General features: G+C 65.6%; 54 protein-coding genes (1 of these 54 only partly in view). 36 read left to right on the top strand and 18 right to left on the bottom strand.

From position 1 onward, the window contains the following. The 5 genes from AUL36_RS05585 to AUL36_RS05565 all read left to right on the top strand — a co-directional run. Positions 1-345, top strand: the final stretch of a protein-coding gene (locus AUL36_RS05585; RefSeq protein WP_192843788.1) for an ABC transporter substrate-binding protein. It extends 837 nt beyond the left edge of the window; only the last 345 of its 1,182 coding nucleotides appear in the window; its start codon lies off the left edge, out of view; it ends in the stop codon at positions 343-345. A gap of 103 nt (positions 346-448) precedes the next feature. Continuing rightward, entirely contained in the window at positions 449-1,309 is an 861-nt protein-coding gene (locus AUL36_RS05580; protein ID WP_058636525.1) for a branched-chain amino acid ABC transporter permease, read from the top strand. 74 nt (positions 1,310-1,383) lie between these two features. After that, on the top strand, positions 1,384-2,358 hold the full coding sequence (locus AUL36_RS05575) for a branched-chain amino acid ABC transporter permease (RefSeq protein ID WP_062218837.1): 975 nt from the start codon (positions 1,384-1,386) through the stop codon (positions 2,356-2,358). Beyond that, complete coding sequence (locus AUL36_RS05570; protein WP_062218799.1) at positions 2,355-3,125, top strand: ABC transporter ATP-binding protein; 771 nt, start codon at positions 2,355-2,357, stop codon at positions 3,123-3,125. The genes AUL36_RS05575 and AUL36_RS05570 overlap by 4 nt, the downstream gene beginning before the upstream one ends. After that, positions 3,118-3,822 carry an ABC transporter ATP-binding protein gene (locus tag AUL36_RS05565; RefSeq protein ID WP_062218797.1) on the top strand — a complete coding sequence of 235 codons (705 nt, stop codon included), beginning with the start codon at positions 3,118-3,120 and terminating at the stop codon, positions 3,820-3,822. The genes AUL36_RS05570 and AUL36_RS05565 overlap by 8 nt, the downstream gene beginning before the upstream one ends. A 338-nt stretch (positions 3,823-4,160) precedes the next feature. On the opposite strand, the gene AUL36_RS05560 is transcribed toward AUL36_RS05565, so the two are convergent. Both AUL36_RS05560 and AUL36_RS05555 read right to left on the bottom strand, forming a co-directional pair. After that, positions 4,161-6,068: a potassium transporter Kup gene (locus AUL36_RS05560; protein ID WP_280137979.1), complete on the bottom strand. Its 1,908-nt coding sequence runs from the start codon at positions 6,066-6,068 to the stop codon at positions 4,161-4,163. Beyond that, on the bottom strand, positions 6,065-6,682 hold the full coding sequence (locus AUL36_RS05555) for a ParB-like protein (protein WP_062218794.1): 618 nt from the start codon (positions 6,680-6,682) through the stop codon (positions 6,065-6,067). Before AUL36_RS05555 ends, AUL36_RS05560 begins: the two co-directional genes overlap by 4 nt. A 523-nt stretch (positions 6,683-7,205) precedes the next feature. Between AUL36_RS05555 and AUL36_RS05550 the strand changes: the two genes are divergently transcribed. Together AUL36_RS05550 and AUL36_RS05545 are read left to right on the top strand one after the other, a co-directional pair. After that, on the top strand, positions 7,206-8,384 hold the full coding sequence (locus tag AUL36_RS05550) for an efflux RND transporter periplasmic adaptor subunit (protein ID WP_058599693.1): 1,179 nt from the start codon (positions 7,206-7,208) through the stop codon (positions 8,382-8,384). Then, positions 8,381-11,566, top strand: coding sequence for an efflux RND transporter permease subunit (locus tag AUL36_RS05545; RefSeq protein WP_306302824.1), 3,186 nt, complete (start codon positions 8,381-8,383; stop codon positions 11,564-11,566). The genes AUL36_RS05550 and AUL36_RS05545 overlap by 4 nt, the downstream gene beginning before the upstream one ends. 86 nt (positions 11,567-11,652) lie before the next feature. On the opposite strand, the gene AUL36_RS05540 is transcribed toward AUL36_RS05545, so the two are convergent. Beyond that, a complete protein-coding gene (locus tag AUL36_RS05540; RefSeq protein ID WP_062218792.1) occupies positions 11,653-12,123 on the bottom strand; it encodes an Lrp/AsnC family transcriptional regulator in 471 nt (156 codons plus the stop codon). A 120-nt stretch (positions 12,124-12,243) separates the two neighbouring features. Here AUL36_RS05540 and AUL36_RS05535 point away from each other — a divergent pair, with 120 nt between their 5' ends. The 8 genes from AUL36_RS05535 (at position 12,244) to AUL36_RS24440 (ending at position 21,135) form a co-directional block, all read left to right on the top strand. Further along, positions 12,244-13,170 carry a DMT family transporter gene (locus AUL36_RS05535; RefSeq protein WP_062218790.1) on the top strand — a complete coding sequence of 309 codons (927 nt, stop codon included), beginning with the start codon at positions 12,244-12,246 and terminating at the stop codon, positions 13,168-13,170. 432 nt (positions 13,171-13,602) lie between these two features. Continuing rightward, positions 13,603-14,451 (top strand): sensor domain-containing diguanylate cyclase, encoded by an 849-nt coding sequence (locus AUL36_RS05530; RefSeq protein ID WP_062218788.1) that lies wholly within the window; start codon positions 13,603-13,605, stop codon positions 14,449-14,451. Positions 14,452-14,797: 346 nt separating this feature from the next. Further along, entirely contained in the window at positions 14,798-15,763 is a 966-nt protein-coding gene (locus AUL36_RS05525) for a sulfonate ABC transporter substrate-binding protein (RefSeq protein ID WP_062218786.1), read from the top strand. Then, on the top strand, positions 15,760-16,590 hold the full coding sequence (locus tag AUL36_RS05520; protein WP_192843787.1) for an ABC transporter permease subunit: 831 nt from the start codon (positions 15,760-15,762) through the stop codon (positions 16,588-16,590). Before AUL36_RS05525 ends, AUL36_RS05520 begins: the two co-directional genes overlap by 4 nt. Then, entirely contained in the window at positions 16,587-17,330 is a 744-nt protein-coding gene (locus AUL36_RS05515) for an ABC transporter ATP-binding protein (RefSeq protein WP_062218784.1), read from the top strand. Before AUL36_RS05520 ends, AUL36_RS05515 begins: the two co-directional genes overlap by 4 nt. Before the next feature lie 95 nt (positions 17,331-17,425). Further along, positions 17,426-18,751: an LLM class flavin-dependent oxidoreductase gene (locus AUL36_RS05510; RefSeq protein ID WP_062218782.1), complete on the top strand. Its 1,326-nt coding sequence runs from the start codon at positions 17,426-17,428 to the stop codon at positions 18,749-18,751. A gap of 318 nt (positions 18,752-19,069) precedes the next feature. After that, complete coding sequence (locus AUL36_RS05505) at positions 19,070-20,071, top strand: SDR family oxidoreductase (protein WP_062218780.1); 1,002 nt, start codon at positions 19,070-19,072, stop codon at positions 20,069-20,071. 437 nt (positions 20,072-20,508) lie between these two features. Continuing rightward, positions 20,509-21,135 (top strand): hypothetical protein, encoded by a 627-nt coding sequence (locus AUL36_RS24440; RefSeq protein WP_156418271.1) that lies wholly within the window; start codon positions 20,509-20,511, stop codon positions 21,133-21,135. A gap of 100 nt (positions 21,136-21,235) precedes the next feature. Here the strand turns inward: AUL36_RS24440 and AUL36_RS24165 are convergent, their stop codons facing one another. Further along, positions 21,236-21,715: a hypothetical protein gene (locus AUL36_RS24165; RefSeq protein ID WP_062218776.1), complete on the bottom strand. Its 480-nt coding sequence runs from the start codon at positions 21,713-21,715 to the stop codon at positions 21,236-21,238. 136 nt (positions 21,716-21,851) lie between these two features. Next, positions 21,852-22,292, bottom strand: a complete 441-nt coding sequence (locus AUL36_RS24160) for a hypothetical protein (RefSeq protein WP_062218774.1) — start codon at positions 22,290-22,292, stop codon at positions 21,852-21,854. A 72-nt stretch (positions 22,293-22,364) separates the two neighbouring features. Between AUL36_RS24160 and AUL36_RS05485 the strand changes: the two genes are divergently transcribed. Together AUL36_RS05485 and AUL36_RS05480 are read left to right on the top strand one after the other, a co-directional pair. After that, a complete protein-coding gene (locus AUL36_RS05485; protein ID WP_062218772.1) occupies positions 22,365-22,961 on the top strand; it encodes an IMPACT family protein in 597 nt (198 codons plus the stop codon). A 362-nt stretch (positions 22,962-23,323) separates the two neighbouring features. Beyond that, on the top strand, positions 23,324-24,571 hold the full coding sequence (locus AUL36_RS05480; protein ID WP_062218769.1) for a porin: 1,248 nt from the start codon (positions 23,324-23,326) through the stop codon (positions 24,569-24,571). A gap of 297 nt (positions 24,572-24,868) precedes the next feature. On the opposite strand, the gene AUL36_RS05475 is transcribed toward AUL36_RS05480, so the two are convergent. From AUL36_RS05475 to AUL36_RS05455, 6 genes are all read right to left on the bottom strand, one after another. After that, positions 24,869-25,321, bottom strand: coding sequence for a GNAT family N-acetyltransferase (locus tag AUL36_RS05475; protein WP_244497042.1), 453 nt, complete (start codon positions 25,319-25,321; stop codon positions 24,869-24,871). A gap of 386 nt (positions 25,322-25,707) precedes the next feature. Next, positions 25,708-25,854 carry a DUF1127 domain-containing protein gene (locus tag AUL36_RS23150; RefSeq protein ID WP_082655613.1) on the bottom strand — a complete coding sequence of 49 codons (147 nt, stop codon included), beginning with the start codon at positions 25,852-25,854 and terminating at the stop codon, positions 25,708-25,710. Positions 25,855-26,087: 233 nt separating this feature from the next. After that, a complete protein-coding gene (locus AUL36_RS05470) occupies positions 26,088-26,345 on the bottom strand; it encodes a hypothetical protein (protein WP_062218765.1) in 258 nt (85 codons plus the stop codon). Next, the gene (locus tag AUL36_RS05465) at positions 26,342-27,289 is read right to left on the bottom strand and encodes a dihydrodipicolinate synthase family protein (RefSeq protein ID WP_062218763.1); all 948 of its coding nucleotides are present in this window, start codon (positions 27,287-27,289) and stop codon (positions 26,342-26,344) included. The genes AUL36_RS05470 and AUL36_RS05465 overlap by 4 nt, the downstream gene beginning before the upstream one ends. 230 nt (positions 27,290-27,519) lie before the next feature. Then, a complete protein-coding gene (locus AUL36_RS05460) occupies positions 27,520-28,833 on the bottom strand; it encodes an MFS transporter (RefSeq protein WP_062218761.1) in 1,314 nt (437 codons plus the stop codon). Positions 28,834-28,922: 89 nt separating this feature from the next. After that, on the bottom strand, positions 28,923-30,059 hold the full coding sequence (locus AUL36_RS05455; protein ID WP_062218759.1) for an iron-containing alcohol dehydrogenase: 1,137 nt from the start codon (positions 30,057-30,059) through the stop codon (positions 28,923-28,925). Positions 30,060-30,213: 154 nt separating this feature from the next. Here AUL36_RS05455 and AUL36_RS05450 point away from each other — a divergent pair, with 154 nt between their 5' ends. Next, the gene (locus AUL36_RS05450) at positions 30,214-31,134 is read left to right on the top strand and encodes a LysR family transcriptional regulator (protein ID WP_058599675.1); all 921 of its coding nucleotides are present in this window, start codon (positions 30,214-30,216) and stop codon (positions 31,132-31,134) included. 176 nt (positions 31,135-31,310) lie between these two features. Next, entirely contained in the window at positions 31,311-33,074 is a 1,764-nt protein-coding gene (dld, locus tag AUL36_RS05445; protein WP_082655610.1) for a D-lactate dehydrogenase, read from the top strand. A 78-nt stretch (positions 33,075-33,152) separates the two neighbouring features. On the opposite strand, the gene AUL36_RS05440 is transcribed toward dld, so the two are convergent. From AUL36_RS05440 to AUL36_RS05430, 3 genes are all read right to left on the bottom strand, one after another. Beyond that, on the bottom strand, positions 33,153-33,731 hold the full coding sequence (locus AUL36_RS05440) for a GNAT family N-acetyltransferase (protein WP_062218757.1): 579 nt from the start codon (positions 33,729-33,731) through the stop codon (positions 33,153-33,155). A gap of 102 nt (positions 33,732-33,833) precedes the next feature. Continuing rightward, positions 33,834-34,031 carry a hypothetical protein gene (locus AUL36_RS05435; RefSeq protein WP_058636505.1) on the bottom strand — a complete coding sequence of 66 codons (198 nt, stop codon included), beginning with the start codon at positions 34,029-34,031 and terminating at the stop codon, positions 33,834-33,836. A gap of 2 nt (positions 34,032-34,033) precedes the next feature. Further along, positions 34,034-36,319: a TonB-dependent receptor gene (locus AUL36_RS05430; protein ID WP_062218756.1), complete on the bottom strand. Its 2,286-nt coding sequence runs from the start codon at positions 36,317-36,319 to the stop codon at positions 34,034-34,036. 437 nt (positions 36,320-36,756) lie between these two features. Between AUL36_RS05430 and AUL36_RS05425 the strand changes: the two genes are divergently transcribed. From AUL36_RS05425 to AUL36_RS24820, 3 genes are read left to right on the top strand one after another with little or no spacing between them, the layout of a single operon-like run. Beyond that, positions 36,757-38,034 carry a RhtX/FptX family siderophore transporter gene (locus AUL36_RS05425; protein WP_062218755.1) on the top strand — a complete coding sequence of 426 codons (1,278 nt, stop codon included), beginning with the start codon at positions 36,757-36,759 and terminating at the stop codon, positions 38,032-38,034. After that, positions 37,949-38,572, top strand: a complete 624-nt coding sequence (locus AUL36_RS24825) for an aminotransferase class III-fold pyridoxal phosphate-dependent enzyme (protein WP_192843791.1) — start codon at positions 37,949-37,951, stop codon at positions 38,570-38,572. The genes AUL36_RS05425 and AUL36_RS24825 overlap by 86 nt, the downstream gene beginning before the upstream one ends. Before the next feature lie 18 nt (positions 38,573-38,590). After that, positions 38,591-38,905, top strand: a complete 315-nt coding sequence (locus tag AUL36_RS24820; protein ID WP_192843790.1) for an aminotransferase class III-fold pyridoxal phosphate-dependent enzyme — start codon at positions 38,591-38,593, stop codon at positions 38,903-38,905. Here the strand turns inward: AUL36_RS24820 and AUL36_RS23145 are convergent. From AUL36_RS23145 to AUL36_RS05410, 3 genes are all read right to left on the bottom strand, one after another. Beyond that, complete coding sequence (locus tag AUL36_RS23145) at positions 38,900-39,343, bottom strand: GNAT family N-acetyltransferase (RefSeq protein ID WP_082655608.1); 444 nt, start codon at positions 39,341-39,343, stop codon at positions 38,900-38,902. The genes AUL36_RS24820 and AUL36_RS23145 overlap by 6 nt on opposite strands. 260 nt (positions 39,344-39,603) lie before the next feature. Further along, a complete protein-coding gene (locus AUL36_RS05415; RefSeq protein ID WP_062218824.1) occupies positions 39,604-40,707 on the bottom strand; it encodes a branched-chain amino acid aminotransferase in 1,104 nt (367 codons plus the stop codon). 228 nt (positions 40,708-40,935) lie between these two features. Further along, positions 40,936-41,838, bottom strand: coding sequence for a sugar phosphate isomerase/epimerase family protein (locus tag AUL36_RS05410; RefSeq protein ID WP_058636498.1), 903 nt, complete (start codon positions 41,836-41,838; stop codon positions 40,936-40,938). A 191-nt stretch (positions 41,839-42,029) separates the two neighbouring features. On the opposite strand from AUL36_RS05410, the gene AUL36_RS05405 reads away from it, so the two are divergent. From AUL36_RS05405 to AUL36_RS05375, 7 genes are all read left to right on the top strand, one after another. Continuing rightward, positions 42,030-43,055 carry a LacI family DNA-binding transcriptional regulator gene (locus tag AUL36_RS05405; RefSeq protein WP_062218753.1) on the top strand — a complete coding sequence of 342 codons (1,026 nt, stop codon included), beginning with the start codon at positions 42,030-42,032 and terminating at the stop codon, positions 43,053-43,055. 17 nt (positions 43,056-43,072) lie between these two features. After that, positions 43,073-44,077 (top strand): substrate-binding domain-containing protein, encoded by a 1,005-nt coding sequence (locus AUL36_RS05400; protein ID WP_062218751.1) that lies wholly within the window; start codon positions 43,073-43,075, stop codon positions 44,075-44,077. 62 nt (positions 44,078-44,139) lie between these two features. Then, positions 44,140-45,633 (top strand): sugar ABC transporter ATP-binding protein, encoded by a 1,494-nt coding sequence (locus AUL36_RS05395; RefSeq protein WP_062218749.1) that lies wholly within the window; start codon positions 44,140-44,142, stop codon positions 45,631-45,633. Then, complete coding sequence (locus AUL36_RS05390; RefSeq protein WP_062218748.1) at positions 45,626-46,657, top strand: ABC transporter permease; 1,032 nt, start codon at positions 45,626-45,628, stop codon at positions 46,655-46,657. Before AUL36_RS05395 ends, AUL36_RS05390 begins: the two co-directional genes overlap by 8 nt. After that, positions 46,650-47,723, top strand: a complete 1,074-nt coding sequence (locus AUL36_RS05385; protein ID WP_082655606.1) for an ABC transporter permease — start codon at positions 46,650-46,652, stop codon at positions 47,721-47,723. Before AUL36_RS05390 ends, AUL36_RS05385 begins: the two co-directional genes overlap by 8 nt. Beyond that, positions 47,720-49,108 carry an FGGY family carbohydrate kinase gene (locus tag AUL36_RS05380; RefSeq protein ID WP_062218747.1) on the top strand — a complete coding sequence of 463 codons (1,389 nt, stop codon included), beginning with the start codon at positions 47,720-47,722 and terminating at the stop codon, positions 49,106-49,108. Before AUL36_RS05385 ends, AUL36_RS05380 begins: the two co-directional genes overlap by 4 nt. Next, positions 49,105-49,833, top strand: coding sequence for a class II aldolase/adducin family protein (locus tag AUL36_RS05375; protein ID WP_062218745.1), 729 nt, complete (start codon positions 49,105-49,107; stop codon positions 49,831-49,833). The genes AUL36_RS05380 and AUL36_RS05375 overlap by 4 nt, the downstream gene beginning before the upstream one ends. 165 nt (positions 49,834-49,998) lie before the next feature. Here the strand turns inward: AUL36_RS05375 and AUL36_RS05370 are convergent, their stop codons facing one another. Further along, positions 49,999-51,147, bottom strand: coding sequence for a GGDEF domain-containing protein (locus AUL36_RS05370; RefSeq protein ID WP_192843785.1), 1,149 nt, complete (start codon positions 51,145-51,147; stop codon positions 49,999-50,001). A gap of 250 nt (positions 51,148-51,397) precedes the next feature. On the opposite strand from AUL36_RS05370, the gene AUL36_RS05365 reads away from it, so the two are divergent. The 7 genes from AUL36_RS05365 (at position 51,398) to AUL36_RS05335 (ending at position 56,475) form a co-directional block, all read left to right on the top strand. Beyond that, the gene (locus AUL36_RS05365; protein ID WP_058602590.1) at positions 51,398-51,688 is read left to right on the top strand and encodes a putative quinol monooxygenase; all 291 of its coding nucleotides are present in this window, start codon (positions 51,398-51,400) and stop codon (positions 51,686-51,688) included. 22 nt (positions 51,689-51,710) lie between these two features. Further along, positions 51,711-52,397, top strand: coding sequence for an MBL fold metallo-hydrolase (locus AUL36_RS05360; RefSeq protein ID WP_062218741.1), 687 nt, complete (start codon positions 51,711-51,713; stop codon positions 52,395-52,397). Between the two features lie 468 nt (positions 52,398-52,865). Next, positions 52,866-53,435, top strand: a complete 570-nt coding sequence (locus AUL36_RS05355; protein ID WP_062218820.1) for a TerD family protein — start codon at positions 52,866-52,868, stop codon at positions 53,433-53,435. 97 nt (positions 53,436-53,532) lie between these two features. Beyond that, positions 53,533-54,690 carry a TerD family protein gene (locus tag AUL36_RS05350; protein ID WP_062218739.1) on the top strand — a complete coding sequence of 386 codons (1,158 nt, stop codon included), beginning with the start codon at positions 53,533-53,535 and terminating at the stop codon, positions 54,688-54,690. A 47-nt stretch (positions 54,691-54,737) separates the two neighbouring features. Further along, entirely contained in the window at positions 54,738-55,190 is a 453-nt protein-coding gene (locus AUL36_RS05345) for a tellurite resistance TerB family protein (protein ID WP_082640427.1), read from the top strand. Between the two features lie 48 nt (positions 55,191-55,238). Continuing rightward, complete coding sequence (locus AUL36_RS05340) at positions 55,239-55,817, top strand: TerD family protein (protein WP_058635750.1); 579 nt, start codon at positions 55,239-55,241, stop codon at positions 55,815-55,817. A gap of 79 nt (positions 55,818-55,896) precedes the next feature. After that, a complete protein-coding gene (locus AUL36_RS05335; protein WP_062218737.1) occupies positions 55,897-56,475 on the top strand; it encodes a TerD family protein in 579 nt (192 codons plus the stop codon). The last annotated feature ends 213 nt before the right edge of the window (positions 56,476-56,688 follow it).

Here is a 56,688-nt window from a genome sequence, read left to right as displayed (position 1 = left end):
GCCCACGACTCCCCGGAGAACAAGGCTTTCGTGAGGGCGTTCGAGGCCGCGAACGGGGGAATGAGGCCCAATTTCATGGCCGTCGGGGGCTATAACGGCATGGCCCTCGTCTACGAGGCGTTGAAGAAGACGGGCGGCGACGCCAAGGGCGAGGCGCTGGTGAACGCGATGAAGGGCCTCAGCTGGACCAGCGTGCGCGGCCCCGTCTCCATCGACCCCGACACGCGCGACATCGTTCAGACCGTCTATTTCCGCGAGGTGAAGGAACAGGACGGCCAGCTCTGGAACGTCGAGTTCGACGAGGTCGAGGCGGTGAAGGACCCGGTCAAGGCGGCCAAGAAGTAGGGCACCTTCGCGGGGCGGGCCGAAGCGCGCCGCCCCGATCCGCCCGAAGGGAGCGGCCCGCACGGGGCCGCCCCGTCGCCTGTCCCGGCCAACCGGAGCCGCCATGCTGACCATCCTGTTCGACGGCATCGCCTATGGGATGCTGCTCTTCATTCTCGCCTGCGGCCTGTCGGTGACGCTCGGCCTGATGAACTTCGTCAACCTCGCGCACGGCGCCTTCGCCATGGCGGGCGGCTACGTCACGGTGGTGCTGACGCAGCGCACCGGCGTGCCCTTCCTCCTGTGCCTGCCGCTCGCGTTCCTGGCGAGCGCGGCGATCGGCGCGGTTCTGGAGCGCACGCTCTATCGGCGGCTCTATGGTGCCAGCCATCTCGATCAGGTCCTGTTCTCGCTGGGCATCATCTTCATGTCGATCGCGGCGGTGGACTATCTCATGGGCTCCAGCCAGCAGATCATCCTCCTGCCGGACTTCCTGCGCGGGCGGTTCGAGCTGGGGGGCGTGCAGATCGGCGTCTATCGCCTCTTCATCATCCTCGTCTGCGCCGCGCTGACGATCGCGCTGCAATGGACGCTGTCGCGCACCCGCTTCGGCAGCCGGCTGCGCGCGGCGGTCGATGACGGGCGCGTGGCGCGCGGGCTCGGCATTCCCGTCAATCTCGTCTTCTCCGCCACCTTCGCGGTCGGCTCCGGGCTCGCGGGCCTCGGCGGCGCATTGGGTGGCGAAATCCTCGGTCTCGACCCCACCTTTCCCCTGAAGTTCATGATCTACTTCCTGGTCGTGGTGACGGTGGGCGGCACAAGCTCCATGACCGGCCCCTTTCTCGCCGCGCTGATCCTCGGCATCGCGGATGTCGCGGGCAAATATTACGTGCCCGAGTTCGGCGCCTTCACCGTCTATGCCGTGACCGTCGCGCTTCTCCTTTGGCGGCCCTACGGGCTCGTGTCGCGGGAGGGCGGGCGATGAGCGCGGTGGATCGCAGCGCGCCGCCCGTGCCCCTGCCGCTCGCGGGCGCGCAAGGCCACGCCTCGGCAGCCTCCATGCTCCTGCGCCGGCGCAGCCGCTGGGGCCTCGGCGAGATCGTCTTCTGGGCGGCAGCGGCCGCCAGCCTCGTCGCCGCGCCGGACTATCTCCTCCTCCTCAACGAGATCGCGATCCTCGCGCTCTTCGCCCTCTCGCTCGACCTCATCCTCGGCTATGCCGGCATCGTCTCGCTCGGCCATGCCGCCTTCTTCGGCTTCGGCGCCTATGCGGCGGGCCTCTTCGCGCGCGACGTCTATGGCGAGCCGGTGACGGGGCTCCTCGTCGCGGGGGCGGCGTCGGGGCTCCTCGGCTTCGCCACGAGCTTCCTCGTCCTGCGCGGCTCCGACCTCACGCGTCTGATGATCACCCTTGGCCTCGCACTCATGCTGTTCGAGGCAGCCAATCGCTTCGCCGGGGTCACGGGCGGGGCGGACGGGCTTCTCGGCATCACCATGCTGCCGGTGCTCGGCCTCTTCGAGTTCGATCTCTGGGGGCAGGTCGCCTATGCCTATAGCCTCGGTGTCCTCTTCGTGCTGTTTCTCGTGGCACGCCGCGTCGTGCATTCGCCCTTCGGCCTTTCACTGATCGCCATCCGCAACAACCCGTTGCGCGCGGCGGCCCTCGGCATGGCTCCTCGACGCCGGCTGGTCGCGGTCTATACGCTGGCGGCAGCTTACGCAGGCGTCGCCGGGGCGCTTCTGGCGCAGACGACGCAGTTCGTCTCGCTCGACGTTCTCGCCCTCCACCGCTCGGCCGACGCGCTGCTCGTGCTCGTTCTCGGCGGAGCCGGATATCTCTATGGCGGGGTGATCGGCGCGGCGATCTTCCGCGTGCTGCAGGAATGGCTGTCAGGCATCACGCCGCAATATTGGCAGTTCTGGATCGGCTTCATCCTCGTCGCCATCGTCCTTTTCGGCCGCGAGCGACTGACGCAGGCCCCGCGCCGCTTGGTGCAACGGCTCGGCGCGATGGTTCGCGGGAGGACGCCATGAGCGCCGCGACGCTTCCTCCCCCCGCGCTCGAAACGACCGGCCTGCAGAAACGCTTCGGCGGGCTCGTGGCGACGAGCGACGTCTCCCTCACGCTCAAGCGCGGCGCGCGCCAGGCGCTGATCGGGCCGAATGGCGCGGGCAAGACGACGCTGATCAACCTTCTCACCGGCGTTCTGTCGCCGAGCGCCGGGTCGATCCGGCTGGACGGCGAGGACATCACGCATCTGCGCCAGGACGGCCGCGTGCGGCGCGGGCTCGCGCGCACCTTTCAGATCAACCAGCTTTTCGCCGACCTGACGCCGCTCGAAACCTTGAGCCTCGCCATTTCCGAGCGCGATGGCGGGGGCGGGCGCTGGTGGCCGCGCCTCGGGGCCGACGCGGCGGCGACGCGCGAGGCGGCCGAACTCCTCGACCGCTTCCTCCTGTCGGACGTCGCCGGGCGGCGGACGGGCGATCTTGCCTATGGCCGCCAGCGGCTTCTCGAAATCGCCACCGCCGTCGCGCTGCGGCCGCACGTTCTCCTGCTCGACGAGCCGGCGGCGGGCGTGCCGGAAGAGGAGCGTCACGAGATCCTCGCCATCGTGAAGGCCTTGCCGGCGGACGTGACCATCCTTCTCATCGAGCACGACATGGACCTCGTCTTCTCCTTCGCCGACCGCATCTCGGTGCTGGTCGCGGGCGCGCTCCTGACCGAGGGCACGGTGGCGGAGATTGCCGCCGATCCGCGCGTTCGCACGGCCTATCTCGGGGAGGGCGAGGATGTCTGAATTGCTGCGCGTCGAAGGGCTGGAGGCCGGCTACGGCGAGGCGCGCGTTCTGGCCGGCCTGTCCTTCAAGATGGAGGCCGGCGAGGTTCTGGCTCTGCTCGGGCGCAACGGCACGGGCAAGACGACGCTGATCAACACGCTGGTCGGCGTCACCACGCGCCATGGCGGCCGCATCCATCTCGGCGGACAGGACGTGACGCGCCGTGCGCCTGAAGCGCGCGTCGCGCTCGGCCTCGGCTGGGTGCCGCAGGAGCGCAACATCTTCCGCTCGCTCACGGTCGAGGAAAATCTCACCGCCGTCGCGCGGCCGGGGCCATGGAACCTCGATCGGATCTACGCGATGTTTCCGCGCCTGCGCGAGCGGCGGAGCAATCTCGGCAACCAGCTCTCGGGCGGCGAGCAGCAGATGCTGGCGGTCGGGCGGGCGCTCGCGGTCAACCCGAAGCTCCTTCTCCTCGACGAGCCGCTGGAAGGCCTCGCCCCGGTCGTCGCCGAAGAGCTTCTCCATGCGGTGTCCCGCATCGTGCGTGAGGACGGGCTGTCGGCCATCATCGTGGAGCAGAAGGCCCGCCGTATCCTGAAGCTCGCCGACCAGGCCATCGTGCTCGATCGCGGCCTGATCGTGGAGAGAGGGACGAGCACCGCCTTTCTGGCCGACACATCCCGTTTCGAGCGGCATCTGGGCGTCGGGCGGTAGAGCTTTGCCCGATCAGTTGCGACGTCGATCCCTTGCAGGACGGGGAGCGAGGGCCGCTCGCCCAGTTCTGGATCGCCCCGGCCGAAACCTGATGGACGTACGGGTCACGGTCGAGATGGGTGTGAAGGATCGCTGTTGCGCGCCGGCCTGTGTCGATCCAGCCAGCTCGACGGGTCGCATGACGATGGGCGTCATCAACGCTCCCCCCGAGTTCGACCAAGACCTGCCAACCGAGCGCGCCCATGCCGCTCTTTCAGGATTCCGCCCAATCCAGAGCACCCGTTTCAGGACATCCCGACCTCCAACCTCGGAAGGGAAGGGGGTCCGGTCGTTCTACCTCAGATTCTGACCTCGGTCCCGATCTCCACCAACTGCGCCGAGGGGATGCAGAAGAAGCTCCCGTTGGGGGCCGTGTTGCGCTGCATGGAGACGAAGAGGCGCTTGCGCCACTGCGCCATGCCGTTCAGCTTTGGATCGGGGATCACGGTTTCCCGGCCGATATAATAGCTGATGCCGTCCAGTTCCTCCGGTGTCAGAAGACCGGTGCTGCGGAGGCCGGCCGGGATGTCGAAACGCTCCATGAAGCCGAACCGCAAGATGACGCGGTGCATGTCGGGTCCGATCTGCGTCACCTCCGCGCGCTCGTCGGCCCGCACGTGAGGCTTCTCCAGCGTGCCGACGGACACGAGAAGAACGCGCTTCTGCAGCGCTCGGTTGTGCCGGATGTGATGCGTTAACGACAGGGGAATGCCGGTTTTGGCCGCGCTCAAGAACGCGCCGATGCCCTCTGTGCGACAGGACACGGCATGGTCCAGCGTAGTAAGAAACGCCTGCTCCTCTTCGCGCAGGTGAATGCGTGCCTGCTCCACCAGAACCACGCCGCCGCGCCAGGTCAGCATGATGAAGGCGACGAGCCCGGCGATCAGGAGCGGAAGCCAACCCCCTTCCAGGATCTTCACGGCGTTGGAGGAGAAGAACACCATGTCGATCAGGAAGAAGCCGCCATTCACCAGCGCGACCAGAACGAGGCTGTAGCCCCAGCGCAGGGCGATCAGCGCGGCCAGAAACGTCGAGATCGCCATCAGGCCCGACACCGCGATGCCATAGGCTCCCGCCAGCGCGTCCGAGGATCGGAAGATCAGAACGGCGGCCAGCGTCCCGCCCGCCAGCAGCCAGTTGGCGAGCGGCAGATAGACCTGCCCCGCCTGATCGGCCGCCGTGTGCCGAATGAACAGGCGCGGCAGGAAGCCGAGCTGGATCGATTGCTGCGTGAGCGAGAACACGCCCGAGATGATGGCCTGACTGGCGATCACGGTGGCGGCGGTGGCAAAGGCCACCAGCGGATAATGGGCCCAACCGGGGGCCAGGCCGTAGAACGGGTTGGCGAGGGCTGAGGGATCGCTCGCGACCAGAGCCGCTTGCCCGAGATAGTTCAGCGCCAGGGCCGGCAACGCCACCGCGAACCAGGCGAGCCGGATCGGAAACCGGCCGAAATGCCCCATATCGGCATACATCGCCTCGCCGCCCGTGACCGCCAGAAACACCGATCCGAGAACCGCGAAACTGATGGCGGGCGGCGCGTGCAGGAGGAAGCCGACGGCCCGCAACGGGTCGAGCGCGTCCAGCACGGCGGGATTACGCAGGATGCCGGAAACGCCGAGAAGCGCGATCAGCAGGAACCAGACCAGCATGACCGGGCCGAAGATGCGCCCGATGAAGCCCGTTCCCTTTGCCTGAACCAGAAACAGACCCACCAGGATCGCGACCGTCAGCGGCAGGACGAGGGGCGCGAGAGAGGGCGCGTCGAGCTTCAGCCCTTCCACGGCGCTGAGCACCGAGATGGCCGGGGTGATCGCGCCGTCTCCATAGAGCAGCGCCGCCCCGATCAGCCCGAGCACCAGAAGCACCGACTGGCGGCTGCGCGGCTTCGCGCTCCGGGCGCCCAAGAGGGCCAGCATGGCCACCACCCCGCCTTCGCCGCGATTGTCGGCGCGCATGATGAGCAGGGCGTATTTGAGCGAAACCACCAGAAGGAGCGACCAGATGATCAGCGATGCGATGCCGATCGCAGCATGGGCGCCGCCGCCCGCAGCCCCCACCGCGACCTTGAAGGCATAGAGCGGGCTGGTGCCGATGTCGCCATAGACGATGCCGAGCGCGGCGAGTGCGAGGGCGAGGTGCGTTTTGAGGGCGGGCCCCGTCCGGGGTGTGGCGGGCGCGGTGCTCGTTGCCTCTGCGCGGCTCACAGCCCGTCGCCTCCTGCCGCGCACCATCCGGGCAGCGAGCGCGCTTCCCTCGCTCGCGCCAGAGACAGGGCCTTTTCCACGGCCGCGTCGAAATCCTGCTCGACCAGCGTTTCGTCGATCCGCCTGCGCAGATGATCGGCCCAGAGAAACTCGGAAAACGGCTTGTCGCTCTTGGCGCAGCCGCCCCGCCGGATGAGAGCGCCGACAAGGCTGCGATAGGGATCGTCCGCGAGGTCGGACAGATGTTTGGGAATGTCGGCGAGATCGCACCGCGTGCCCGACGCGTCGTAGGCGTGGCACCAGTGGCTGTTGTCGAGAAAGCACCAGAACTCGCCCTTGGGCAGATCGGACAGATCGGCCAGGACGTAAAGGCCGACGGGACCGGCATCTTCCTCCAGAAGGGCGCGGGCGAAATGGTGGTGATCGACGATATAGGCCCGCTGCTTGGGGCCGATCACGGCCGGGATCACGTGGCGGCGCAGGAGAAGGGTCCGCTCCGTGTCGTCGGCATCGCGCCAGTGGCGCCGCTTCGCTTCGACCTCCCGCAAGCCGACCGTCATCTGGGTCGGTCGCAAATCCTCGAGCTTGAACCCGATCGGCACGTGGGTCGGCATGGACGGCCTTTCACTGATAGATTGGAACTGCATGTCTGGGGTCGAACCGCCCCGGTGTTCGCCATCCCGCCGCGCGGCACATGCGAATGCGCCGGCGATGATCGTAGCGCCGCCGCGCCGACCGACCAGCCCTGGACGCCCCGACTTCGCGCGTGCGGCAGAGCGCGTCGATCCGCTGTGACGCAGGCGCTACACGCCGTGGCCGCGAAGCCGAGTGGGAAGGGGAGCTGAGATGCACGGCATCCGCCACCGGACTGCGAGGAGGCCATTCGGCATGCCGAACGGGCCTGATGGGTCCGACCTTCTCCCGAAGGGGTCAGGGTACGAGGCGAGTGCACGAATGTCGGACACGGCTCGCCAGGCGGTGTGCGGGAACGGAGGCTTGGACCGGGCCGACCTCTCACCTTGGAGCCGCAGATTTCAAAAACGGGCACGGGTTCCGACCGACGCATTTATTGAGTTGGCCATTGAACCATCGCGAGGGCATCACGTTCCCGTGAGCTTGCCGTGAGGGGTTCGTGCCATGCTGTCTGTCCCGCCTGAACGAACGAGAAGCCCGAGGGCGCTCGGGGCTCTTGTCGGTGCCCTCTCGGCAGCTTGCCTGTTCGCGGGCGGCGCTCGGGCCGCCTCCGGCGCGCAGCAGTCCGACGCCGAACGCCCCGTGCCGGTCACAGCCATCGCGGCGGTGAGCGACGAACTCGACCGGGTGATCGACGGGATCGGGACGGTGGCGCCGCTTCAATCCGTCACCGTTCGCCCGCGCATGGGGGGGCAGGTCATCGCCATTCCCTTCACCGAGGGCGAGACGGTGGAGAAGGACGCCGTTCTTCTGAAACTCGACGACACGCAGCTGCGCGCCGATCTGGCCTCCGCCGAGGCTCGCAAGGCCCAGGACGAAGCGCAGGTCGCCAATGCCAAGGCCGATGTCGAGCGCTATGCCAGCCTTGCGGAAAAGGGCGTCGCCTCGGCCTCGACCCTCGAACAGAAGCGGGCGACGAACCAGCAGCTAGCGGCCTCGATCCAATATGACGATGCCGTCATCAAGAACGCGCAGACCCAACTCGGCTTCGCCACGGTGCACGCGCCCTTCACCGGCCGCGCGGGCTTCAGGCAGGTCGATGTCGGCGCGATCATCGACGCCAATTCCACCAATGGCATCGTCACCATCACGCAGATGGACCCGATCGGCGTCTCCTTCGTGGCGCCGGGAGATCGGTTCGGCGACATTCGCGAGGCCATGAAGGCGGGCATTGCCAGCGTCGAAGTGTCCACCACCGACGGCAGCCGCAAGCTCGCGACCGGACGGCTGACGATCATGGACAATGCAGTGGACGCCGAGAACGGCTCCATCCACCTGCGCGCGCAATTCGACAACGGACAGGAGCGCCTCTGGCCGGGCCTGCCGGTGGCGACGCGACTGACGGTAGAGCATCGGCGCGGCGTGGTGGTTCCCGACAAGGCGCTGGCGCGCGGTCCGAACGGGCTCTACGCCTATATCGTGCAAGGGGACGGCAAGGTCGCTCGCCGCGCGGTGACGGTGGCCTACGTCACTGATGCTCGTGCGCTGGTGACCAAGGGGATCGAGGCGGGCGAGCAGGTCGTCATGGATGGCCAGTCGCGCATCGCGGACGGGACACCTGTCAGCGTGACGCCCTGGTCGGGTTCGCCCGTCGGCGAACTGGCGGAAACGAGCGCGCCATGAACGACACCGCGATGAAGGGGCCGCACGCCAAGCCGCAGGCGAACGAGCCAGGAGCGAACGAGACCGCACCGCCGCCCGCCAAGGCGAAGGGCAGCCTGTTCGATTTCTTCATTTTTCATCCGATCGCAACCTCCCTCATCATGGCGGGCATCCTGCTTCTGGGCGCGATCTCCTATCCCTTCCTGCCCGTGTCGGCCCTGCCGCAGATCGACTTTCCGACGATCCAGCTGGAAGCCAGCCTGCCCGGCGGCTCGCCCGAGACCATGGCCGCCAGCGTCGCGCAGCCGATCGAGGAGGCGCTGTCCAAGGTCAGCGGCATCACCGAACTGACCTCGAACAGTTCGCTCGGCACCTCATCCATCACGGTGCAGTTCGCGCTGGACGAGGACATCCAGACGGCGGCGAGCGACGTGCAGACGGCGCTCAGCGAAGCCTCCGGCCAATTGCCGAAGGACATGCCCTCGCTGCCGACGGTACATAAGGTGAACCCGGCGGACGCGCCGGTGATGCAGCTTTCGGCGAGTTCCGACACGCTGACCCTGCCGCAGCTCGACGAATATATCGAGCGCAATGTCGCGGCCAAGATCGGTCAGGTATCGGGCGTCGCCTATGTCAATATCGGCGGCCGCCAGCGCCCGGCCATCCGCATCGCGGTCGATCCCGGCCGCCTCGCGCAAGCCGGCGTGACGCTGGAGGACGTGCGCAGCGCGATCTCCGATCTCAGCCTCAGCGCGCCCAAGGGCAATATCGACGATCCCACACGCACCTTCCCGATCCTGACCAACGACCAGATCACCTCGGCCTCGACCTGGAACGACGCCGTGATCGCCTATCGAAACGGCGGCCCGGTGCGCATCCGCGACATCGGCCGCGCCGTGGACGGCGCCGAAAACACCAAGATGGCGCATTGGACCAACGGCCAGCGCGGCATCGCGCTCGATGTGTTCCGCCAGCCGGGAGCCAATGTCATCAAGGTGGTGGACGCGATCAAGACGCAGCTGCCCGCCCTCCAGGCCTCGCTGCCGAAATCGATCCATCTCGAACTCGTCACCGACCGGACCTCCACGATCCGCGCCTCGGTTTCGGACGTTCAGTTCACGCTCGGGCTGACGATCGGTCTCGTCGTGCTCGTGATCTTTCTGTTTCTGCGCAATCTGCGCGCCACGATCATTCCCGCCATCACGCTGCCGATCGCGCTTTTGGGCGCGCTCGCGCCCATGTGGGTGCTCGGCTTCAGCCTCGATAATCTGTCGCTCATGGCGCTGGTGGTCGCGGTCGGCTTCGTGGTGGACGATGCGATCGTCATGCTGGAAAACATCTCGCGCCATATCGAGGACGGGATGGAGCCGCTGGCGGCCGCGCGGCAGGGCGCGGGCGAGATCGGCTTCACCATCGTCTCGATCAGCCTGTCCCTGATCGCCGTGTTGATCCCGATCCTCATGATGGGCGGCATCGTCGGACGCCTGTTCCGCGAATTCGCGCTGACGCTGACGCTTACCATCGTCCTGTCGGCCTTCGTCTCGCTGACGCTGACGCCCATGCTCGCCTCGCGTTTCGTGCGCAATGTGCCCAATGAGAAGCGCGGCTGGTTCTACCGGGCGGGGGAGGCCTTCTTCGAGCGGCTGACGGCGCTCTATATCGCGAGCCTCCAGCCGGTTCTGCGCCACAAGGGTCTGACGCTTCTGGCCTTTCTGGGCACCGTCGGTCTCACCGGCTATCTCTTCTACCAAGCGCCCAAGGGCTTCTTCCCGGAGCAGGACACCGGCTTCATCGCCGGCCTGTCGCAGGCTTCGCCGGATATTTCCTTTTCCGAAATGGCCAAATTGCAGGAGCGCGTCAGCGAGATCATCCTGCGCGATCCCGCCGTCTACAGCGTTTTCATGGATATCGGCGGCGGCAATGGCGGCAACGCGCTCAACCAGGGCCATGTCAACATCACGCTGAAGCCGCTGGCCGAGCGCGATGCGAGCGCGCGCGAGGTGATCGAGCGCCTGGGCACGGCGCTCGACGCCCAGCAGGGCATCAAGCTCTTCATGCAGTCGGCGCAGGACATCAATATCGGCGCCCGCCCCGCCAAGACGCAGTATCAATACACGTTGCAGGACGGGAGCATCGACGAATTGTCGGACTGGTCCGACAAGGTGACACAGGCCCTGCGCGCCCTGCCGGATCTGCGCGACGTCGGCAGCGACCGGCAGGCCGAAGCGCCCACCCTGTCGATCCGGATCGACCGCGCGGCGGCGACGCTTTACGGCGTCATGCCGGCCGCGATCGACCAGACGCTCTACGACGCCTTCGGCCAGCGGCAGGTCGCCTCCTATTCCACCCAGACCGACACGTTCCATGTCGTGCTCGAAGTGCTGCCCGATCTCCAGAGCCAGATCAGCACGCTGGACCGCCTGTCGGTTCGGGCCTCCAACGGAACGCTCGTTCCCTTGTCGGCCGTCGCGCGCTGGACCACCGACAGCGTGTCGCCCGTGTCGATCTCCCATCAGGGCCAGTCCCCGGCGGTGACGATCTCCTTCAACCTCGCGCCCAATGTCGCGCTGGGGGATGGCACGCGCGCGATCGAAGACGCGGTGGCCGCGCTTCATCCTCCCGCTTCGCTGCAAACGAGCTTCTCGGGCAGCGCGCGCGCCTTTCAGGACTCGCTGTCCACCGTGCCGCTCCTGATCCTCGCCTCGCTGGTCGTCGTCTACATCATTCTCGGCGTTCTCTACGAGAGCCTGATCCATCCGCTGACCATTCTCTCGACGCTGCCGCCCGCCGGGCTCGGTGCTCTTCTGGCGCTGCGATGGGCGGGTTTCGACTTCGGGCTGGTCGCGATGATCGGCGTCATTCTTCTGATCGGCATCGTGAAGAAGAACGGCATCATGCTGGTGGACTTCGCCATTCAGGAAGAGAAGGCCGGTAAGACCCCCGATGAGGCGATCGTGGAAGCCGCCCGGCTGCGCTTTCGCCCGATCCTGATGACCACCATGGCCGCGCTTCTGGGCGGCATCCCGCTGGCGCTCGGCCATGGTTCGGGCTCCGAACTGCGCCAGCCGCTGGGCTACGCCATCGTCGGCGGCCTCCTCGTCAGCCAGGTGCTGACGCTCTACACGACGCCGGTCATCTATCTCCTGCTGGATCGCATGAAGGGCTTGTCTTTCAGCAGGCGTGGGACGGCGGAGCACGCTTGAACGGATGTCGTGCCTCGGCTGACGCGAAACGTCCCGTGAACCCTACCTTCCGTCGCCCGATTGCGAAGTACGGCATTTCCGAAGGGTCAGGAGTGGCGATCTCGGTCGATCGGCAGCACCAGCGAATGCTTCACGTGGCCGTAGGTGAAGCTCGTGTCGATCGAAGCGACGCCGGGGACGGAATGCAGATCGGAACGGATGAAGGTCTCGTAGTGCTTGAGGCTCTTCACCACGACCCGGAGCATATAGTCGGCGTTTCCCGCCATCACGTAGCTGTCCATCACGACGTCGATCTTCGCGATGGCCGCCTCGAACGCCTGCACGGTTTCTCCATTGTGGGGCTGCAAGCGGATGCGCACGAAGGCCGTCACGGGATAGCCGCAGGCCTCCGCGTCCACGATCGCCGTATAGCCCTTCAGAATCCCGGCCTCCTCCAGAAGGCGGACGCGCCGCAGGCAGGGCGAAGGCGACAGGTTCACGCGTTCGGCCAGTTCGCTGTTCGTCAGCCGGGCGTTCGCCTGGAGCTCGGCGATGATCTGCCTGTCCTTGTCGTCCATGATGGATCCCCGGTTTGTGGCAGAATCTGCCAATGTAAAGCGTAATCATAGCTGAAATAGGCAGAATATGGCGCGTCTGTTTTGGTATTCTGCGGGCATCACCCCAGCGAGGAATGCCTCATGTCGCTTGCGTCGACGACCCTTGCGCGCCCCATGTCGAACTCGATGCTGGGATGGGCGGCCATGTGCGCCGCTCTCGTCACCTGGGCGGGTTTCAGCCTGTCGATGCGAGGCATCGGCGCGTCGGCTCTGACGCCGAGCGACGTCGCGCTCTTGCGCTTCGCCGTGCCGGCCCTGATCCTCCTGCCGCTCGTGCCCGCGCGCCTTCGCGAACTGAAATCCGTTCGGCTCGCGCCCGCCCTGATGATCGTGATGGGCGCTGGCCTGCCGTTCTTCGGCCTCGTCGCGGCGGGTGGCCGCTTCACCTCGGCGGCCCATGTCAGCGCCCTCGTCGCCGGAACGGCCCCCTTGGCCGTGGCGATCCTCGCCCGCGTCCTGACAGGACAAAGGGGAGCGAGCCTTCCGGGGCTCGCCACCATCGTCCTCGGCATCGCGCTGCTGGTCCTTGGGCTGGGCGTGGTCGATGGACGCGTGATCGCGGGCGCCGCGTTGCTGCTGGCCGCGAGCCTTCTCTGGGGCACTTATACGATGGGAATGCGACTGGCCGCCGTCACCCCGATGACCTGCCTGATGCTGGTGACCTACCCTTCGGCGATCGCCATCGTGCTCCTGAAGGCGAGCGGTGTCTTCGAAAGCCATCTGGGCTCCATCGAACCGCATCAGGTGCTCGTTTTTGCGGGTGTTCAGGGAATCGGGACGGGCATCGTCTCAACGCTTGTCTATGCCATCGCCGTCCGCCATCTCGGCGCGCTCCGCTGCGCCACGATGGGCGCTCTGGCTCCGGTGCTGGTGACGGGCGCGGCCATTCCCCTTCTCGGCGAGCAGCCGACCCTCCTGACGATCGTGGGTGTCGTGGCCGTTGCGCTGGGCGTCGCGCTGGCCAACACCCGCCGGGCCGGCCCGTCCCGGCCTGCCAGGGCTGGGTAGGCAATGTTCGCGCGGAAGCGTTGGGATGTCAGCCGTTCGCCCGTCACGCGCCGAAGGGCGAGACGCCGAGAACGAGGTTGACGGACGCGTCCGCAGCCGCCGTCATCGTCGATGAGGAAGGACGGGCGATCCGGGATCGGGAAGGAAGCGGCTGAACCGGATCTTGGCTGTGCCCCTCGGGTCACTCACCTGCTGACCGTCCGCGTCTCGAGACACTTCGGGTCGATCCCCGCTTTTGCGACCTGCCTGGTCTCAAATTCCTTCAAATGCTGATGGGCGGACGTGGCGTAAGGTCGGTGTTTGGGCCGCCAAGGCTCGACATCACCAACCGTTATGCGCGCGACATTTCGAAGAGAGTTGCAGTAGATTTATTCTTCAGACGATCTTTACCCCTGTCCTTCAGTTTGTCTTTGCGGAATGGGGCCGAGGACGGTGTCGAAGATCAACGTGGATTCGCTTGCCGTTCCGGCATTCTCGGTCGCCATCACCGACGACGGCGTTCTGCGTTATGATGGCATCAACGACATTCTGTGCCAGATTTCGGGCCTGACCAAGGAGATGTTCATCGGCAAGACCGCGGCCGAGTTCATGTCCTTCGAGGGCGCTCAGGCGTGGGAGACCAATTATCGCCGCTGCCTCGCATCCGGCGTCATGGACGAGTACGAGGAATTGGCGGAAACCCCCTCGGGTCTGCGCTGGTGGCGCACCATCCTGTCGCCGGTGGTCGATGAGACCGGCAAGATCATACAGCTCCTGGGTCTTTCGGCCGACATCAACGATCGCAAGCGCGCCGAAATCGAGCTTCAGGCGGATGTCTTCATCGACATCGTGACGGGCATCGCCAACCGGCGCCGCTTCGACCTCGACCTTGCCGCCGCCATGGCGCAGTCCATGGACAGCGGCGTTCCCTTCACGCTGATATTGGCCGATCTCGATCGCTTCAAGTCGATCAACGACACGTTCGGCCATGCAGTGGGCGACGAGGTCCTGCGTCAGACGGCCGTGCGGCTGCGGTCCGGCGTGCGCGAGAGGGACAGGATCGCGCGGGTCGGCGGCGACGAGTTCGCCGCCATTCTGTCCTCCGCGACGGATGGCGCGGTCGCCGTCGCTCTTGATCGGATCAGCCGCCAGTTCATGCGGCCCATCGAGTTTGGTGAGACCAGCGTCCCGGTCGGGGTCAGTCTGGGTGCGGCGCTCTGGAAACCGAGCATGACGGCGGACGATCTCAGGGCTGCCGCCGATGCCGCGATGTACGACACGAAGCGGGACAGGGCGGCCTGATCGCTGCGAGGCGCAGGTGGGCTAGGCTTGTCCAAAGCCTGACGGTGGATCCACAGCCGGTCACATCGAAGCATCATCGCGCGCCTTTCCCTTTCACAGCCCCGCCGTCTTTGATGCTCGTGTGGTTGGATGCCCGACCTTGAAAGGCTGATTTAAAGGCTGCGACGAGTTCATGGACGATGGGTATAAGACGCGCCCCGTCCATGTCTCGAAGCGAGCGCACAAGCCGCCATCCGCGCGAGCAAAATATATCTACTAATAGGGTGGATTTGATGGATTTATGCTTCGGTGCGAGCGCCGCTTCCCGCTAGCATCCGGTTATCGCTGCCGAAGCCGGAGCCCATCCATGCGTATCACCCGCCGCCTTTTCAACGCAGCCCTGGTCGGAGCGCTGACGCTTGGCCTATCGCCTCTTCTGACGACGGCCTCGCCGGCGCAGGCGGCCGACAAGGTCCTGCGCGTCGGCTATCAGAAATACGGCACGCTGGTTCTCCTGAAGGGCAGGGGAACGCTCGAGGCGAAGCTGGCGCCTCTCGGCTGGAGCGTCCAGTGGACCGAGTTTCCGGGCGGGCCGCAACTCTTGGAAGCCCTGAATGTGGGCGCCATCGACTTCGGATCGACCGGCGAGGCGCCGCCGATCTTCGCGCAGGCGGCGGGCGCGCCGCTGGTCTATGTCGCCCATGAACCGCCCGCGCCCAAGGGCGAGGCGATCCTCGTTCCCAAGGACAGCCCCCTCCGGTCGGTCGCCGATCTCAAGGGAAAGACCGTCGTTCTCAACAAGGGCTCGAACGTTCACTACCTTCTCGTCAAGGCGCTGGAAGAGGCCGGGCTCGCCTATGGCGACGTGAAGGTTTCCTTCCTGCCGCCCGCCGACGGAAGGGCGGCCTTCGAGCAGGGATCGGCCGATGCCTGGGCGATCTGGGATCCGTTCCAGGCTGCGGCCGAAGTCGCCGTCGAAGCGCGCACGCTGCGCAACGGCGAGGGCATCGTTTCGAACCACCAGTTCTATCTCGCAGCCAAGCCCTTCGTGGACGCGAATGGCGCGACGATCGACACGCTGATCTCCGCCATCGGCGAAATCGACGAATGGACGCGCGCCAATCCGGGAGAGGCGGCGGCCAAGCTTGCGCCCTCGGTCGGCATTCGCGCCGATATCCTGACGGTCGCGCTGGAGCGCCAGTCCTTCGGCGTGAAGCCGCTCGATGGAAGCGTGATCGCCGAGCAGCAGCGGATCGCCGACACGTTCCATGCGCTCGGGCTGATCCCCGCGCCGATCAAGATCGCGGATGCCGTGCGAAAGGCGGGCTCGTGAGCGTCGAGGCGCTGACCGCGACGCGCGCGGGACCGAAACTCGATCCGGCCCGCCTCGGTCGGGCGCTGGCCCCCTGGGCGCTGCCGATCGCCCTTCTCATCGTCTGGGAAGTCGCGGCCCGAACAGGGCTCGTCAATGCCCGCCTCCTGCCGGCCCCCTCCGCCGTGGCTCTCGCCGGCTGGCGCACGCTTCTCGACGGGAGTTTGGCGGCCAATGTTCTGGCGTCCAGCCAGCGCGCGCTGATCGGCCTCGTGATCGGCGGTGGACTCGGCTTCGGGCTCGGGCTCGCCACGGGCCTCTGGCGTCCGGTCGAGACGCTTCTGGACTCGTCCGTCCAGATGATCCGCAACGTGCCCCATCTCGCGCTCATACCGCTCGTCATCCTGTGGTTCGGCATCGGGGAAACGGCGAAAATCTTCCTGGTGGTTCTCGGCGTCTTCTTCCCGATCTACATCAACACGTTCCACGGGGTTCGCACCGTCGATCGGCAGTTGGTGGAAATGGCGGAGGTCTATGGGCTCGACCGGCGCGCGCAGCTTTTGCGCATCATCCTGCCGGGCGCTTTGCCCTCGATCCTGGTGGGCCTGCGCTATGCGCTCGGCCTGATGTGGCTGACGCTGATCGTTGCCGAGACGATCTCGGCCTCGTCGGGCCTCGGCTACATGACGATGAACGCCCGCGAGTTCTTTCAAACCGATGTCGTGATCCTCGGAATCCTCGTCTATGCGCTTCTCGGCAAGCTGGCCGATGCGGCGACGCGGGCGATCGAGCGCCGGGCGCTGGCCTGGCATCCGGCCTGGCAACCGAACACGGAGAGAAGCCGATGAGCGCGGTGCGTCGAAGCGTCGAGGCCGCCTCGGTGGGCCTTCCGATCACCCTGTCCGGCGTGTCGAAGGGTTTCGGCCAAACGCCCGTCCTGCGGAACTTCGATCTCAAGATCGCTGCCGGCGAGTTCGTGGCCGTGATCGGCCGCTCGGGCGGCGGGAAATCGACGCTCCTCCGCCTCCTCGCCGGTCTCGACCATCCCGATGGCGGGCGCGTCGAGCTGGGCGGGCGGGCGGTGGCCGGCATCAGCTCCAATGTCCGGCTCCTGTTTCAGGAACCAAGGCTCGTGCCCTGGCTGAGCGTCGTCGACAATGTCGGCCTCGCGCGCGGACATGGCTGGAGGGAGGCGGCGGAGGCCGCACTCGCCGATGTCGGTCTTGACGGGCGCGGCGGCGACTGGCCTTCCGTGCTGTCGGGCGGTCAGAAGCAGCGGGTCGCGCTGGCGCGCGCACTCGTCAGTCACCCCGACATCCTGCTTCTGGACGAGCCCTTCGGCGCGCTCGACGCCCTCACGCGCCTCGAAATGCACCGTCTTCTCGGCACCCTCTGGCGCGCGCGCGGCTTTACCACCGTCCTGATCACCCATGATGTCGCCGAGGCGGTCGCGCTGGCCGACCGGGTGATCGTTCTGAAAAACGGACGGATCGCGCTCGATGTCGAGGTCGAGCTGGAGCGCCCGCGCGAGGATCTGGCCGATGCCCGCGCGACGGCCTTGCAGAAGCAGATCCTCGCGGCCGTCTGATCGGGTATCTGGAACGGGGCGCAAGGTTGCGGGCTTAGGCTTTGAATGGTGATCGACCGTCGAAGGGGCGGACGGCAGCAAGGAGGCCATCGGCCATGATCGATGCACGCAAGACGCTGAGGCTCGGCGCGTTCATGCGGCCCGTCAGCATCCATGCGGGCGCTTGGCGCTATCCCGGCGCCTGGCGCGACGCGAACTTCTCGTTCCCGCGCCTGTCCTATCTCGCCAAGAAGCTCGAGGCGGGGCGCTTCGACGCCTTCTTCATGGCGGACCATCTGGCCGTGCTCAACATGGGAACCGAGGCGCTTCGGCGCAGCCACACCGTCACCTCCTTCGAGCCTTTCACGCTGCTGTCGGCGCTGTCCGCGATCACCAGCCGCATCGGCCTCGTGGCCACCGGCTCGACCAGCTTCGACGAGCCCTTCCATGTCGCGCGGCGCTTCGCCTCGCTCGACCATATCAGCGAGGGGCGGGCCGGCTGGAACATCGTCACCACCTCCAACCCCGACGCCGCGCTGAACTTCGGCCTGGAGGAGCATCTGGATCATGCCGAGCGGTATCGCCGCGCGCGCGAATTCTTCGACGTCGTGACGGGCCTTTGGGACAGTTTCGCCGACGACGCCTTTCCTCGGGATGCGGCGAGCGGCACCTATCTCGACCCGGCGCGGATGCATGTCCTGGCGCACCAGGGCGAATTCTTCCGGGTGCGCGGGCCGCTCAATATCGCCCGGCCCGTCCAGGGGTGGCCGGTGATCGTGCAGGCCGGGGCCTCCGAGCCGGGGCGCCAGCTTGCCGCCGAAACGGCGGAGGTCGTCTTCGCCGCGCCGAACGGCCTCGCGGATGCACGCGCGCTCTATGCCGACGTGAAGGGGCGCATGGCCCGGATCGGGCGCGATCCCGACCATCTGAAAATCCTGCCCGGCGCCTTCGTGGTGGTGGGGGCGAGCGACGAAGAGGCGCGCGAGAAGCGCGATCTTCTCGACAGCCTCGTTCACGACGACAACGCCATCGACTCCCTGTCGATCGCGCTCGGCCACGATGCGCGCCGGTTCGATCCCGATGCGCCGCTTCCCGAAATCCCCGAAAGCAACGCCTCCAAGAGCGGGCAGGCGCGGGCGATTGCCATCGCGCGCGCCGAGAACCTGACCGTGCGCCAGCTCGCCCGGCGCTTTGCTGGCTATGCCGGCCTCTCCTTCGTGGGCACGCCAAAGACGATCGCCGACGCCATGGAGGAATGGTTGCTGAGCGAGGGCTGCGACGGGTTCAACGTCATGTTCCCCTATCTGCCGGAGGGGCTCGACGCGTTCGTGGATCAGGTCGTGCCCGAGCTCCAGCGCCGTGGCCTGTTCCGCACGGAGTACGAGGGCCGGACGCTGCGCGAGAACCTCGGCCTGCCACGACCGGCCAACCGCTTCTTCTAAAGCCGAGGGCCGAACCATTCGGTCGATGGCGATCGCGGGGTGGTTCCGTCGGTGAGGCACCGGACGCAGACTCCGCCGCGCACGGATCGGCACCCTCGCGGAGGGGAGAAATCGCTTTCGTCCATTCTGCATCGTGAGGCGTCGTGAGGGACGGGCTCTCGGGAATCGTGTGGATGCAACCCAGGACGTTGGCGTCGGCAGGTCGTGCGCAAGTCGGACATGGCCTGCCGGTTCGGAACGCGCCACATCTGCGACCAGGATGATCGGGAACCATCCCGGTGATGGCGGCCTTCGGGATGGAACACGGAGAAGAGTCTCATGACCGACACCAACCGCCGCACGTTCCTGGCCGGAGCCGCCCTGACCGCCGGCGCTGCCATGACCCTTGCCTCGAACACGACGGCATCCGCGCAAACCGGAGGCGGCGCCGGCGCCGAGCCGACCGCCCCGGATCCCGCCACCTATCCCAAGCCTCCCTATCCGACCGACATGCAGCCCTGGCCGGGGCTGGCCTCGCGCATGAACCCGCGCCCCGACCATGGCGAGACCAGCTACAAAGGGTCCGGCAAACTGGCCGGCAAGAAGGCGTTGATCACCGGGGGCGACAGCGGCATCGGCCGCGCGGCGGCCATCGCCTATGCGCGCGAGGGAGCGGACGTCGCCATCAACTATCTGCCTGCCGAAGAGCCCGACGCGAAGGAGGTCGTCGCCTTGATCGAGGCGGAAGGGCGCAAGGCGGTCGCGATCCCCGGCGATCTCCGATCCGAGGAGTTCTGCCGCAGCCTCGTCTCGCAGGCGGCCGACCAGCTGGGCGGTCTCGACATCCTCGTCAACAACGCGGCGCTCCAGCAGACCCGCGCCTCGATCGCCGACATTTCGTCCGAACTCTTCGACGACACGATGAAGACCAATGTCTACGCTCCGTTCTGGCTGACCAAGGCCGCGTTGGAGCGCATGGGCGCGGGGGCGGTGATCGTCAACACGTCCTCCGAGCAGGCGGGCAATCCCTCGCCCGAGATCATGCACTACGCCATGACGCGGGCGGCCGTGCTGAACTTCACCAAGGGCTTGGCCAAGGAATTGGCGCCGCGCGGCATCCGCGTCAACGCGGTCGCGCCGGGGCCCTTCTGGACGCCGCTCCAGATATCGGGCGGAGCGACGGAGGAGAAGTTGCGCACCTTCGGCGCCGACTCGCCCATGGGACGCGCCGGGCAGCCCGCCGAGATCGCGGGCCTCTATGTCGCCGCCGCCGACCCGCTGCTCAGCTACTCGACCGGCCAGATTTTCGGCGCGACCGGCGGCAACGGCCAGCCGGCCTGAGCCAGCTACAAGCCAGCCGCATGATCGAAACTCCATGAGAACACCCTCGGGCGACTTTGCTGCTCGGGGGTGTTCTTTCGCGTAAGATGGATTGCTTGCCGTTCCCGCCCCGGGGTTGGGGTATCTGTGCGGCGACCGGACGTCCTCGGCCGAGCGCGGAGGTGGTCGACGCAGCAAAGGCGACGCATCGAGCCCGGAGACGAGAGCATCCAGCGCTCCTGCGATCTCCGCACGTTCCGGCTCCGACATCGCGCGGCAGTGTGTCGAAATCGAATTGGGCTGAGGAACGATGCGGAGAGGTCGAGAGCCATTCGACCACTTTCGAGCCAGAACTTCCTCGGCTGGAGCCGACCGGGTGATGTCGGGACGATTTGCTTTCCGACAATGTCGCGGGAGTACAGGTGTGGCGGCGAACGTTCACATGAGGATCGATCTGAATGAGCGACGGTTCAGAGCCCATCTCGCCGGGTGCCGGAAAGCGGACGAGACAGCCTTGGCAGCCCCGTTTGGGTCGTCAAAGGATCGTTTCCATTGTCCTCCATTCATTTTTGGTAGCAGCGTTTATCGAGTATAGCTTCCAACCCCTCGACTCCCTGCGCTTCCTTCGGCTCGCCGCGACGAGCGCGACATACCGGCCCTACGGTCACGGTTTGGGAGCGGGCTTGGCCGCCTACATGGGCTGGAAGTTCCTGACGATGAAGAAGCCCGACACGACCGATAGGAAGAAATCCGAGTTGGTCAAAGCCGTCGAGTTTCTCGTCGGACTCGCCGCGTCCGCAGCGGTCGGCTTTTGCGTCGGATGGTTCGCCGTCACCTTCTGGCTTCCCTTTACACAGCACCTGCTGGCCGGCAAACAGGATGTCGAATACCGTTTCACGCTGACGGGAGACAGGGTTGGGAGGCCTTGTCGCGGCGTTGTCGGCATCAATCCGGCATTCTACGACGATGAACTCTGTGGTGTGAGGATGACAGGTACTTCAGAGACGTGGGAGGGCCGTACACTTGTCGTCACCGGTCAGCAATCGGCCTATGGGATGATCAGGACAGGATACCGCCGCGATTAGACGGCGCAAGCGCAAGAGCCAATTGAGAGTTCGTTGCCTGCCACGGCGCCATTTTTCGGTTCCACGGCGGATTCTAAGAATTTCACCGGGCGCATTGGCGTTACCTCGGAAACGGCAAACCCGTCGGCACGAAGGCCGGCGGGGTCGAGCTGTGGCGGGGCCGGGACGCTCGGCTTCCCAGAGAACCAGCGCTGATACGTTCGAAGCCGCTTTCGCCGTCCAAGCTCAGATCGATGCCGGCCGCACTACGCGCTGGCTGCGACGGATGGGATCGACCGGGCGAGGCGTCGGTCGGCATTCGCACGACGTTCGGCGCCTGCGCCGACGCAGGCTTGGTGTCCGTCGAGGCGTTTGCTCTCGCCTTCAGCTGGAAGAAGCCGGTGCGCTCGCTGAAGAGCCGCGCTTCGCTGGATAACGCCTCGGCGGCCGCGTTCATCTCGTCGGCCACGCCGGCATTGGCCCGCGTTACCTGATCGAACTGCTGAACAGCCTGAGTGATCTGCTCGATACCCACCGACGGCTCGCGGCAGGCGGCCGAGATTTCCGACACCAACCCGGCCGTGCGCTGAATGTCGAGCACGAGTTCGTGCAGATTAACGCCCGCGTCCTCTCATCTCGTAGGGGTCGAGACCGCGGGGCAACCGATTTCGACCGCCACTTCCTCTCTGCATTCGGCAAGCTTACGGACATCGGAGGCGATAACCGCGAAGCCTTTGCTATGCGAGCCCGCTCGCGCCGGTCGCCTTGATCGCTTGGACGGCGCGCAGCGCCATCCCGTCATTCTCGGCGAGCACGTCCTTCGGCCGCGGACCTCCGCCCAGCCGGACGCGGGTGACGTAGGCAGCCTGCTCCCGAATCCGTTGGCGCTCTGCTCCTTCGAGATTCGCCGCCCGCTGCATTCCGGGGGTGGCCGGAACATTGTGCATGTCCGGCATGCGCCTCGGCCGCCGGATGGCTGAGTTCACCCATCGGGATCGTGATGCCGCCCTTGCCCGCAATCGTCGGCAGACCTCCTTGGTCTGCAGCTCGGCCGCGACCTTTTCATGCGACACAGCATAGGAGGTGCGGAGTTCGCTTGCGGGCTGGCGGTTGTCGAAGACGAAGGGAGGCTGGGCGGCCTTGGCGACGATCCCGTCTTTCTCGACGGCAGCGGCCATCCTATGCAGGGAAACGAAGCCGACATGGTCTTCGTGAGGGCTTCGAAACCGTCCAGCCTGTAATAGCGATCGATGAGCACACTCCACACGCTGACCGCAGCGTCACACGCCCAGCAGGACATCAAGAAGAGCCGGTTCCTTGCCGTGGCCAATGCCGTGTCGGACGCGGAGGCGGCGCAGGCCTTTCTGGCGCGGCACGCCGATCCGACGGCCCATCACAATTGCTGGGCATGGCGGATCGGGCAGACTTATCGGTTCTCGGACGACGGCGAGCCGACGGGCACAGCGGGCAAGCCCATCCTGCAGGCGATCGACGGACAAGGGCTGGATCGCGTCGCCGTTCTGGTGACGCGATGGTTCGGAGGCATTCGCTTGGGCACCGGCGGTCTCGTCCGCGCCTATGGCGGAACCGCCGCGCTCTGCCTGCGGGAGGGCGAGAAGGCCCCGCTTCGCGATATGGTCGCGGCGACGCTGACCTGCCTGTTCGGCGATCTCGCGCTTTTGCAGGCGCGCATCGCGGCTCAGGCCGGGGTGGAGATTCAAGCCACCACGTTCAGTGAGACGGGGGCCCAATGGTCGCTCGCCGTTCCGCAAGACATGGCGGAGACGATGGCCCGACTGGTGAGCGATCTGACCCATGGGCGCGCTGATCTGCGCTTCGACGATTGACGAAGGCGCGTCGCCGCGCCCGACGGGGCGCCATAGCAAGCACCGAGCGCCACGCTTCTGCATCCGGCGCATCGACTGGCTAAGTCCCCCAAGCCATCGGTTGATGATGCCTCCACGGCATTTCGACACGCCTGTAACGTTTACACAACAGCCAAAGTATAGCTTTCTTCACGAATGTGTCATCAAACGACACGCACCAATAGAAAACGTTGCATGATTGCATCAATGGAGTCTTTCGAAGCTGTCATGCAAGGGTGTCGGTGCTGTTCCCGCGTGACTCCACATGAAAGTTTGGTAAGGATGGCTTTGGACATAGGCGCCCAACGAACACATCCAAAAACAGTCTGCTGGAGATTAAGACTATGAATTTGAAGAGCCTTCTTCTTGGCTCCGCTGCGGCCCTCGTGGCGATGACGGGTGCCCGCGCGGCCGATGCTGTCGTCGTCGCCGAGCCTGAGCCGGTCGATTACGTCCGCGTTTGCGACGTCTACGGCAAGGGCTTCTACTACATCCCGGGCACCGAGACTTGCCTCAGCGTCGGCGGCTATGTCCGTTTCCAGTATAACGTGGCTGGCGATCCGGCTCGTAACCTGGAAGGCGATGACTATCAGGCCGGCAGCTCGGTCCGCGCTCGTCTGAACTTCGACGCTCGCGAAGAGACCGAACTCGGCACCCTGCGCGCCTTCGCTCGCGTCCAGGCCCAGAACAACACGATCGCCCAGCCCGACTCCTCGCTCGGCGCCAGCTACGTGATGGACCAGGCCTACGTCCAGCTCGGCGGCCTGCTCGTCGGTTACCGCGACTCGCTCTGGACCTCGGGCGTCGGCGGTCTGGAAGACGGCCTGCTCACCGATAGCGATCTCGTGGTCGGCGACTTCAACACCAACCAGATCTCCTACACGTTCGCTGTGAACGGCTTCTCGGCCACGCTCGGCCTCGAAGACGACCGCACCGGCGACATCGTTCCCGATGTCCATGCCAAGCTGGTCTACTCGGGCGCTTGGGGCGGTGCTTACCTCTCGGCCGTCTATGACGAGACCTACAACCCGGTCAACGCCAACGGCATCACGAACACGATCGCGATCAACGGCGTTCCGATCTCCATCGTCGGCGCCTTCCCGACGCTGCTGCGCGACGGCAACAACGACGCCTTCGCTCTGAAGGGCGGCGTCCTCCTCAAGAACCTGATCGCGGCCGACTCGCAGTTGAAGATCGAAGGTCACTACGCCTTCGACCCGACCGTCTATGCCGGCATCACCGCCATCAACACGGTCAGCACGCTGTCCAGCAACCAGCTGACCAATGCGGGCGTTCCGATCATCCTCGAGTGGGCCGCTGGTGCGGGCTACGCGCAGAAGTTCGGCAAGGTCGGTCTCGCGATCGCCGGCCAGTACGGCAAGACCTTCGACTCGCGTCTCGTGACCCCGATCAACGGCGTGACCTTCATCGGTCAGGGCGAATACTGGGCCGCTGTCGGCAACGTCGGCTACGCGATCACGAACAACTTCGCAGCGCTCGGCGAAGTCTCCTACAAGAACGTCGATTTCGGCGGTCCGGTCGGCGACGTCGATCAGGTGGCGGGCTTCCTGCGCCTGCAGCGCAATTTCTAATCCGAGCAAGTTCCTGCGGGCTCCGTCCCGCAGGTTTCGCCGGCCCGCCGGCACATGACCTGACCTCCAGTCAGACTGACGACGACCGGACGCGTTTCGTCCACGCGGCGGTCAAGCTTGGCCGCTCCTTCCCGGAGCGGCCTTTTTGCGTTTTTGTCGTATGGTGCAGCCCGTCATCATAAAGCGGGCGACGCTCACCAGGGGAAGAGGCGGAGCATGTGTTTCCGCACGCTCGACCGGCGTCCGAGTGGAAAGCGGTCGTTCAGGGAAACGACATTCGCCCGCTGGCGGGCGAGCCTATGAGCGGAGGCGCAAAAGGTGGATGTCGACATCGTCCTGCGCGGTCTCGTTGAAACCGAAGCGCCGGTAGAAGCGTCCTGCATCGCTCTTCTGCAACACGCACAATCGTACGGACTGGCCTGACTCGTCGGCGGTGGCGAGGATCTGCCGGAGAATGGCAGCGCCTAAACCACGCCCCTGGAATGCCGGATCGATATAGAAATGTTCGAGAAGCAGCCCGTCTGCTTCCGGCTTTACGGCGACGCAACCAGCAAGCTCTTCGGCTACCAGTATGAGGCGGGTATGCTCAGGTGTGAAGGTTGATCGAAAGCGCTCGAAAGCCCGCTGCTCGTCATAGCGTCCGATACGTTCCAGACTCTCGCGCATGGCCGCGACCCGAAGTTCGAAGAGGCGGTCGAAGTCCTCAGCGGTCGCCGGTATGAGGGTATATTCCGGGCAGGAATCGGTCACGCTCCTCACGCTCCTCAAGCTCATCCGCACGATATAATCGCGAGGCTCCACGGGATGCCAGAGCGGAGAAAATCCACTTCGGATCGAAACCGGATGAGCCGCTGTCGGCGGTGGCGTTTCATGCGCCGCTCGCCCGCTTTGGAAAGAGGGCGCTTCCGCATCTCGCGTCCGATCGGCGAGGCCGTGGGAGCATTCCGCAAGGCGGAGGCGGCCCTCCATTCGCACCGTTCGAAACCGTCTCGGCCGAATCGCTGTGCACCCCACGAAAAACGCCCCTGCCGGGGGAGGACCGGCAAGGGCGTTGGAGAGAAGCCGAAAGGTGGGAGGAACCGTTCGGCCAGTCCGCTTCAGATGGGGGAGGACCAACTGAAACGAAAGGGAGAAACTTAAGAGCGGACCGCCTGACGGGCGATGGCCGGGATGTCGGAGCGGGCAATGCCTAGGTCCGAGAGTTCGCGTTGCGAGAGACGGTTCAGTTCGGCGGCCGTGTTGCGATACTGGCGCCAGGTGCTGAAGGAGCGAGCGAGGGACATGGTGTCTTGCCTTTCGTGTCCGGCCTCTCATCGGTGGTGGCCGGCATGTGCGTGTTCTTCCGATGGGCAGAACCTACCCCTCCCGCTGATGAAGCAGTAGCGCAAAGCTCGAAGAGGAGGTTTGCAGCCTTTCGCTATCGGCCCTGAGCACGTCCGATATGCGGTCGCCGCATGGATCGAGTTCCCGGCTCTGTCGGCCAGGAGGGTGCTTCTCCTCGGGCAGCCGGGTAAGCCTATCTGGGCATCGGGCACGCCGCTGTGACGGCCCATGCCCCGAGGCCATCGGCGCGTGGGGCAAAGCCGACATGCCGGGACATCTCATCCATCGCGCGGCGCTCCCTCCTGACGAACTCCAAGGCAGCCTCGCGCGAAACGAAGATGCCGCCGCAGCCATTGCAGGGGCCTTCGACGATCCAGCTCCCGTGCCCATCGGGACGGAGCGTGAAGGCGAACGGGTCCGGCTCGAACTCGGCTTTGGACAGCGCGCTCATCGAACAGACTCCCTGGCGATCTCAAGGCTGGCCGGAACGGGTGGAATCACCGTCTCGATCCCTTGGCATATCAGAGCCGCCTGTCGGCGCGCGTCCGGGCCGAGCCTGTGCAGCGGCGGCCGCACGGCCGTGTCGCATCCCACGATCCCATGCAGCATCTCCTTCAAGGCCGCAGCACCCTCCGCCTCCACCAGGTCGGCCAGAGGCTGAAGGCGTCGTTGGAATTCCCTCGCCAGCCCCACATCGTTTTCGCAGATCGCCCGCCAGAGACCGACGACGAGGTTAGGCGCCACGTTCGCCACTGTACTGAACAGGCCATCGGCGCCCAAAAGGGCTGTGGCGGCAAACGTGGGGTCGTGGGCCGCCAGAAAGGCCACACCAGGTTTGGCGCGGCTCATGCATTCGACATGAAGCGGATTGGTGGAATGGTCGATCATCGCCGCGACATTCCGAATCCGCGAAAGCTCCGCCATCTGACAGGACGAGAGATGCACGCGCGTCGCGGCCTCGTCGAACTCCAAGAACAGGGGCAGCCCGGTCGCGGCCGCGACGGCTTCGACATGGGCGCGGATGCCGGCGAAGGAGGGCTTGTTGTAGAAGGGCATGACGAGCACCAGCCCGTCGGCCCCGGCCGCCTCGGCATCCAGCGCGAGTGCGCAAGATCGGGCGGTGCCGGGCGTTCCGACATGGGCAAGCACGGCCATCCGCCCCTTGGCCGAAACCGCAGCCTCGATCAGCGCGATGCGCTCGGCGCGCTGGAGGGTGGAGCCCTCGCCGGCCCAGCCCGCGAGGGCGACGGCCCGCACGCCGCTGCGCGCCTGCCAGCGCGTGAGGGCCGCGACGCGGAACGTGTCCACTTCGGAAGACGGGCCGAGGTCGGCGTCGAAGCTGGACCTGAAGGGCGTGACCAGAGAGGTGACAACGCCGGAGAATACGGAACTCATCGAAGGAACGGGTCCTGTTGTTTCGATAAGACCATTTCTGGCAGACCCCACCATAAAGGATCGATGCGAATTTTCGGCCGACGTCCGCCCGCGCACGGCCCTGGCCCCGCGTAGCGCGCCCCCTGTTTCGCGCGGGCTGTCAGCGGAAGCCAGACAAGAAAAAACGCTCCCCCACAGGGTGGGGGAGCGCGGGCTCGGCCCGTGGGGAGGTTTCGAGCCGGGAGGGGCGTTTACGCGCTGCGATGGGTGCTGAGGGCAGGGGCTCTCATGCGGGCGACAAGAAGCAGGCTGAGCGCGGCGCAGGCGAGAAGCGCCGAGACGATGACGAGCCCGACCGCGTAGCTGCCGGTCATGTCCTTGAGATAGCCCATGACGAAGGGGCCGAGATAACCCGCCAGATTGCCGATCGAGTTGATGAGCGCGATGCCGGCGGCGGCGGCGACGCCCGTCAGGAACGTGGTCGGCAGAGCCCAAAAGGTCGGCAGCGCCGAGAAGACGCCCATGCCCGCCAGGGTCAGGCCGACGATGGCGACGGCGGGGGTGGAGAGCGTCGCCGCGCAGAGACCGAAGCCGATGGCGGCCAGGATGACGGCGGCGGCGAAATGGCCGAGGCGCTCCTGTCGGGCGTCGGAGCGGCGGGTCCAGTAGATCATTGCGACCACGCCGAACATGTTGACGCCTGCGGTCGCCAGTCCGATCTGGAGATTGCTCATGTCGCCGAAGGTCTTGATCATCTGCGGCAACCAGTAGCCCAGCGTATAGGACCCCAGCACCACGCAGAAATAGATGAAGGCGAAGCCCAGGACCTTCCTGTCGAAAAGGGCGGTCTTCAGCGACTTCTCGCCATGAGTGGAGGCGATCGCGCCGCGCTCGGACTCCATCTTGGCCGCCAGCCATTCGCGCTGGTCGGCGCGTAGCCACTTGGCCTGTTCCGGGCGATCCGTCAGGGTGAACAGGGTTACGATGCCCAGAAGTACGGCCGGGATGGCTTCCAGCATAAACATCCATTGCCAGCCCTTGAGGCCGTGCCAGTCGAGCCCGAGAAGCGCCGAGGAGATCGGCGCGCCGATCATGGCCGAAAGCGGGATGGAGACCATGAAGAGGCCGACGGCCTTGCCACGCGTCTTCGCCGGGAACCAGTAGGTGAGATAGAGGATGATGCCGGGAAAGAAGCCGGCCTCGGCCGCGCCGAGAAAGAAGCGGATCACGTAGAAACTGATCGGACCGCTGACCAGCGCCATCGCGCCGGACAGAAGCCCCCAAGTGATCATGATGCGCGCGATCCAGACCCGCGCGCCGAGCTTGTGAAGGAAAATGTTGCTGGGAACTTCGAACAACGCGTAGCCAATGAAGAAGATGCCCGCGCCGAGGCCATAGACCGTCGCGGAGAAGCCCAGATCGGCGTTCATCGTGAGCGCCGCGAAGCCGATATTCACGCGGTCGAGATAGGCGATGAAATAAAGAAGCATCACGAAGGGAATGAGCCGCCACAGAACGGCTTTCATGGTGGAAGCCTCCAGGCTCCCGTCTTGGATCTTCGACATCGTTCCTCCACTTATGTCTTCGTTGTCGGGATGCGGCTTGGCTGGCGGGGGCTCCCACCCCTGCAAGGGCCGGTCGATCGCGCGCGCGATCAGAGCGAGCGGGCGAGCATCGCCTCGTAGTCCTCCGGCGAGGCCTCGCGCGGATTGGTCTTGTGGCAGTGATCCTTGAGCGCGCCGGCGATGATGGCGGGGAAGAGATCGGCCTCCACACCCAGTTCCGAGAGCTTGCCGGGCAGGCCGATGCGCCGCGTCATGGCCTCGATGGCGGGCACCACGTCGTCGCCGCCGGATAAGCCCATCGCATGGGCCAGCCGGTCGAACTTGCCTTCGGCCACGCTCGAGGGCGCGGATCGGTTGAACTCGAGCACGGCGGGCAGGAAAACGGCGTTGAGCGTGCCGTGATGCAGCCGGGGGTTCAGCCCGCCCAGCGAATGGCTGAGGCTGTGGACGCAGCCCAGACCCTTCTGAAAGCACATCGCGCCCATGGTCGCAGCGATGCTCATACTGGCGCGGGCGTCGCGATTGTCGGGCTCGGCGGTGGCCGTCGCCAGATGCGCCCAGGCCCGGCGCAGGCCCTCCAGGGCGATGCCGTCGGCGGGCGGGTTGAAGGCGGCGGAGAGATAGGTCTCGATACAGTGCGAGATCGCATCCATGCCGGTCGCCGCCGTCAGATGCGCGGGAAGGCTCAGCGTCAACTCGGGGTCGCAGATCGCAACCTTCGGAACCAGATGGTTCGACAGGAGGCCGACCTTGCGCCCGTCCTCCAGAATGAGGATCGCGCCGCGCCCGACCTCGCTGCCGGTGCCGGACGTGGTCGGAATCGCCACCATCGGGAAGGTTCTGGCGGAAATCCGCTCGGTGCCGCCCTCAATGGCTGCGAAGGTCTTCAAGGGTCCGTCATGGGCGGCCATCACCGCGACCGCCTTGGCGAGGTCCAGCACCGATCCGCCGCCGATGGCGATCAGCCCGTCCGCTCCCGCGGACCGGAACAGCTCGGTCGCCGCGCGAACGGCCGCCTCGTTCGGGTTGCCCGGCGTCTCGTCGAAGACACCCGCTACCTTGTCGCCGACCAGAGCGCGAACGCGATCGATCAGTCCGAGCGCGGCGATCGGCTTGTCGGTGACGACGAGCGCGCGCCCGATGCCCGCCAGCGGCAGCTCGTCCGTCAGCGTTGCGAGCGTTCCATATCCGAACTGAACGCGGGTGATGTAATTGATGAGCGCCACGCCCGTCCTCCCGAAATCCGCGCACAGGCCCGCGATCGCCCCCTTGAGGGCGTCCGGCGGTCATTTCCCCGTGCGTCTAGGCAAAAATACGGAGAAAACCCTTGCCGTAAATGCGCTGAATGTCGATACGGGTATAACAATCGGGAATAGAGGAATGCCGGACCAAGCAGCGCGTGGCCTCAGCCGCCTGACCATGCGTCAGATTCATCTCCTCGCCACGATTGACGACGCAAGCTCGCTCAAGGGCGCCGCCGCGCGCATCGGCATGAGCCAGCCGCGCGCGACCAAGTGCCTCCAGGAAATCGAGGAAGCGGCCGAGCAGCAGCTCTTCGTACGAACCAATCGCGGGTTGACGCCGACACCGGCGGGCAGTTGCGCCATCCGGCACGCCAAGGTCATGATCTCGCAGATCCGCAGCTTCCGGGAGGAGTTGCGCCATATTGCCGACGGCGCCTGGGCGAGGCTACGGGTGGGTACGATCATGGGCGCGGTTCCGCTCGTCACCGAGGCCGTGCTCGTTTTCACCGAGCGGTTTCCCAGCGTGTCGATCGAGATCTTGGAGGATACGAGCGGCGAGCTTCTACGCCAGCTCGACCGGGGAGACCTCGATCTCGTGATCGGCCGCAGCTCGGTCAGCGCGACGCCCGAACTCTACGACACCTTTGCCTTTCACGACGAGCTTCTGAGCGTGGTCGCCAATCCCGCGCATCCGCTGGTCGGGCGCAAACGCGTACAGCTCGCGGACTTTTCCGACTCGCGCTGGATCGTCTACACGGCCCGGATGCCGATGCGCCTGTCGCTGGAGCAGGAATATCGCGAGGCCGACCTCGCCTTTCCCCGCGCCCTGGTGGAGACGCGCTCGGCCTTCACGACCATGTCGCTCGTCCAGTCCAGCCCGAACTATGTCGCGCTCCTGTCCAACGACGTCGCCAATGTTTTCGCCAGCCTCGGCGTCGCCCGCACGCTGGCCTTCCGCCTGCGCTCCAAGAGCCAGGCCTACGAACTGATCACGCGCACACGCACGCCCCTGCCGCCCGCCGCCTCCGAATTCATCCGGCTTCTGACCCTGCGTTGAGGGGTAAGATATCCCTGTTCGTTATACCCTTATCGCACAACGCCGGATTTACACGCTTCCACCGATCCCTAGAGTGGGCGCGCTGTCCCGCCGGGACCGAGCAGCACCGTCCGCACGCATTCGTCCGCCGGTGAGCCCGGGGGTGGTGGGGCGGCCATGCTCGGGAGGCTGCCTTGATGACCGAAACCCTGATCGCCCGCCTGCGCGCCATCGCCGGCGAGGCCCATGTCCATGTCGGCGCGCGGGCGACGCGACGCTTTCGCACGGGCTATCGCTATGGCGACGGCGAGATCGCGGCGGCCGTGCAGCCGGGTTCGCTGGTAGAGCAGTGGCGAGTATTGCAGGCCTGCGTGGAGGCCGACGTCGCCGTGATCCTTCAGGCCGCCAATACCGGGCTGACGGGCGGCTCGACGCCCTTCGGTACCGGCTACGACCGGCCCATCGTCATCATCAACACGATGCGCCTCAAACGGATCGATCTGATCCGCGACGGCGCGCAGGTTCTGTGCCTGCCCGGCGCGACCTTGGAGAGTCTGGAGCGCAAGCTCAAGCCGCTCGGCCGCGAGCCGCATTCGGTGATCGGATCGAGCTGCATCGGGGCCTCGGTCACGGGCGGTATCTGCAACAATTCGGGCGGCTCGCTGGTGCAGCGCGGCCCGGCCTTCACGCAGCTCGCCCTGTTCGCCCGCGTCAACGAGGCCGGGCGGCTCGAACTCGTCAACCATCTGGGCGTCGAACTGGGCGAAACCCCCGAGGCCATCCTCGCCCGCCTGGACGCTGGCACCTACGGCGCGTCGGACATTCACGACGAGAACGGCGCCTGGGCGTCCGACCGCGAATACGCGACCTATGTGCGCGACATCGAGGCTTCGACGCCCGCGCGCTTCAACGCCGACCCTCGACGCCATTACGAGGCGTCAGGCTCGGCGGGAAAGATCGCCGTCTTCGCCCTGCGCATGGACACGTTCGTCGCCGAGCCGCAGGAGCAAGTCTTCTATGTCGGCACGAACGACCCGGCCGTGCTCCAGCAAATCCGCCGGCATGTGCTCGGCCAGTTCCAGCATCTGCCGATCGCGGGCGAATATATGCATTCCGACGCGTTCCGCGCGGCGCAGACCTATGGCAAGGACCTTTTCGTCTTCATCCGCCGCTTCGGCTCGGTCAATGTCCCGCGCGCCTTCGCGGCGAAAAGCTGGTTCGATGGCGTCACGGAGGCGCTCGGGCTCGGCAAGAGCATCTCCGACCATCTGCTCCAGCGCGTCTCCAAGCTCCTGCCGGAGCATCTGCCGCAGCGGCTCATCGACTATCGGGACCGCTACACCCACCATCTGATCCTGCGCACCGGCGGCGAGGGCATCGCGGAGATGCGCGACTATCTCTCGTCAGTCTTTACGACTGGCCTCGCCGCGCCGCACGGCGGCTTTCTGGAATGCACAGAGGACGAGGGGAAGGCCGCGCTTCTCAACCGCTTCGTGTCGGGCGGGGCGGTGGTGCGCTACCGCGCCGTCCACCGGGACCGCATCGAGGATATCGTGGCGCTGGACGTCGCCCTGCCGCGCGATACGCGGGACTGGTTCGAGACGCTTCCGCCCGAGATCGACAAGCAGATCGCGCTGAAATTCTATGTCGGCCATTTCCTGTGCCAGGTGATGCATCAGGAATATCTCGTCCACAAGGGCGTGGACTGCGAGGCGCTGGAACATGCAATCCTCGAGACGCTGGAGGCGAGGGGCGCGGAATATCCGGCCGAGCACAATGTCGGCCATCTCTACGAGGCCAAGCCCGCGCTCAAGGCCTTTTATCGCCAGCTCGACCCGACCAATTCCTTCAATCCGGGCATCGGCAAGACCTCGCGCCTGCGCGGTTGGGCGGCGGTCGAAACCACGGGCGACGGCTCGGCGGAGGCTTGCGCCTGCGAAGGACCCGTGCACTTGCGATAGTATCGTCTTTCCCGGTCGCAGCGGCGAGGCCGGAGCGATTGAGATTGCGCGGGGCGCCAGCGTTCACCCCGGCGGCGATCAGGAAGGCGGCATCGCGCCTTGCGCGGGAAGCCAGAGCAGGCTCGTCTCGAACCGCTCCCGGCTGAGGACTACCAGCGCGGCGCGCTTCATGGGTAGATCGACGGTTGCGAAATAACCGAAGGGGACGCCATCCAACTGCCCGAAGATCGGGATCGTATGCGGATCGTCGAGCTGGCGTTGCGGATAGGCGCGGTGCTGTTCGAGCGAGCCGGCCTCCCGCCAGAACCGATCGACCAGCGGATCGTTCAGCCAGCGATGAAGGCGGAGCAGGTCGCCCATCTCGGCGGCGACGAAGGAGAGCGTCCGACCGAGCCAGGGAATGTATCTGACATAAAGCGGGCCGGAAGGCATGGGCGGGCGCCGGGGTAAGCCCGAAACGTTGCCTGGCACTTCACCGGCGCGCGAAGGGGTCGTAACGCCCATCCATCCCGCGCGATAGGACAGGATGTCCCGATCGCGCAAAACAGGATGGGTCGCGTCCGTCAGAAGGCCCATAGCAGCGAGATCGGGCGCAAGAGCGAGAAGCGCGTCGCCGCCGAGCCGGACGTCCGACACGGGCCGGCCGGGATCGCACATCGCACATTCGAGCGCGGCGAGGAGCTGGCGGCATAGCGCGGCACGCTCCCGCGCACCGTACTCCCGAGACGCCTCGCCCGTCCATGCAGGCCCGCCGTTTCCTCAGACCGAGATCGTACCCTTCGGCCCGTCGAGGTCCAGCCGGAAAGCGCTCTGGCCGGCCTCTCCCCGCACGACGATCCGCGCGCCGCGACGGATCGAGCCGAGCGGCTCACCGCCTGGAAACAGCCAGGATCGCATGGCGAAATCCGGCGGCGACCCGCCGGGCTTGTCGCCGTCTCCGCGCGGGAACGGCCGCAAGGTCAGAATTCCTTGCTCAGCGACATCGCGAAGGTTCGGCCCAGTCCCTTGTAGTCGAAGACGCTCTTGTCCGCGAGCGAGCCGTAGAGCGCGACCGCGCGCTGGCCCCAGATCGTGGTGTAGTCTTTATCGAAGAGGTTCTGGATGCCGAAGTTCAGCGTCGTATCGGCCGTTTCGAACCGATGGCTGCCCATGAGGTCGAAAAGCGTATAGCCCTTGATCTCGAAACCGGCGGCGTCCGACAGGCTGAACACGTGCTGCCCTTCGAGCCGAACGGAGGTGATGTCGTCCGTCCAGCCGATATGGCCACCGAGCTTCGACGTGCTGGCATCGCCCACGGAAGCCCGCCGCCAGTCGCCGTTCTGGTCGACCTCGGTCTGCACGAGATTGCCGAGAACGCCCGCGTCGAACCCATGGCCGAGCTGGAGGCCGAGACGGCCCTCGACGCCATAGGCGCGCCGGTCCTGATCCAGAAGCGAGATGTTCAGCGTCTGCCGGTTGAGCTGGATGGTGCGATCCGACAGGGAGTAATAAGCGGCCGCCTCCGCCGAGAGAATGCCGTCCGCATAGCGATAGCCCACCTCGTAGGCATTGGTCTTGATCGACTGGAGCGCGGAATCGGCGACATTGACGCTGCTGCGCAGAACCTGCCGATTGCCGACAAGGCTGTAGGTGCCCAGGCCATAATAGCGCGAGGGGTCGGGCAGCTCGAAGCCCTGGCTGAAATTGGCGTAGACCTGTTGGCGATCGTCGAAGCGATAGGTCGCGCCGGCATTGAAGAGCAGGTCGTCATAGGAGACCGAGCCGCCGGGAATGGTGTCGGCCGACGTGCCACGGCCGAAGAAATTGTTGACCTGCGCGGCGGCCGCGACGAAATCCCCGACCTTCGTATCCACATATTGATAACGCACGCCGCCCGTGAGCGTCAGCGCGTCCGTCGCCTCATAGCTCGCCTCGGCAAAGCCCGCGATGGTGGAGACGTCGATGGCCGGGTAGAGGCCAAGCTCCCCGACGCGGCGCATGTCCAGCGCGCCGGAGCGCGCGGCGATCCGGCTGTCGAACACCGCCTGGGAGGAAGAGAACTCGTCCCGGTCTCCGTCGATGCCATAGGTGATGCGCAGGCCGTCGAGCGGCTTCGACACCATCGCGGCCTTGAAGCCGTAGAAGTTCGTGTCCTGCTCAGTGGCGTTGAAATAGAAGAGCGGGACGGTGACGGGGAAGGGGTGGAAGTCGATGGACTCGGTGCGCCAGAAGGCTTGGACCAGGAGTTCCTGGCCGAGGAAGTCGCTGTCGGTATAGGAGCCGTTGACGCCGGTGCGCCGCGTCGCGGGCTGCACGTCGGACTGATAGCCCTGCCGCGTCTCGAAAAGCCTGGGGTTGCGCAGCGCGGCGAAATTCGTGCCGAAGAAAAGGCCGTAATCGCTGTCCTGCTCGCTGCGGTAATGCTGCGCGCTGATCTCGGCGCGCCGGCTCTCGTCGATCTGGAGCCCGGCCGTGCCGAACAGATCGACCCGCTTGTTGAAGGCAAGGCTGGTCTGGGTGATGTCGGGAACGAGGATCGTGCCCGATCCGTCGTAGAAGGCGCGGGTCTTGTTGCCGGCGATCGACAGGCGGGCGTCCCAGAGATCGTCATTATAGGTGAGCGCGCCGGCCAGCTTGCCGTCGCCATCACGCGAGCCCCGGAAGCCGCTTTCCGCGCCGACCATCGCCTCGCCGCCCAGGCCCGGCTTGGCGTCCCGGCCCTTCTTGGTGATGATATTGATGATGCCGCCGGTCGCGTTGCCGCCATAGAGCGAGGTCGCGCCCGACAGGATTTCGACCCGCGCGATATTGAAGGGGTCGATGGAGTCGAACTGGCGATACAGGCCGCGCGCGGAATTCAGCGACACGCCGTCGATCAGCACGAGCGCCGGGCGGCCGCGCAGGTTCTGGCCATAGGAGGTGCGCGCGCCGCTGCTGGCGGCGTCATAGCTCGGCACGTCCTGGCCCAGCGCCTGCTGGAGCGTCTGGCCCGAGCGCACGCGTGCCTCGATCTCCCGGCCCTCGACCACATAGACCGTGCGGGCGGTTTCTGACAGGCGCTGGGGGGCGCGTGAGCCGGTGACGACGATCGGGTCGAGCAGGACGGAAGCATCGCCCGTGCCTCCGGCGGCGGGCGTGGTCTGTCCAGCCGCGCCGGCGACCGTTTCCTGCGCCGTGGCGCTGAACGACAGGGTCAGCGCGCAGCCGAGCGCGACCAGCGAAATCGAACGGCGAAGCGCGCGTCGGCGGGCGGACAATGGGGGCATCGCGGGTTTGTGCTCCTGCGGACGCCAGATGCGTCCACTTCAGCAAGACACGAGAATTCAGAGTGAATACTTCGCTATCCTGAAGATCGGACGAGAATGGCGTGGATTTGCTGTCGTTTGACGTGGATCAGACTCCTCCGTACGATGGAAGACGCCCTATGCAGTCGGCTATCATAACATGATAAATCGAGTCAACTAACGCGTGAATTTACGCTTCAGACGATAACTGTTCCAGAAACTCGGGGAATTCTCCTCAGGATTCCAACTTTAAGGGGTTTCAGCGGGCGCGACCCATAAACATGAGTTTAAAAATCATGTTATGGCTTGCGAAATAAAAACAGAGTCCTTAGGGATCACGGCGCGCTTCGGAGCGACGATTCCGATGTAGCCGTCAGTATTTAATCCCGTTCTAAACTCGGCAGGCAGTTGATCCCGCAATGTCGATCTCGATTCCCGCCCAGCCGACGCGCCGCCTTTATGGCGTCCTCGCCGCGCTCTATCTCGCACAGGGCATCCCGACCTATCTCCTGCTCGTCGCCCTGCCGCCCCTCCTGCGAGACAGCGGCGCGTCGCGCACGGCGATCGGCCTGTTCACGCTTCTCATGGTGCCGACCGTCCTGAAATTCGCCTGGGGGCCGCTGGTGGATCGCTATCCCCTGATCCGGCGTCTGGGGCATCGGCGGGGCTGGATCGTGCCGACCCAGATTCTTGTCTCCGCGCTGATCGCCGCCATGGCCTTCGTTGCGCCGACGCAGACCGTGCTTCTGTTCGCGATCGCCTTTTCGATCACGCTTCTGTCGGCCACGCAGGACATCGCGACCGACGGGTTCGCCGTGCGCCAGCTCGATGCCACCACGCGCGCCACCGGAAACGCCATCCAGGCGGCTTCCGTCGCGCTCGGCGTGGTGATCGGCGGCACGTTCTCGCTCGTCCTGTTCGAGCGCATCGGCTGGACCGCCGCGCTCCTGACGGTCGCGACCCTGTCGCTCCTGCCGCTCCTCGCCACCCCTTTCATGCGCGAGCGCGCCGATCCGGGCGAGGGGGAAGCGGGCGGATCGGAGCCCGCTCCACGCCCCAGCCTGCGCGCCTTCTTCGCCCGACCCGAAGCGCGGCTCTTCTTTCTCTTCGCGCTGACCTTCCGCGCCAGCGAAGGGCTCATGCGCGGCATGGAGGGTGCCTATCTCGTGGATCTCGGCGTGCCGCTGTCCTGGATCGGCACGCTCTATGGCGCGGCCGCGATCAGCGCGGGTCTGGCGGGCGCGGCTCTCGCCGCGCTCCTGATCCGCCAGACTGGCCTTGCCGCCACGCTCGGGCTTCTCGGTCTCCTGCGCACGCTCTGTTTTCTGATCTTTTCGCTGAGCGCCCTCGGCGTTCTGCCGGGGCTCGAAGTCGCCATGGGCGCGTCGGGCTTCCAGACGATGATCCGCTACATGGAACTCGTCGCGCTCTACGCGCTCTTCATGCGCGCCTCGTCCTCGCGCCAGCCGGGCACGGACTTCACGATCCTGACCTGCGCCGAACTCGTCGTCTATCTCGTCGGCACGAGCGTCGCCGGGTGGATCGCCGATGCGGTCGGCTACGGCGCGCTGTTTGCCCTCGCGACGCTTCTGTCGCTGGTCGGCGTCGCGGTTGCGATCGCCATTCTCGCGCGCCTGCCCGGCGTGCGGTGGGAGGGCCGGCGCGCCGCCGCGCTGGACGCGCCCTCCACGCTTTGATCTCATACCCCGCTTCCAGGAGTCGATCACGACCCAAGTTGCGCCCACCAATCGCGACTTCCTCCAACGGCAGGAGGCGCGCGAGTCCAACGCCCGCTCCTATCCCCGTCGCTTCCCTCTGGCGCTGCGCTCGGCGTCCGGCTCGCGCGTCACCGATGTCGAAGGCCACACCTATCTCGACTGCCTCGCCGGGGCCGGCACGCTGGCCCTCGGGCACGATCATCCCGAGATCGTGGAAAGTCTGCGGGAGGCGCTGGGACAGGGCATCCCGCTTCATACGCTGGACCTTGCGACGCCTCAGAAGGACGCCTTCGTGGAGACGCTCTTCGCCACCCTGCCGCCGGCCTTCCGCGAGGGCGCGCGCATTCAGTTCTGCTCGCCCAGCGGCTCGGACGCGGTGGAAGCGGCGATCAAGCTCGCCAAGACGGCGACCGGCCGGCCGGATATCGTGGCCTTTCGCATGGCCTATCACGGCATGTCGCAGGGCGCGTCTCGCGGATGGGCTCGCTCGGGCCGAAGGCGCGCCTCGGCGCGCTGATGCCCGGCACGCATTTCCTTGCCCTATCCCCACGCCTATCGCTGTCCCTTCGGCACCGATGGCGCGGACAGCGCCGGTCTGGCGACGGCCGTTTTCGAGGGCGCGATGCGCGATCCCGAAGGGGGCATGAACCGCCCGGCGGCGATCATTCTGCAGCCGGTGCAAGGCGAGGGCGGCGTCAACCCCGCGCCCGTCGAATGGCTTCGTCAGATCCGCCGCACGACGCACGAACTCGGCATTCCCCTGATCCTCGACGAGGTGCAGTCGGGCGTCGGGCGCACCGGCACGTTCTACACCTTCGAGAAGGCCGGCATACGGCGACCGATTTTATAACTTCCGCGCATACCGTTGTCGGATCATGTCAGCCTCACCCAATATCTCCGATGGTGAGAAACCGCAGCTTTCATAGAGACGCCTATCTGCTTCCGATCCCGAACTCCCTGCGACAAACGTGTCGACATGAATGATCGATTCAGACAGCACACTAGAGAGAACAGCCTCGACAAGCATTTTACCGATCCCGCGCCTACGAAACTCGGACGAAACTGCAAGCCAGCGGATCGCAATTTGTAAACCATTGTTACTGATGAGAACACATCCTGTAAAGGCTGCGCTACCTATGCCTGTTCTTGCGCAATAAGCCTGCTTTTGCGCGATCTCACGAGCAAGAACAGCATCGAATCCCGGCATGGGGCCGAACAACGGCACCACTTCTTCAGCCAGACGCAACCAAGCCGCTACATCACTATGCTGTGCCGCGCTGATCTGCATTTATATTCTATCTCGCATATCCAGACATCGCAGCCCTAAAAAGATGGATATTGATGTGAGTTAATCGCCAAACGTCATCGTTCCATAATGTAAATTACGAGCCATCTGTTCATCTGAAGCCCGTCAACCCACACTGCAATTCCCAAGACGTGGCGATCGTTGGTGAAATCGCATCGATCGCCACGTTACGTCGTTGAGCGGCCTGATCGCTCCTATCCCGAAATGCGAAGCCGGTGCGTGACCGGCTTCGCTCAAGCCTGTCACCCCGCGCGGGCGACTTCGCGGGTCCAACCGAAACTGTCGGGCGCGGAGCCGCGCTGGATGCCGACGAGCTTGCGGCGGAAGGCTTCGGTGGTCGGGCCGACCTGTCCGTCGCCGATCGTGAACTCGCCGCCGGCATGGCGAAGGGTTCCGATGCCGGCGACGACAGCCGCCGTACCGCAGGCGAAGGCTTCCTTCATGCGCCCGCTGGCGGCGTCCGCCTGCCATTCGTCGAACGAATAGGGCCGCTCTTCCACGATGTGGCCTTCGGCGCTCGCCATCTCGATGATGGATTTGCGCGTGATGCCGGGCAGGATCGTGCCGAGCGAGGGCGTGACGAGACGCCCGTCCGCCATCACGAAGAAGAGGTTCATGCCGCCCAGTTCCTCGACCCAGCGGTTCTCGGCCGAGTCCAGGAACACGACCTGATCGCAGCCCTTGGTGCTGGCCTCGGCCTGCGCGGCGAGGCTGCCGGCATAATTGCCGCCGCACTTGGCCTCGCCCGTGCCGCCGCGGGCCGCGCGGCTGTAATTCTGCGACACCCAGAGCGTCAGTGGCTTCGACCCGCCTTTGAAATAAGGGCCGACGGGCGAGGCGATGACGCAGAAGATATATTCGCGCGACGGGCGCACGCCGAGAAAGCTCTCGCTCGCGAACATGAAGGGCCTGAGGTAAAGGCTTGCCTCCCCTTCCGGCAGCCAGTCCTGATCGACGGCCACCAGCCCTTCCACGGCGGCCACGAAATCGGCCTCGGGCAGTTCGGGCATGGCCATGCGGCGGGCCGACTGGTTGAAGCGGCGGGCGTTCTCTTCGGGGCGGAACAGGAGCGCGCGGCCATCGGCCGTGCGATAGGCCTTCATGCCCTCGAAAATCTCCTGCGCATAATGCAGGACGCTGCTGGCCGGGTCGATCGGGAACGGCGCGCGGGCGGCGATCTCGGCCGAATGCCAGCCCCGGTCCTGCGACCAGCGCGCGACCGCCATGTGATCGCTGAACAGGGTTCCGAAGGTGAGATGGCTCAAAGCCTCGGCTCGCTCCGCCGCCGGCACGGGATTGGGGCTTCTCTTGAGTTCGAAGCGGATACCGGGTGCGTCGACGGTCATGAAAGCCTCCAGATCAGGCGCCCCTCGCATGGGAAACGGGACGCCGCTTTTCCCCCGTTTAATACGAGGAGGACCGGCCGAACAGGTCCGTTTGCGCGATCCGCGTCATCATATCGCCCGAAGGGCCATCCCGAGCGGGCCAAGGGATATGGGTTGAGTCACCAGGACAGGGCGGCGACGATGTCGCCGCCCTGTCCTGGCGAGGATGGAAGATGAAAGCGACGAGCGTCAGCCGAGCGGCAGGCGGCTGCGCTCCTTGGCTTGACGCTCGGCTTCCTGCGCGGCCTTGAGCTGCGACTTGGTGTACATCAGCGCGTGGGAGGCCAGATCGTGGCTGTCTTCCCAGAGATTGCGCCAGATTCCCAGAATGCCTTCCAGCGGCTGACCGACGACACGCGACGAGAAGCTCTCGAAGGTGATCGGCCCCTTGTAGCCGGTGCGCACCAGAGCGCGGAACACGCTGGTGAGGTCGATCGAACCCGAGCCCATATAGCCGCGATGCGAATCGCCGGTGTGGAAATAGCCGATATGCTCGCCGGTCTCGATGATCGCCTGCGCGATATCAGATTCCTCGATATTCATGTGGTAGACGTCGAGATGGACCTTCACGTTCGGCGCACCGACGAGCTTGGCCATTTCGACGCCCTGCGCCGCCGTGTTGCAGATATTGGTCTCGTAGCGGTTCACCACTTCGAGCACGAGCGTGATGTTGCTGCGCGCCGCGATCTCCGCGACCTCGGCCAGCGTCTCGGCCGATTGGCGGATGCCGTCGGCGGTCGGCTGCGTGAAATACTTGCCGAAGGCGGAGTAGAGAATGCCGCCGATATATTCGCCTCCGCAATCGCGGCAGACAGCCACCGCGTCTTCCAGCTTCTTCTTGCCGCGCGCGCGCTTTTCCGGGTCGCCCGAGGAAATGTCGCTGTCGAAATCGAGGCCCAGCGAGAAGTTGATGCCGATGCCTGCCTGGTCCAGCTGGCGGCGCGTGAAGACCGGATCGATCAGGCTCGGATCGAGCGCCGGAGCTTCGATGAAGTCGTAGCCGACTTCGGCCGTCTTGGCGATCGCGCGCGCGCATTCCTCATGGCTCCACCCCGCCTCCCAGACGAGAGCGTGCACACCCAGCTTGTTCATCCTGTTTCCTCCCCGCGCCGCGGACATTCTTCGCGCAAGCGAAGACTACTGCGGCAATGCAATAGAACGGGCTTCCCTGCCCATGCGGGACATGATTGACAAAGTTGGAACTGATGTCTAGCCTCCAATAAAACGTTTCACCGGCGTTTTCTCAAAAAGCTTGGACACGGTTCGTCTTGGGAGGGGCGTCGATGTCACGACAGCAGACGCCATCCATCCGTATGGTCGCCGACCGCGCGGGCGTGTCGATCGCGACCGTCTCGAACGTCCTGAACGGCAAGCCCAATGTCTCGCCGAACTTCGCCGATCGTGTGCGCGCGGCGGTGGATGAGCTGGGTTACGTCGCCGATATTGCGGCCTCGCGGCTGCGCTCGGGCAAGGCGGCGCTGGTCGCCGTCATCGTGCCCGATCTCACCAACCCGATGTTTGCGAGCTTCGTCTCCACGCTGGAGCACGAGGCGCGGGGCGATGGGTTCGATCTCGCCGTCCTCTCCTCGCGCAACGATCCGAAGGAGGAAGCCGACCGGCTGGCCAATGTCCGCGCCTGGCGGCCGGGCGGGCTGATCGTCGTGCCCTGCGACGGCGCGCTCTCGTCCCGCCTGCCGGCGGGGCTCGCCGCGCCCGCCGTGGTGGCCGACCGCATTCCCGACGATGCAAGGTTCGATCTGGTCGCGGTGGACAACGGCCCCTCCTCGGCCGCGATCGCCGCGCATCTTGCCCAGACTGGACTGGCGAACTGCCTCGTTGTCGGCACGAGTCTCGGCATCAGCAATGTGCGCGAGCGCTGGGAAGGCTTTCTGACGGGTGCGGGCGCGATGCGGGCGCAGATGCTGGAGGTCGGCTTCGAGGCGGAGGCGTCGGCCAATTTGCTGCGCGAGCGCCTGTCGGCCGATCGCCCGGCCGCGCTCTTCGCGCTCGATCACATGACTTCGCTCATGGCCTATCAGCTCATCGCCGCGATGGGCCTGTCGATCCCCGGCGAGATCGCTTTCGCCTCGTTCGACGAAATGGAATGGATGCGGCTCGTCTCGCCCGGCATCACGGCCGTGCGCCAGCCCGTGGAGGACATGGCTGTTGCCGCCTGGTCGCTTCTGCGCGGCCGAATGGCGGGGAGCGATGAGCCCCAAGAAACAAGGCGCCTTGGATGCGCCGTCTCGATCCGCGGCTCGACGCAGCGGGTCCCGTCCCGGCGGGGAGGCCGGGCGGGCAAGATCTGATAACGGGAGGATGAAACATGCTGATGTCGCGCCGCCGCGCCCTCGCGGCCATGGGAGGTCTTCTGGCCCTCACCCTCGCCGGCCCTGCCGCCTTTGCGCAGAGCGCCGAGCCGCAGGCCGGGATCGTGGTCAAGATCGGGGGCATTCCCTGGTTCAACGCCATGGAAGAAGGCATCAAGAAGGGTGCCAAGGAGTATAAGGTCAATGCCTGGATGGTCGGCCCGACACAGGCCGACGCGGCCCAGCAGGTCCGCGCCATCGAGGATCTGATCGCCCGCAAGGTCAATGTCATCGGCATCGTGCCCAACGATTCCGCCGCGCTCGAACCCGTGCTCGGGCGCGCCCGCGCCGCCGGCATCAAGGTGCTGGCGCATGAAGGGCCGGACCAGAAGGAAAAGGACTGGGACTTCGAGCTGACCACGACCGAGGCCTATGGTCAGGCGCATATGGACCTCCTCGCCAAGGAAATGGGCGAAGAGGGCAAGTATATCGTCTATGTCGGCTCGCTGACCGTGCCGCTGCACAATGCCTGGGCCGACGCCGCCATTGCCTACCAGAAGCAGAAGTATCCCAAGATGCAGATGGTGGGCGATCGCTTCGGCGTCGCCGAAAGTCTGGACGAGAGCATCAAGACCACGCAGGACCAGCTGCGCGCCAACCCGGACCTCAAGGGCATCCTGACCTTCGGCAGCCAAGGCCCGATCGGCGCAGGGCGCGTCTTGGACGATCGCGGCAAGGCCAAGACGGTCGCGCTGGTCGGCGGCTTCTCGCCGGGCCAGGGCGCGAAATACGTCAAGTCGGGCGTGATCCGGGGTGGCTATATCTGGAACCCGCTGACGGCGGGCGAGGTCTTCGCGCAGCTTTCTTCCATGCTGGCGGCCGGCAAGGAGCCGACCGACAATATGGAGATCGTCGGCGTGGGCCCCGTGCGGGTCTATCCCGACAAGAAGCTGATCCAGGCTCAGAAGCTGGAATCGCTCGACAAGGCCAATATCGACCGGCTCGTGGCGCTCGGCCTCTGATCCCACCATCCCGGCGGCCGATGCGCCGCCGGGTTTTCTATTCGGACGACGGGAGGCGGCCGATGACTGATGACGTTCCTTTTCTCAGGCTCACCGGCCTCTCCAAGCGCTTCGGCGGCGTGCGCGCGCTGGAGGGCATCGATTGGGACGTGCGGCCGGGCGAGGTTCACTGCCTTGTCGGCGAGAACGGCTGCGGCAAGTCCACGCTCATCAAGACCGTCGCCGGCGTTCACCCGCCGAGTGAGGGCACGATCGAGATCGAGGGCGAGAACGTCCTGCCGCTGACGCCGGCCCGCGCCAAGGCCCTCGGCATCCAGGTCATCTTTCAGGACCTGTCCCTGTTTCCCAATCTGTCGGTGGCCGAGAACATCGCCGTCGAGTGCCATCTCGAAGGCGCGCTGAAGCCGGTGCGCAAGGCCCATATGCGGCGGATCGCGGAGAGCGTCCTGAAGCGCCTCGACTTCGATCTCGACCCCTCCGCCCTCGTGTCGGACCTGCCCGTCGCCGAACGCCAGATCGTCGCCATCGCGCGCGGGCTGGCGGCCAAAGCGCGCCTCATCTTCATGGACGAGCCGACGGCGTCCCTCACCCGCGCGGAAGTCGATCGCCTCCTCTCCATCGTGGCCAAGCTGAAGGCGGACGGTATCGCCGTCGTCTTCGTGTCGCACCGCCTCGAAGAGGTGGTGGAGATCGCCGAGCGCGTGACCGTGTTCCGGGACGGGCGCAAGGTCGGCACCTGGCCGGTGGCCGAGGTCGACCAGAAGCGCATCGCCCATCTGATGACCGGGCTCGACATCGACCATGGCACGGTGGCGCGGGACATGAACGCGGCCGAACCGCTCCTCAGCGTGGAGCACCTGTCGCGGCGCGGCGAATTCGCCGATGTCAGCTTCACGCTCCGCAAAGGCGAGGTGCTGGGGCTGGTCGGACTTCTGGGCGCCGGGCGCACCGAACTCGCGCTGACGCTGTTCGGCATGAGCCGGGCCGAGGGCGGGACGATCCGGCTCAACGGCCAGCCGCTGTCGCTGCGCTCCAACCGGGACGCGGTGCGCGCGGGCATCGCCTACGTCTCGGAGGATCGCCTGTCGCTCGGCGTGATCCTGCCCCAATCCATCGAGGACAATATCGGCCTCGCCGTCATGAAGGGGCTCGCAGGGCGCTCCGGTCTCATCGCGCGCCGGCGGCGGCGCGATCTCGCGCGTGACTGGGTGCGCCGGCTGGCCATCAAAGTGCCCGATATCGACCGGCCCGTGCAGACCCTGTCGGGCGGCAACCAGCAGCGCGTGGTTCTTGCCAAATGGTTGGCGACGCGGCCGAGCGTCCTGATCCTGGATTCGCCGACCGTCGGCGTCGATATCAAGAACAAGCAGGGCATTTACGAAATCGTGGCCGAACTGTCGCGCGAGGGCGTCGGCGTCATCGTGATCTCCGATGAGGTGAGCGAAGCCTTCGCCACCTGCGACCGCGTCCTGCACATGCGGGCCGGGCGCATCCTTGAGGAAACCATCCCCGGCCGCATCACCGAACGGCAGTTGGAGGAGCGCATCTATGCCTGATGTCCAGCACCGCACCGGAGCCGCCGCGCTGGCGCGGCTTCGCCGCCGCCCCGAAGCCTGGCTCTTCGGCGTGATCGTCCTTGCCATCCTGTTCTTCGGATTGACCGCGCCGGGCTTCCTGACGCTGCCCAACGTGATCGATCTCTTAGAGACCTATTCGGTGCAGGCCATCATGGCGATGGGCCTCTTCGTGGTTCTGGTTTCGGGCGGCATCGACATTTCCTTCGCCGCCACGGCCTCCGTCTCGCAATATGTCGCGGCGCTCCTGGCGGCGCGGCTGGGTCTTCCCGCTCCGCTCGTGATCGCGATGGGCCTGGGGATCGGCACGGCGCTCGGCTGCCTCAACGCGGCGCTGATCCATTTCGTGCGCATTCCCTCCATCATCGCGACCATCGCCATGATGAGCGTCACCTTCTCGCTTCTGATGTATTTCTCGGGCGGGCGGTCGATCTACGATCTGCCGGACTGGTGGACGACGCGCGTCACCTTCTTCGAGACCGAAACCGCAAGCGGCGATCTCGTTCGCGTCACCTTGCCGATCGTCGCCATGATCGTCGTGAGCTTGGGCATCTGGGCGCTGATGACGCGCAGCTCGGTCGGTCGTCAGCTTTATGCGATGGGCGGCAATGCGGAAGCGGCGCGCCGCATCGGCATGTCGATCGGCCGCCTGCATTTCGTGGCCTATGGGGTTCTGGGGTTCCTCGCCGCCGTCGCGGGGATGCTCCAGGCGCACCGCGTCGGCGAGAGCGTGCCGAACGCCATGGTCAACACGGAACTCGCCGTTCTCTCGGCGGCCGTGCTCGGCGGCGCGAGCCTGACGGGCGGCATCGGCACCGTGCCCGGCGTGCTTCTGGGCATCGTGCTTCTCGCCATTCTCCAGAACGGGCTCAATCTTCTGGGCGTCTCCTCCTACTTTTTCCAGATCGTGATCGGCCTGACGATCCTCGCCTCCACCTCGCTCACCGTCCTGTCGTCGCGGCGCGGTCGGCGCCATCGAACCCTCGGCGAGGCCGCCCATGCTTGAGAACCGGACATCTCATTCCATCGGCCGGGACGGCGCCCTGGCGGACTTCATGGCCCGTCTGCGCGCGGGTGTTCCCAACGCCCATCTCGGCTTGACGGGCCTTCTCGTGGCGCTCGTCCTCGTCTTCTCGCTGGCGGTTCCCGGCTTTGCCAGCATGGGCACGCTGCAATCCTTCATGTTCCAGATGCCGCTTCTGGGGCTTCTGTCGCTCGCCATGATCGTGCCGCTGATCACGGGTGGTCTGAACCTCGCCATCATCGCCACCACCAACCAATGCGCGCTCCTGATGGTCTTCGTCATGCAGATCGCCATTCCCGATGGAGCCGGCACTGGCGCGGTCGTCGCGGGTGTCGCGCTGGCGCTCGCCGCCGGGCTTCTCCTTTGCCTCGCCATCGGCCTCGTGACGGGCGCGCTCGTCGCCTATACCGGCGTTCACCCCATCCTCGTGACGCTCGGCACCAAGTCGTTGATCGACGGCATCAGCATCTATCTCACGCGCGGCCAGGCGCTCTCGGGCGTGCCCGACCTCGTGTCCCGCTTGGGCAATTCGAGCGTTCTCGGCGTGCCGCTTGTCTTCATCGTGATGGTGCTGGTCGCGATCCTGGTCGGCTTGATCCTCAAGAAAACCGCCTTCGGCATCGCCTGCCACATGATCGGCTCGAACCTCGAAGCCGCGCGCTATTCGGCGATCGATACGAAGCGGGTTCTGGTCGGCGTCTACACCTTGTCCAGCCTCGTCTGCTTCATGGCCGCGCTGGTGACGCTCGTCATTTTCAACTCGGCCAGCCCCGATTACGCGCAGTCCTATCTTCTCGTCACCATTCTGGCGGCCGTGCTCGGCGGGGTCGATCCGTTCGGCGGCTTCGGCACGGTCGGCGGGCTCATGGTGGCGCTCGCCATTCTTCAGGTCATCTCCTCCGGCTTCAACCAGTTCGGCCTGTCGAACTATCTGACGCTGGCGATCTGGGGCGGCACGCTGATTGCCGTCGTGGTGGCGCAGACGATCCGCCCGCATCTCCCGGCGCTTTTCTCCGCGCTGCGTCGGCGCGGGGAGACGCAGGCGTGAGCGCGGTCGCCGTCTTCGACATCGGCAAGACCAACGTCAAGCTCTTCGCCACGACAGCGGACGGCGCGGTGCTGGAGGAACTGTCCGCGCCCAATCGCGTCATCGACGGCCCGCCCTATCGCCACCACGACCTCGCGGCTCTCGAAGACTGGCTGCTCGCGGGGCTCGCCGATCTCGGCCGGCGCCATTCCATCGAGGCGATCGTCGCCTGCTCGCACGGATCGGGCGGGGTTCTCGTCGGCGCAGACGCCGCGCTCATGCCGATGATCGACTACGAGCAGGACCCGCCGGCGGACGTGGCGGCCGACTATGCCGCCATGGCCGGTTCGTTCCGCGAGCGCGGCAGCGCGCTCATGCTCGGCTCGGCGCATCTGGCGCGGCAGATGCTCTGGCTGGAACGCGGCTGGCCGGATGCCTTCGCCGGGGCACGGGCCTTTCTGGCTCTGCCGCAATATTGGGCCTTTCGCCTCTGCGGCGTGGCGGCGGGCGAGGTCACCAGCCTCGCCGCGCAGTCGCATCTGTGGTCCGGTGCGGACGGCGCGCCGACCCGGCTCGTGAAGGACCGCGCCTGGACGCATCTCCTGCCCCCGCTTCGCCCCGCGTACGAGACACTCGGAACCCTGAAGCCGGACTGGGCGCGGCGTTGCGGCCTTTCGGCGGAGACGCGCGTCCTCTGCGGCATTCACGATTCCTCGGCCAATTTCTATCGCTATCAGGCCGCCGGCCTGTCCGATCTCACGGTGGTCTCGACCGGCACCTGGATCGTCGCCCTGACGGATCGAACCGGCATCGATCTCAGTGAGGAAGCGCCCGGCCGCTCCTGCAATGCCGATGTCGCCGGTCGCCCGGTTCCCGGCATGTTGACCATGGGCGGGCGCGAGTTCGCCGCCGTGTCCGGCGCGGAACGCGGACCGGCGACATCGGAGGCCCTGTCGCGCATTGTCGCAAGCCGCACCGTCGCGCTGCCATCCTTCGGGGCCGATGACGGGCTGTTCCCCGGCACATCCAGGCGCGGCTCCATTCGGGGGCCGCTCGCCGGCGATCCCTCGGTCCGCTTCACGCTCGCCCTTCTCTACGCCGCCATGCTCGCCAACCAATGCCTGCGCATGCTTCCCGCGTCCCGCACCATCGTGATCGACGGCGGGCTGGTGCGCGATCCTCTGTTCGGCGCGATCCTCGCCGCGCTGAATCCCGATGCGCGCGTACTTGTCAACCGCGACGCGCACGGCACGGCGGCGGGGGCGGCCCTTCTCGCCGGGCACGAGATGCGGCGCGGCCCTGCCCCGCTCAGCGCGGAAATGCCAGATATGTCGGGCCTGCCCGATCTTCTCCCCTATTGGTCGCACTGGCGCGACCTCTGCCATCCCTGGAGCCAAGCCTCATGAATGCCTCTTACAACGACGAAGCCCTTCGCGAAGAGATGGTCGCCACCTGCCGCCGCATGAACGAAAGCGGCATCAACCAGGGCACGGCCGGCAATCTCTCCGTGCGCAATCCGGCGGGCTTCCTCGTGACGCCCACCTCCCTGCCCTATGATCTGATGCGCCCCAGCGATCTCGTGCAGATGTCGTTCGACGGCACCTATGAGGGCGGACGCCGCCCCTCGTCGGAATGGCGCTTTCACCGCGACATTCTCGCCGCGCGCTCCGATGTCGACTGCGTGCTCCACTGCCATTCCGTCTATGCGACGACCCTCGCGGTGCATCACCATGAGATCCCGAGCTTCCACTACATGACGGCGATCGCCGGCGGCACGACGATCCGCTGTTCGCGCTATGCGACCTTCGGCACGCAGGCCCTGTCGGACGCCGCGCTGGAGGCGCTCGAAGATCGCATGGCCTGCCTTCTCGGCCAGCACGGCCAGATCGCGCTCGGCAAGACGCTGGCCGGCGCGCTGTCGCTCGCCATCGAGGTCGAAACGCTGTCGCGCCTCTATGTCCAGGCGCGGGTTCTGGGTGAGCCGCCGGTCCTGTCGGACGAGGAAATGGCGCGCGTCATTCAGCAGATGAAGAACATGAGCTACGGCCACGCGCCCGATCTCGACGGCGTCAACGATACGCCGAGCGCCAAAGCCGCGTCGGTCGATCCGAAGGCACGGTTGAGCGCGTAAGAGCGAACCCGACGCGAGGCGCGGCCCGTTTCAACGACGGAGGCAAGGGAGCGGCGATTTTCGCCGGTCCCGCCCCCATGTCGCGGCGTTGCAGCGAACGATCGGCGGCTCACGGCGCCTTGCCTCCGAAGCGCCGCTTCGCGATCAGCCTACCCGTCCCGTGGTCTATGGGCCCGCAGCGCAGCGGAGAGCCGGAGCCTCGTGAGGTGGCTCCTCATGAATCCGAAAGGCGCCTTTGCCACCGGCCTTGACCTCGTAGAGCGCGCGGTCCGCTTTGAGCATCAGGCCGATCAGCGTTTGATCGCCCGTTCGATCGATGACGGTGCCGATGCTCACGCCCACCCGCGCCAAGCTGCCAGGCGCGATCTCGTAAGGGGTGGCGATGCGCGCCAGAACGCGCGCGCAGAGATGACGCAGTTCGGTTTCGTCGGATTGCTTCAGAAGAATGAGGAATTCGTCACCGCCGAGACGGCAGATGACGGAGTCCGGCGTTGCGAACTCGCTGAGGCGCTGTCCCACCTCCCGAAGGAGATGATCGCCGGCTGCATGGCCCAGCCGATCGTTCACCTGCTTGAAACCGTCGAGATCCAGATAGAGAAGCGCGCGTCCTCGAGTGGGAGGGCGCATCCGGGCAAAGCAATCCTCCAACCGCCAGCGGCTCGCCAGCCCGGTGACGGGATCGGTGAAGGCTTTCTCGCGGTTTTCGAACTCCGCCCTGATCGCGCCGATCGCGGTTTCACGATGCTGACGGATGATCCCAAGATTCATAACGATGAAGATCACGGTCTGCGCCGCAATCAGAGGTATGAATTGTGGATGCTGGAGGCTGAATGCGATCTTATAGCTGCCGTCGATCAGAAGCGTCTGGACGATGGCGTAGCGCGGGGCGGGAAAGTTGCGCCCGACAATGCCCCCGATGGCGGCCAGCCCGCTCGCGAGCACCAGCAGTGACAAAGTGAGATCGCCTGAACTCACGACGAGGAAGATCGTCAGTCCCTGCAGGCAGGCCCAGAGAAGCCCTCCGGCGAAAAGCGGCCCGGCCGGTGCGTCGACACGTTTAAGGGACGCGACCCGAAACAGAAGGAGCGCGATATCGCAGACCGCGATCCCCAGGAATATCGGCTGCAGATTGTGCGCGTAGATCACCAGGGCCACGACGATGGTGTTGACCGCGCCGATGACGAGCGGAACCTTCGACGTGAAGAACATGGAGCGCAGGCGACGCTGCGTTTCGTCCGGTAGGCCGCCGCCAATTTCGGCGAGCCATCGCAGGATCGGATTGCGCGGTGCGCGATAGAGCGAGGTATCTGGCATCGTCGTCCGCACGAGGGGGAGGCAGAGAGCCATAGGTTACGGAAGGTCAGTTAAAGAACCTGTCGCACGCAATTGGTTTGGCCGGCATTTTCCGTAGCTGCCCATCGACACGCGACGGGATCGCACGCCGGCGTGCTCACCGCCCCAATGCTGGGTGCGCGATCAATTGCCCGCCAGCCGTTGCGCCCCGGCGCGGGCGGCTTATCTTCGCCGGGTCGTTGACCGACGACATGCAACGGGAGTGTCTGCTATGAGCGTTCTGACCATCATCGCCCGCCTGAAGGCCAAGCCGGGCCACGAAGCCGATCTGGAGCGTGAACTGAGCGCCCTTCTCGCCCCCACGCGCGCCGAGAAAGGTTGCATCCAGTACGACATGCATCGCTCGCATCAGGACCCCGGCCTCTTCTATTTCTACGAGAACTGGGAAAGCCGCGAACTCTGGAACGACCATATGAAGACGCCCCACATCACGGGCTTCGGCGCCAAGCAGGGGGATCTCGCCGAAAGCTGGGAACTCTTCGAGGGCGAGAAGGTCGGTTGAGCGGCGAAGGGAGGAGACCTCGTTGAAGATCACCTTTTACGCCCATGCGAGCTTCCGGCTGGAAGCGGACGGGCTCGCCGTCGTCACCGATCCCTATACCCCGGCCCGCAGCGGCTTCGATCCGATCGCAGAACCGGCCGACATCGTGCTCATGAGTTCGGCGACGGACGATTTCCATTCCGACCCGAGCCATGTCGGCGGCGATCCCACGGTCGTCAATACACTGGAACTCCCGCCCGAGGGGACGGTCGTGAAGGGCGTGCCCGTCCGCCCCTTCCCGGCCTATGAGAGCCTGACCTTCGACTACCAGTCGGCCTTCGGCCGCGACCCGGACGCCAACGCGCTCTATCTCTTCGAACTGGGCGGTATCCGCGTTCTGCATATGGGCGACATCGGCAATCCCGTCGCGCCCGAGCATCTGGACGCGCTCGCCGGCCAGGTCGATCTTCTTCTAGCGCTGACCGGAGAGCACGCGACCATCGCCCTCGACGATCTCGACGCCGCCATCGCGCGCATCCGGCCGGGCGCGATCATTCCGATGCACTATCACAGCGGCAAAGGGGTGCTCGCCATCGAGCCCGTGGAGCGGTTCACCGACCGCTTCGCGCCCGAGCGTGTGCGCCGCGTCGGCACCACCAGCATGGAACTCACGAAAGACATGCTGAACCCGGACCAGCCGACGATCTTCGTTCTCGACCAATCGCGCTGAAGCGCCCTACCCTTTTGCGGAAGCCGTCCCTTGCCCAGCGAGGGGCGGCTTTTCGACGAGCCCCCGGATCGAACCTCAGGTATTGCGGCGGGGCCGATTTTTGCTAAGCTCGCCTCAGTTGTATCTTCGAGCGCGAGGGTTGAACGCGATTCCACAGTCCGCTTCATCAAACGCATCGGGCATCGTTACAGCTCCGCCAAGTGGGCATGGAGCTGACCTGACGACATAATGTATAAGCGCGTCACCAATCGGGTAGAATCTACGCAATCCCGATAATACGATGCATTTATCGCATTGAAATAATATTACCACCTTACAAATACAATTCTAATTCATATCGCTAGAGTCTAACTACCATCGATATAGGATTTTTTATCTTCCAGATGAACATTTAAATGTGATGGATCGTCCCTATAAATTGGATGATTGCCGATATACAAGATCCCTGCGAAAATGATCTGGGGTGTCATGAGCATTTCTTTGAAGAAGGGCGAGCGTCTGTCGCTCGATAAACCCGGCGGTCTGACGCGGGTGCGCATGGGTCTGGGTTGGGATCCCGCCAAGGGCGGCTGGTTCTCGCGGGGCAAGGCTGTGGACATGGATGCGTCCTGCATCCTCTTTTCGGGCGACAGGCCGATCGATACGGTCTGGTTCAAGCAGTTGGCGTCCCGCGACGGATCGGTGACCCATTCCGGCGACAATCGAACGGGTGACGGAGAGGGGGACGACGAGTCCATCACCGTGGACCTCGCGCGCCTTCCGACCGAAGTGGACGGACTGGCCTTCACGGTGAATTCCTTCACCGGCGAGACTTTCGAGAAAGTCGCCAATTGCCGATGCCGTCTCCTGGACGAAGCGGGCGGCGGTCAGGAATTGTGCAACTTCGCCCTGTCCGAACAGGGCGCGCATCAGGGCGTGCTGATGGCCGTGATGAAGAAGATCGGTGCCTCCTGGTCCTTCCGCGCGGTCGGCGCGGCCGGCACTGGGCGGACCTTCGACGCTCTGCTGCCGGTCGCGGCAGCGCAGCTTCGCGACTGAGCGGCTCTTTCTCCGCCCGACGGAGGGGCGTTTTCGATCATCGATCCGCCCTGAGCGTCCTTTTGGCCGCGCGTCTTCTCCTTTTACGAGTGACATCATGACGATCCTTCTCCCCGGCCAGAATGCGCCCCTGACGCAACAGGATGCCGAGATGGTCGTGAGCTTCGGCGGGCGAAGCGTCGTCGATGTCTCGGCCTATCTCCTGGATGGCTCGGGCAAGGTGCGCGGCGACGAGGACATGGTCTTCTACGGCCAGACCGCAAACCCCTCCCGTTCGGTCCGTTTGCAGGTTTCGGACACGCGTCGGGCGGTCCTGTCCTTGGATCTGTCCCGAGTGCCGGAGGCCATCGAGCGGATCGCCGTCTGCGCGGCGGTGGACAAGACCGCCGCGCCGAACGGCACATTGTCCGACGCGCTGCCGATCGAGGTCGAAATCGCCGCCTATCGCTTTGCCCCCGTGCCGGAGCGAAGCGATATTTCCGCCATCACGCTGATCGAACTTTACCGCCGCAACGGAGCCTGGAAACTGCGCGCGGTGGGCCAGGGCTTTGCCGGCGGGCTGAAGCCGTTGTCACAACTTTATGGCGTGGACATTGCCGAGGATGCTCCGGCCGCCCCCCCGGCTCCGCCTGCCCCTTCGCCCATCAGCCTCTCCAAGGTCTCGCTCAGCAAGGCGCGCCCGACGATCGATCTCAAGAAGGGCTCGGGGTCGTTCGGCACGATTGCGGTCAATTTGAACTGGAACCGGGGCGCGGCGCCTAAGCGGGGCTTGTTCGGCGCCGCCGCCCGCGCCGATGGCGCGATCGATCTCGATCTCGCCTGCCTCTACGAACTGGCCGACGGCAGCAAGGGCGCGGTTCAGGCGTTGGGAAAGCGGTTCGGCAGCCTCGACCAGCCGCCTTTCATCAAGCTGGCCGGCGATGATCGCTCAGGCGACGCGGCCGAGGGCGAATGGCTGCATGTGGCCGGCGCGCAATGGTCTCGTATTCGCCGTGTTCTCGTCTACGCCTTTATCTATGACGGCGTCCCCAATTGGGCCGCGACCGACGGCGTCGTAACGATCGGCGTGGCCAACCAGCCACCGGTCGAGGTGCGGCTGGACGAGGGCAGCGGCCTCGGCCTCTGCGCGATCGGCCTTCTGGAGAATGTCGGCGGGGACATCCGCGTCAGCCGCGAGGTTCGATATTTCGAAGGAGCGTCGGAGATGGACCGGGCCTATGGCTGGCGGATGCGCTGGACAGCCGGCTCCAAATAGAACACCACTCGCTCTGCGAGTGAACGACGAGACCCAAGGGGAAACAGATGGCATTGGGATGGCTGCGCGAACGCGGCGAAGAGCTTCGCAAACAGGCCGGCGACACGCTGAAGCGCTTTCAGAACCAGAAGATGCTCGACGCGCTGACGGGCGGCTGCGCCTGGCTCGCCTCGGCGGACGGCACGATCTCCGGTGAGGAGAAGCGCAAGATGCTGAACTTCATGCGCGTTTCGCCCGAGATGAACGTGTTCGAGACCAAGGCGGTGCTCACCTCGTTCTCCTCGATCGCCGATACGTTCGAGGTCGATTACGAGTTCGGCCGCATCGAGGCCGTGCGGCGCATCGCGCTGATCAAGGACGACGCGGCGGCCGCCAACGTGCTCGTTCGTCTTGTCTGCATCATCGGCGGTTCGGACGGCACGTTCGACGCGGACGAAAAAAAGGTGGTGCGCGAAATCTGCCACCTTCTGGACCTCGACCCCGCGCAGTTCGACGTCTGACTGCGGGGCAGGCCCCCGCTGAACAACGGAATCCAAGAAGGAGGAAGCATGTCGATCAGTCTCGGCAAGGGCGGCAATATCTCGCTGTCCAAGGAAGTGCCGTCTCTCGTGAAGATCGCGGTCGGACTCGGTTGGGACCCCAAGCGCACCGACGGGCGCGACTTCGATCTCGACTCCTCGGCCTTCGTGCTCAATGCTGACGGACGCGCTCTGTCGGAGAGCCATTTCGTCTTCTACAACAACCTTAAGTCGCCCGACGGGGCCGTTGTCCACACCGGCGACAACAAGACCGGCCAAGGAGATGGCGACGACGAGGTTCTGACGGTCGATCTGAAGGCCCTGCCCAGCGAGGCCGCGCGCATCGCCTTCACGGTGACGATCCACGAGGCGCAGGCGCGTTCGCAGAATTTCGGCCAGGTCGGCGGCTCCTTCATCCGCATCGTGGATGCCGCGACCGGCCGCGAGATCACGCGCTACGATCTGAACGAGGACTACTCGACGCAGACCGCGATGATCTTCGGCGAGGTCTATCGCCACAATGGCGAATGGAAATTCCGCGCCGTCGGCGAAGGCTATGCCGGCGGCCTGAAGGCGATGGCGGCCCAATATGGGCTCAATGCGAACTGATCGCGGCTGACGCTCCTCGGCCGCCGACTGCACCGGTGTTCCTCCCGAGGGCCCGGCCTCCAGCAACAAGGAATTTCGCATGGCAGTTTCACTCAGCAAGGGTGGCAACGTCTCCCTATCGAAGGAGGCCCCGGGTCTGACGGCCGTCACGGTCGGCCTCGGCTGGAAGCCCAAGGTCACGGACGGTGCGGCCTTCGACCTCGACGCCTCGGTCTTCATTCTCGGAGACAATGGCAAGGCGCTGTCCGACTCCCATTTCGTCTTCTACAACAACGCCAAGTCGCCCGATGGCGCGGTGGTCCATTCCGGCGACAACCGCACGGGGGAAGGTGACGGCGACGACGAGCGCGTCCAGATCGATCTCGCCAAGCTGGACCCGGCCGCCGTCAAGGTCGCCTTCGTCGTGACCATTCACGACGCCGAAACGCGCAAGCAGAATTTCGGCCAGGTCGGCGACGCCTATATTCGCGTCTTGAACGCTGCCGACGGCAAGGAACTGGCGATCTACGATCTGGACGAGGACGCCTCGACCGAAACGGCGATGATCTTCGGCGAGCTTTACCGCAATGGTCCGGACTGGAAGTTCAAGGCCGTGGGCCAAGGCTATGTCGGTGGCCTCGCCAAGGCCGCGACCGAATACGGGATCAATATCGGCTGAAACGGCCGGCGCGGGCCGCCGCCCGCGCCGTTCCTTCCCTGCCCAAGGCCGATCGGTCGCTCGCGGACAACGGACCTTCGCGAGGGGCTGAGCCATCCTGTGTCTCGCGTCGAGCGACTGTGCATGGTCGCCGCTGCCCCGCGAGTTTGTGCCCGATATGGCGGTCCAGCGCGCTTTCCACCACTAACGGAATCCTAGCCGGCTGCGCAGGAT

The sequence above is a fragment of the Aureimonas sp. D3 genome (assembly GCF_001463805.1).
Classification (GTDB): domain Bacteria; phylum Pseudomonadota; class Alphaproteobacteria; order Rhizobiales; family Rhizobiaceae; genus Aureimonas; species Aureimonas ureilytica_A.
The sequence above is the reverse complement of the archived record's forward strand: the minus strand, read 5'-3'. Positions and strand labels throughout refer to the sequence as shown.

Excerpts from the sequence above, each read along its gene's own strand:
- AUL36_RS05580 (WP_058636525.1), top strand. The coding sequence starts at position 449 with ATGCTGACCATCCTGTTCGACGGCATCGCCTATGGGATGCTGCTCTTC.
- AUL36_RS05575 (WP_062218837.1), top strand. The coding sequence starts at position 1,384 with ATGCTCCTGCGCCGGCGCAGCCGCTGGGGCCTCGGCGAGATCGTCTTC.
- AUL36_RS05570 (WP_062218799.1), top strand. The coding sequence starts at position 2,355 with ATGAGCGCCGCGACGCTTCCTCCCCCCGCGCTCGAAACGACCGGCCTG.
- AUL36_RS05565 (WP_062218797.1), top strand. The coding sequence starts at position 3,118 with ATGTCTGAATTGCTGCGCGTCGAAGGGCTGGAGGCCGGCTACGGCGAG.
- AUL36_RS05555 (WP_062218794.1), bottom strand. The coding sequence starts at position 6,682 with ATGCCGACCCACGTGCCGATCGGGTTCAAGCTCGAGGATTTGCGACCG.
- AUL36_RS05550 (WP_058599693.1), top strand. The coding sequence starts at position 7,206 with ATGCTGTCTGTCCCGCCTGAACGAACGAGAAGCCCGAGGGCGCTCGGG.
- AUL36_RS05545 (WP_306302824.1), top strand. The coding sequence starts at position 8,381 with ATGAACGACACCGCGATGAAGGGGCCGCACGCCAAGCCGCAGGCGAAC.
- AUL36_RS05540 (WP_062218792.1), bottom strand. The coding sequence starts at position 12,123 with ATGGACGACAAGGACAGGCAGATCATCGCCGAGCTCCAGGCGAACGCC.
- AUL36_RS05535 (WP_062218790.1), top strand. The coding sequence starts at position 12,244 with ATGTCGCTTGCGTCGACGACCCTTGCGCGCCCCATGTCGAACTCGATG.
- AUL36_RS05525 (WP_062218786.1), top strand. The coding sequence starts at position 14,798 with ATGCGTATCACCCGCCGCCTTTTCAACGCAGCCCTGGTCGGAGCGCTG.
- AUL36_RS05515 (WP_062218784.1), top strand. The coding sequence starts at position 16,587 with ATGAGCGCGGTGCGTCGAAGCGTCGAGGCCGCCTCGGTGGGCCTTCCG.
- AUL36_RS05510 (WP_062218782.1), top strand. The coding sequence starts at position 17,426 with ATGATCGATGCACGCAAGACGCTGAGGCTCGGCGCGTTCATGCGGCCC.
- AUL36_RS05505 (WP_062218780.1), top strand. The coding sequence starts at position 19,070 with ATGACCGACACCAACCGCCGCACGTTCCTGGCCGGAGCCGCCCTGACC.
- AUL36_RS24440 (WP_156418271.1), top strand. The coding sequence starts at position 20,509 with ATGAGCGACGGTTCAGAGCCCATCTCGCCGGGTGCCGGAAAGCGGACG.
- AUL36_RS24160 (WP_062218774.1), bottom strand. The coding sequence starts at position 22,292 with ATGGCCGCTGCCGTCGAGAAAGACGGGATCGTCGCCAAGGCCGCCCAG.
- AUL36_RS05485 (WP_062218772.1), top strand. The coding sequence starts at position 22,365 with ATGAGCACACTCCACACGCTGACCGCAGCGTCACACGCCCAGCAGGAC.
- AUL36_RS05480 (WP_062218769.1), top strand. The coding sequence starts at position 23,324 with ATGAATTTGAAGAGCCTTCTTCTTGGCTCCGCTGCGGCCCTCGTGGCG.
- AUL36_RS23150 (WP_082655613.1), bottom strand. The coding sequence starts at position 25,854 with ATGTCCCTCGCTCGCTCCTTCAGCACCTGGCGCCAGTATCGCAACACG.
- AUL36_RS05470 (WP_062218765.1), bottom strand. The coding sequence starts at position 26,345 with ATGAGCGCGCTGTCCAAAGCCGAGTTCGAGCCGGACCCGTTCGCCTTC.
- AUL36_RS05465 (WP_062218763.1), bottom strand. The coding sequence starts at position 27,289 with ATGAGTTCCGTATTCTCCGGCGTTGTCACCTCTCTGGTCACGCCCTTC.
- AUL36_RS05460 (WP_062218761.1), bottom strand. The coding sequence starts at position 28,833 with ATGTCGAAGATCCAAGACGGGAGCCTGGAGGCTTCCACCATGAAAGCC.
- AUL36_RS05450 (WP_058599675.1), top strand. The coding sequence starts at position 30,214 with ATGCCGGACCAAGCAGCGCGTGGCCTCAGCCGCCTGACCATGCGTCAG.
- dld (WP_082655610.1), top strand. The coding sequence starts at position 31,311 with ATGACCGAAACCCTGATCGCCCGCCTGCGCGCCATCGCCGGCGAGGCC.
- AUL36_RS05440 (WP_062218757.1), bottom strand. The coding sequence starts at position 33,731 with ATGTGCGATCCCGGCCGGCCCGTGTCGGACGTCCGGCTCGGCGGCGAC.
- AUL36_RS05430 (WP_062218756.1), bottom strand. The coding sequence starts at position 36,319 with ATGCCCCCATTGTCCGCCCGCCGACGCGCGCTTCGCCGTTCGATTTCG.
- AUL36_RS05425 (WP_062218755.1), top strand. The coding sequence starts at position 36,757 with ATGTCGATCTCGATTCCCGCCCAGCCGACGCGCCGCCTTTATGGCGTC.
- AUL36_RS23145 (WP_082655608.1), bottom strand. The coding sequence starts at position 39,343 with ATGCAGATCAGCGCGGCACAGCATAGTGATGTAGCGGCTTGGTTGCGT.
- AUL36_RS05415 (WP_062218824.1), bottom strand. The coding sequence starts at position 40,707 with ATGACCGTCGACGCACCCGGTATCCGCTTCGAACTCAAGAGAAGCCCC.
- AUL36_RS05410 (WP_058636498.1), bottom strand. The coding sequence starts at position 41,838 with ATGAACAAGCTGGGTGTGCACGCTCTCGTCTGGGAGGCGGGGTGGAGC.
- AUL36_RS05405 (WP_062218753.1), top strand. The coding sequence starts at position 42,030 with ATGTCACGACAGCAGACGCCATCCATCCGTATGGTCGCCGACCGCGCG.
- AUL36_RS05400 (WP_062218751.1), top strand. The coding sequence starts at position 43,073 with ATGCTGATGTCGCGCCGCCGCGCCCTCGCGGCCATGGGAGGTCTTCTG.
- AUL36_RS05395 (WP_062218749.1), top strand. The coding sequence starts at position 44,140 with ATGACTGATGACGTTCCTTTTCTCAGGCTCACCGGCCTCTCCAAGCGC.
- AUL36_RS05390 (WP_062218748.1), top strand. The coding sequence starts at position 45,626 with ATGCCTGATGTCCAGCACCGCACCGGAGCCGCCGCGCTGGCGCGGCTT.
- AUL36_RS05385 (WP_082655606.1), top strand. The coding sequence starts at position 46,650 with ATGCTTGAGAACCGGACATCTCATTCCATCGGCCGGGACGGCGCCCTG.
- AUL36_RS05375 (WP_062218745.1), top strand. The coding sequence starts at position 49,105 with ATGAATGCCTCTTACAACGACGAAGCCCTTCGCGAAGAGATGGTCGCC.
- AUL36_RS05370 (WP_192843785.1), bottom strand. The coding sequence starts at position 51,147 with ATGCCAGATACCTCGCTCTATCGCGCACCGCGCAATCCGATCCTGCGA.
- AUL36_RS05365 (WP_058602590.1), top strand. The coding sequence starts at position 51,398 with ATGAGCGTTCTGACCATCATCGCCCGCCTGAAGGCCAAGCCGGGCCAC.
- AUL36_RS05355 (WP_062218820.1), top strand. The coding sequence starts at position 52,866 with ATGAGCATTTCTTTGAAGAAGGGCGAGCGTCTGTCGCTCGATAAACCC.
- AUL36_RS05350 (WP_062218739.1), top strand. The coding sequence starts at position 53,533 with ATGACGATCCTTCTCCCCGGCCAGAATGCGCCCCTGACGCAACAGGAT.
- AUL36_RS05345 (WP_082640427.1), top strand. The coding sequence starts at position 54,738 with ATGGCATTGGGATGGCTGCGCGAACGCGGCGAAGAGCTTCGCAAACAG.
- AUL36_RS05340 (WP_058635750.1), top strand. The coding sequence starts at position 55,239 with ATGTCGATCAGTCTCGGCAAGGGCGGCAATATCTCGCTGTCCAAGGAA.
- AUL36_RS05335 (WP_062218737.1), top strand. The coding sequence starts at position 55,897 with ATGGCAGTTTCACTCAGCAAGGGTGGCAACGTCTCCCTATCGAAGGAG.